The sequence below is a fragment of the Ruminococcus sp. BSD2780120874_150323_B10 genome (assembly GCF_015553695.1).
GTDB classification, from domain to species: Bacteria; Bacillota; Clostridia; order Oscillospirales; family Acutalibacteraceae; genus Ruminococcoides; species Ruminococcoides intestinale_A.
The window spans coordinates 115,343-160,696 of record NZ_JADNHD010000004.1 but is presented as its reverse complement, the minus strand read 5'-3'; the positions used below and the strand labels follow the sequence as shown (position 1 = coordinate 160,696).

51 protein-coding genes and 2 pseudogenes (1 of these 53 running past the window's edge) are annotated in these 45,354 nt (G+C 40.9%); 30 read left to right on the top strand and 23 right to left on the bottom strand.

The window, feature by feature from the left end; translation table 11 throughout:
- Positions 1-237: cysteine-rich VLP protein (locus tag I2E21_RS04455; RefSeq protein WP_195410539.1), on the top strand; the 237-nt coding region annotated here is incomplete at its 5' end.
- Between the two features lie 177 nt (positions 238-414).
- On the opposite strand, the gene I2E21_RS04450 is transcribed toward I2E21_RS04455, so the two are convergent.
- From I2E21_RS04450 to I2E21_RS04430, 5 genes are all read right to left on the bottom strand, one after another.
- Positions 415-783, bottom strand: coding sequence for a DUF6050 family protein (locus I2E21_RS04450; RefSeq protein WP_005928622.1), 369 nt, complete (start codon positions 781-783; stop codon positions 415-417).
- Positions 784-787: 4 nt separating this feature from the next.
- Positions 788-1,018 carry a helix-turn-helix domain-containing protein gene (locus tag I2E21_RS04445; RefSeq protein ID WP_005928624.1) on the bottom strand — a complete coding sequence of 77 codons (231 nt, stop codon included), beginning with the start codon at positions 1,016-1,018 and terminating at the stop codon, positions 788-790.
- Between the two features lie 92 nt (positions 1,019-1,110).
- Positions 1,111-2,451, bottom strand: coding sequence for a relaxase/mobilization nuclease domain-containing protein (locus I2E21_RS04440; protein ID WP_195410538.1), 1,341 nt, complete (start codon positions 2,449-2,451; stop codon positions 1,111-1,113).
- A complete protein-coding gene (mobC, locus tag I2E21_RS04435; protein ID WP_005422959.1) occupies positions 2,412-2,741 on the bottom strand; it encodes a plasmid mobilization relaxosome protein MobC in 330 nt (109 codons plus the stop codon). The genes I2E21_RS04440 and mobC overlap by 40 nt, the downstream gene beginning before the upstream one ends.
- 244 nt (positions 2,742-2,985) lie before the next feature.
- Positions 2,986-3,345: a helix-turn-helix transcriptional regulator gene (locus I2E21_RS04430; protein ID WP_201259548.1), complete on the bottom strand. Its 360-nt coding sequence runs from the start codon at positions 3,343-3,345 to the stop codon at positions 2,986-2,988.
- Between the two features lie 160 nt (positions 3,346-3,505).
- On the opposite strand from I2E21_RS04430, the gene I2E21_RS04425 reads away from it, so the two are divergent.
- The 12 genes from I2E21_RS04425 to I2E21_RS04370 all read left to right on the top strand — a co-directional run bounded on the left by I2E21_RS04425 (position 3,506) and on the right by I2E21_RS04370 (position 12,965).
- The gene (locus tag I2E21_RS04425; RefSeq protein ID WP_005422953.1) at positions 3,506-3,688 is read left to right on the top strand and encodes a helix-turn-helix domain-containing protein; all 183 of its coding nucleotides are present in this window, start codon (positions 3,506-3,508) and stop codon (positions 3,686-3,688) included.
- Positions 3,681-4,379, top strand: coding sequence for a VanR-ABDEGLN family response regulator transcription factor (gene vanR, locus I2E21_RS04420; protein ID WP_106762864.1), 699 nt, complete (start codon positions 3,681-3,683; stop codon positions 4,377-4,379). Before I2E21_RS04425 ends, vanR begins: the two co-directional genes overlap by 8 nt.
- The gene (locus I2E21_RS04415) at positions 4,366-5,454 is read left to right on the top strand and encodes a HAMP domain-containing sensor histidine kinase (RefSeq protein WP_005422949.1); all 1,089 of its coding nucleotides are present in this window, start codon (positions 4,366-4,368) and stop codon (positions 5,452-5,454) included. Before vanR ends, I2E21_RS04415 begins: the two co-directional genes overlap by 14 nt.
- A gap of 152 nt (positions 5,455-5,606) precedes the next feature.
- The gene (locus tag I2E21_RS04410; RefSeq protein WP_330421768.1) at positions 5,607-6,437 is read left to right on the top strand and encodes a hypothetical protein; all 831 of its coding nucleotides are present in this window, start codon (positions 5,607-5,609) and stop codon (positions 6,435-6,437) included.
- A 1-nt stretch (position 6,438) separates the two neighbouring features.
- Complete coding sequence (locus I2E21_RS04405; protein ID WP_005422944.1) at positions 6,439-7,152, top strand: ABC transporter ATP-binding protein; 714 nt, start codon at positions 6,439-6,441, stop codon at positions 7,150-7,152.
- Complete coding sequence (locus tag I2E21_RS04400; RefSeq protein ID WP_106763257.1) at positions 7,142-8,329, top strand: ABC transporter permease; 1,188 nt, start codon at positions 7,142-7,144, stop codon at positions 8,327-8,329. The genes I2E21_RS04405 and I2E21_RS04400 overlap by 11 nt, the downstream gene beginning before the upstream one ends.
- Before the next feature lie 26 nt (positions 8,330-8,355).
- Positions 8,356-8,841, top strand: a complete 486-nt coding sequence (locus I2E21_RS04395) for a hypothetical protein (protein WP_181013427.1) — start codon at positions 8,356-8,358, stop codon at positions 8,839-8,841.
- Positions 8,842-8,895: 54 nt separating this feature from the next.
- Positions 8,896-9,852, top strand: coding sequence for a peptidase S11 (locus I2E21_RS04390; RefSeq protein ID WP_106762868.1), 957 nt, complete (start codon positions 8,896-8,898; stop codon positions 9,850-9,852).
- Between the two features lie 464 nt (positions 9,853-10,316).
- A complete protein-coding gene (locus I2E21_RS04385; RefSeq protein WP_065532039.1) occupies positions 10,317-10,757 on the top strand; it encodes a sigma-70 family RNA polymerase sigma factor in 441 nt (146 codons plus the stop codon).
- Positions 10,738-10,998 (top strand): helix-turn-helix domain-containing protein, encoded by a 261-nt coding sequence (locus tag I2E21_RS04380; RefSeq protein ID WP_022263773.1) that lies wholly within the window; start codon positions 10,738-10,740, stop codon positions 10,996-10,998. Before I2E21_RS04385 ends, I2E21_RS04380 begins: the two co-directional genes overlap by 20 nt.
- A gap of 422 nt (positions 10,999-11,420) precedes the next feature.
- On the top strand, positions 11,421-11,657 hold the full coding sequence (locus tag I2E21_RS04375; RefSeq protein ID WP_022263774.1) for a helix-turn-helix domain-containing protein: 237 nt from the start codon (positions 11,421-11,423) through the stop codon (positions 11,655-11,657).
- A 3-nt stretch (positions 11,658-11,660) separates the two neighbouring features.
- On the top strand, positions 11,661-12,965 hold the full coding sequence (locus tag I2E21_RS04370; protein ID WP_106762869.1) for a tyrosine-type recombinase/integrase: 1,305 nt from the start codon (positions 11,661-11,663) through the stop codon (positions 12,963-12,965).
- A gap of 241 nt (positions 12,966-13,206) precedes the next feature.
- Here I2E21_RS04370 and I2E21_RS04365 read toward each other — a convergent pair whose 3' ends face one another.
- The 9 genes from I2E21_RS04365 to I2E21_RS04325 all read right to left on the bottom strand — a co-directional run bounded on the left by I2E21_RS04365 (position 13,207) and on the right by I2E21_RS04325 (position 19,317).
- Positions 13,207-13,545: a hypothetical protein gene (locus tag I2E21_RS04365; protein WP_022234622.1), complete on the bottom strand. Its 339-nt coding sequence runs from the start codon at positions 13,543-13,545 to the stop codon at positions 13,207-13,209.
- A gap of 2 nt (positions 13,546-13,547) precedes the next feature.
- Positions 13,548-14,219 (bottom strand): hypothetical protein, encoded by a 672-nt coding sequence (locus tag I2E21_RS04360; protein ID WP_195410537.1) that lies wholly within the window; start codon positions 14,217-14,219, stop codon positions 13,548-13,550.
- Between the two features lie 14 nt (positions 14,220-14,233).
- A complete protein-coding gene (locus tag I2E21_RS04355; RefSeq protein ID WP_195410536.1) occupies positions 14,234-15,310 on the bottom strand; it encodes a DUF927 domain-containing protein in 1,077 nt (358 codons plus the stop codon).
- Between the two features lie 6 nt (positions 15,311-15,316).
- A complete protein-coding gene (locus tag I2E21_RS04350) occupies positions 15,317-15,508 on the bottom strand; it encodes a hypothetical protein (protein WP_195410535.1) in 192 nt (63 codons plus the stop codon).
- A gap of 418 nt (positions 15,509-15,926) precedes the next feature.
- The gene (locus I2E21_RS04345; protein WP_195410534.1) at positions 15,927-16,352 is read right to left on the bottom strand and encodes a DUF1643 domain-containing protein; all 426 of its coding nucleotides are present in this window, start codon (positions 16,350-16,352) and stop codon (positions 15,927-15,929) included.
- A 57-nt stretch (positions 16,353-16,409) separates the two neighbouring features.
- Positions 16,410-16,757 (bottom strand): hypothetical protein, encoded by a 348-nt coding sequence (locus tag I2E21_RS04340; RefSeq protein ID WP_195410533.1) that lies wholly within the window; start codon positions 16,755-16,757, stop codon positions 16,410-16,412.
- A 349-nt stretch (positions 16,758-17,106) separates the two neighbouring features.
- Complete coding sequence (locus tag I2E21_RS04335) at positions 17,107-18,714, bottom strand: hypothetical protein (protein WP_195410532.1); 1,608 nt, start codon at positions 18,712-18,714, stop codon at positions 17,107-17,109.
- The gene (locus tag I2E21_RS04330) at positions 18,701-18,988 is read right to left on the bottom strand and encodes a hypothetical protein (RefSeq protein WP_195410531.1); all 288 of its coding nucleotides are present in this window, start codon (positions 18,986-18,988) and stop codon (positions 18,701-18,703) included. The genes I2E21_RS04335 and I2E21_RS04330 overlap by 14 nt, the downstream gene beginning before the upstream one ends.
- Positions 18,989-19,032: 44 nt before the next feature.
- Entirely contained in the window at positions 19,033-19,317 is a 285-nt protein-coding gene (locus I2E21_RS04325) for a hypothetical protein (protein ID WP_301965785.1), read from the bottom strand.
- Positions 19,318-20,251: 934 nt separating this feature from the next.
- Here I2E21_RS04325 and I2E21_RS04320 point away from each other — a divergent pair.
- Both I2E21_RS04320 and I2E21_RS04315 read left to right on the top strand, forming a co-directional pair.
- Positions 20,252-20,443 carry a hypothetical protein gene (locus tag I2E21_RS04320; protein WP_243240590.1) on the top strand — a complete coding sequence of 64 codons (192 nt, stop codon included), beginning with the start codon at positions 20,252-20,254 and terminating at the stop codon, positions 20,441-20,443.
- A gap of 2 nt (positions 20,444-20,445) precedes the next feature.
- The gene (locus I2E21_RS04315; RefSeq protein ID WP_195410530.1) at positions 20,446-20,823 is read left to right on the top strand and encodes a TnpV protein; all 378 of its coding nucleotides are present in this window, start codon (positions 20,446-20,448) and stop codon (positions 20,821-20,823) included.
- Between the two features lie 72 nt (positions 20,824-20,895).
- Here the strand turns inward: I2E21_RS04315 and I2E21_RS04310 are convergent, their stop codons facing one another.
- The 8 genes and pseudogenes from I2E21_RS04310 to I2E21_RS04275 all read right to left on the bottom strand — a co-directional run bounded on the left by I2E21_RS04310 (position 20,896) and on the right by I2E21_RS04275 (position 28,617).
- Entirely contained in the window at positions 20,896-21,597 is a 702-nt protein-coding gene (locus tag I2E21_RS04310; RefSeq protein WP_195410529.1) for a response regulator transcription factor, read from the bottom strand.
- Positions 21,590-24,292 (bottom strand): annotated as a pseudogene (locus I2E21_RS04305) (sensor histidine kinase KdpD). The gene I2E21_RS04310 and the pseudogene I2E21_RS04305 overlap by 8 nt, the downstream one beginning before the upstream one ends.
- Positions 24,293-24,332: 40 nt before the next feature.
- A complete protein-coding gene (locus tag I2E21_RS04300) occupies positions 24,333-25,244 on the bottom strand; it encodes a CorA family divalent cation transporter (protein WP_022234639.1) in 912 nt (303 codons plus the stop codon).
- Between the two features lie 60 nt (positions 25,245-25,304).
- The gene (locus I2E21_RS04295) at positions 25,305-25,823 is read right to left on the bottom strand and encodes a hypothetical protein (RefSeq protein ID WP_195410528.1); all 519 of its coding nucleotides are present in this window, start codon (positions 25,821-25,823) and stop codon (positions 25,305-25,307) included.
- 22 nt (positions 25,824-25,845) lie between these two features.
- A complete protein-coding gene (locus I2E21_RS04290) occupies positions 25,846-26,493 on the bottom strand; it encodes a TrkA family potassium uptake protein (protein ID WP_195410527.1) in 648 nt (215 codons plus the stop codon).
- A gap of 12 nt (positions 26,494-26,505) precedes the next feature.
- On the bottom strand, positions 26,506-27,846 hold the full coding sequence (locus I2E21_RS04285) for a potassium transporter TrkG (RefSeq protein WP_195410526.1): 1,341 nt from the start codon (positions 27,844-27,846) through the stop codon (positions 26,506-26,508).
- A gap of 149 nt (positions 27,847-27,995) precedes the next feature.
- Positions 27,996-28,371, bottom strand: a pseudogene (locus I2E21_RS04280) (potassium-transporting ATPase subunit C).
- A gap of 12 nt (positions 28,372-28,383) precedes the next feature.
- Positions 28,384-28,617: a hypothetical protein gene (locus I2E21_RS04275; RefSeq protein WP_195410552.1), complete on the bottom strand. Its 234-nt coding sequence runs from the start codon at positions 28,615-28,617 to the stop codon at positions 28,384-28,386.
- A 121-nt stretch (positions 28,618-28,738) separates the two neighbouring features.
- Here I2E21_RS04275 and I2E21_RS12235 point away from each other — a divergent pair, with 121 nt between their 5' ends.
- The 7 genes from I2E21_RS12235 to I2E21_RS04245 all read left to right on the top strand — a co-directional run bounded on the left by I2E21_RS12235 (position 28,739) and on the right by I2E21_RS04245 (position 35,207).
- Positions 28,739-29,002, top strand: coding sequence for a recombinase family protein (locus I2E21_RS12235; protein WP_347708278.1), 264 nt, complete (start codon positions 28,739-28,741; stop codon positions 29,000-29,002).
- Positions 29,003-29,039: 37 nt separating this feature from the next.
- Positions 29,040-30,239 carry a recombinase family protein gene (locus I2E21_RS04270; RefSeq protein ID WP_243240589.1) on the top strand — a complete coding sequence of 400 codons (1,200 nt, stop codon included), beginning with the start codon at positions 29,040-29,042 and terminating at the stop codon, positions 30,237-30,239.
- A gap of 249 nt (positions 30,240-30,488) precedes the next feature.
- Positions 30,489-30,872, top strand: a complete 384-nt coding sequence (locus tag I2E21_RS12535) for a leucine-rich repeat domain-containing protein (protein WP_301965567.1) — start codon at positions 30,489-30,491, stop codon at positions 30,870-30,872.
- A 177-nt stretch (positions 30,873-31,049) separates the two neighbouring features.
- Positions 31,050-31,973: a WYL domain-containing protein gene (locus I2E21_RS04260; RefSeq protein WP_195410524.1), complete on the top strand. Its 924-nt coding sequence runs from the start codon at positions 31,050-31,052 to the stop codon at positions 31,971-31,973.
- A gap of 16 nt (positions 31,974-31,989) precedes the next feature.
- Positions 31,990-32,985, top strand: a complete 996-nt coding sequence (locus tag I2E21_RS04255) for a hypothetical protein (RefSeq protein ID WP_195410523.1) — start codon at positions 31,990-31,992, stop codon at positions 32,983-32,985.
- On the top strand, positions 32,975-33,883 hold the full coding sequence (locus I2E21_RS04250) for an ADP-ribosylglycohydrolase family protein (protein ID WP_207735299.1): 909 nt from the start codon (positions 32,975-32,977) through the stop codon (positions 33,881-33,883). Before I2E21_RS04255 ends, I2E21_RS04250 begins: the two co-directional genes overlap by 11 nt.
- Before the next feature lie 1,063 nt (positions 33,884-34,946).
- A complete protein-coding gene (locus I2E21_RS04245) occupies positions 34,947-35,207 on the top strand; it encodes a hypothetical protein (RefSeq protein ID WP_195410551.1) in 261 nt (86 codons plus the stop codon).
- 647 nt (positions 35,208-35,854) lie between these two features.
- Here I2E21_RS04245 and I2E21_RS04240 read toward each other — a convergent pair.
- Complete coding sequence (locus tag I2E21_RS04240) at positions 35,855-36,157, bottom strand: recombinase family protein (protein ID WP_243240588.1); 303 nt, start codon at positions 36,155-36,157, stop codon at positions 35,855-35,857.
- Between the two features lie 348 nt (positions 36,158-36,505).
- On the opposite strand from I2E21_RS04240, the gene I2E21_RS04235 reads away from it, so the two are divergent.
- The 8 genes from I2E21_RS04235 to I2E21_RS04200 form a co-directional block, all read left to right on the top strand.
- Entirely contained in the window at positions 36,506-36,715 is a 210-nt protein-coding gene (locus tag I2E21_RS04235; RefSeq protein ID WP_195410522.1) for a helix-turn-helix transcriptional regulator, read from the top strand.
- An 11-nt stretch (positions 36,716-36,726) separates the two neighbouring features.
- Positions 36,727-38,166, top strand: a complete 1,440-nt coding sequence (locus tag I2E21_RS04230; protein WP_195410521.1) for a LuxR family transcriptional regulator — start codon at positions 36,727-36,729, stop codon at positions 38,164-38,166.
- 210 nt (positions 38,167-38,376) lie between these two features.
- The gene (locus I2E21_RS04225; RefSeq protein WP_195410520.1) at positions 38,377-39,522 is read left to right on the top strand and encodes a hypothetical protein; all 1,146 of its coding nucleotides are present in this window, start codon (positions 38,377-38,379) and stop codon (positions 39,520-39,522) included.
- Positions 39,523-39,541: 19 nt separating this feature from the next.
- The gene (locus I2E21_RS04220; protein WP_195410519.1) at positions 39,542-40,714 is read left to right on the top strand and encodes a hypothetical protein; all 1,173 of its coding nucleotides are present in this window, start codon (positions 39,542-39,544) and stop codon (positions 40,712-40,714) included.
- Between the two features lie 55 nt (positions 40,715-40,769).
- Positions 40,770-41,120 carry a hypothetical protein gene (locus tag I2E21_RS04215; RefSeq protein ID WP_195410518.1) on the top strand — a complete coding sequence of 117 codons (351 nt, stop codon included), beginning with the start codon at positions 40,770-40,772 and terminating at the stop codon, positions 41,118-41,120.
- A gap of 598 nt (positions 41,121-41,718) precedes the next feature.
- Positions 41,719-42,129 (top strand): hypothetical protein, encoded by a 411-nt coding sequence (locus I2E21_RS12230; RefSeq protein WP_243240587.1) that lies wholly within the window; start codon positions 41,719-41,721, stop codon positions 42,127-42,129.
- Positions 42,130-42,174: 45 nt separating this feature from the next.
- Complete coding sequence (locus I2E21_RS04205) at positions 42,175-42,762, top strand: zinc ribbon domain-containing protein (RefSeq protein ID WP_243240586.1); 588 nt, start codon at positions 42,175-42,177, stop codon at positions 42,760-42,762.
- Positions 42,763-42,779: 17 nt separating this feature from the next.
- Positions 42,780-45,354, top strand: partial view of an InlB B-repeat-containing protein gene (locus tag I2E21_RS04200; RefSeq protein ID WP_195410516.1) — the 5' portion only. Its footprint extends 950 nt past the window's final position; only the first 2,575 of its 3,525 coding nucleotides appear in the window; the start codon lies at positions 42,780-42,782; the stop codon falls past the right edge of the window.

Sequence of the window (45,354 nt, the reverse complement as noted above, 5' to 3'; positions counted from 1 at the left end):
CAGCTCATTTCCTATTCCCTGCTCTGTAAGTGGTTTCGGATTGCCGTACTTCCTCTTGATAAGCTGCTCTATGCGGAACTCTATCAGACCGAGGACAGAAAGAAATGTACCGTGTGCGGCGCGTTCTTTGCGTCCACCTCTAACAGCGTCAAATACTGCCCGGACTGTCGGAAGCGGATTACCCGCAGACAGGCAGCCGAGCGCATGAGAAAACGGCGCGCTCTTGTTACGCGGTAAGGGCGAAAAAAGCCTTGTTTTACAGGCTTCTGACAACCGTTTCCTCATAGGGCAAGGGCTTTATACCTTTTCCCTTAAAAACGGCGTTCTACTGCGTAACATTTCAGAACTGCACCCATAAGAAAACCGGGGCGCGGATAGTCTTTACTGACTGTCTGCGTCCCGGTTTTTCCTTTGCTATTTTTCCATGTTGATTTGAGGGGTTGCGCCCTTATCTGTGGTAAGTAAACGGTATATCGTAAGGGGGATATACCATGCAGCCACGACGAGCCGCCATATCAAAATGACCCCACCGATAATGCCGCCCAAAATGAAGTTGAGGGCAATGATACCCACCGTTCCGGCTATGTCATACCCATGCGGTACAAGCCATACGAACATACGGCGAATACCAAAGGGAATACCGCAGCACAGCCACACATAAAAGTAATTGGTCTGCCCGTCCTCTGTAAAGACGTTCTTAAACATGAAGAATAAAAACAATGCGATAACGGCGGGCAAAACGGTTCTCTTAAAAAAGTCTTTCCAAATTTCCCCGCGTGTCATGGTATCACTCCTTTTCTATTGGGAATTGTGGGATAGCTTCTAACAGTTTCAGTATGAGCGTTTGCCGTAAATCGTCGTCGATTTCCTCTTTTACGCTTCCGTCCGGCTGACGCTTTTTTACCATTGCAAGGCGGTTGATTTCGTCACCGTAACAAGCAAGCACTTTTTCCAACGCCCATTTTTCGCCCGCAACGGCGGCGCGTATCGTTTCATAGTCCGGCATTTCCTGTTCCATTCTCTGACACTTCCTTTGCTGAAAATGTATCACTTTGGTATGTAACTACTGTTTTTGATAGGAACTATTATATCATACAAGTATGAACAAAGCTACTCCCCGCGTTCTTTTCCTTTTTCCCGTTCCGGTTCTCTTGGCTGCCGTAAAATGCTGTCTATGTTCTGTTTGATAACGTCGTACTCTTTGACCTGTTTTTTCAGTCTGCCATAGTCGGCGTAAAGGGCTTCTTTCTGTTCCTGGAGCTTTTCATATTCCGATTGCAGCGCGGTGAGGTTCGGGAGCTTGGAAACGCCCGCCGCCTTTAATGCCTTTGCCGCTGCTTCATGCAAGATGATTTCGCGCTCATGGGCTGCCCGGTAACTGTCCTTATTTCTTGCTTTGCGGTATGCGTCATAGGCGGGTTTTGTCTTTTGGAACGCGGAAACATTCTTGATAAGCACCGCCATATCTACAAGCCGTTTTTCCGCGCTCTTTAATGCGTCTGCCGCCTGTTCGCTCTCTGTCTGTATCTCTGCGATTTTTGCGGTCAAGTCGGTGTATTGTTCAATCTTGTGTTCCGTAATAAAATTCATGGTCTTAGCTGCCTGTTTCAGATTGTGGATTTTCGCCCATTGTTCATAACCCCGGCTCTGCGCCGCCTTGATACTGTTTTCAATATCAATGAGCAGGGACACGCCGCGTTCTGTCTTGGGAGCTTTGGCGGTGCGGGTACGCTTGCCCTCTATCCGTTCCCGGATTGCTTCCTCTGTATAATCTGCGCCGAGGGTTTTCAAACGGGTAAACCGTTCCTGTCCCGGAACCAAACAGGACACATATTTTCCCCGTTTGATTGTGAAGCCTTCTGCCTGTAACCGCGCGAGCAATTCTTCAAAGTCGGACACTTGGGGGATAAGGGTATCGACGGCAAGTTTCAATTTTGCTTTGGCGGTTTTCTCTTTCTTATACACCGCATAATTCTTTCCCTTGCCGCCTTTCTCCGGCACAAGGACGGACAAGCCGTTTTCCCGGCACAGCCTGTCGCTGATGTTGCGTATTCCGTAATAGGTGCGCTTGTTGGAAACATACTTGTGGTAGTCTACAAAGTTTACCGCACAAAAAATGATGTGGTTATGGATATGCCCTTTATCTATGTGAGTGGTAAGGACGTATTCATATTGCCCCTTTGTTACCGCGTCGGCAAGCTGTTTTCCGATTTCATGGGCTTTCTCATAATCGACTTCCCCCGGCTCAAAAGATTGTATCAAATGGTGTGCGAGGTTGTTTCCTCTGTCAAGAGCTTGCGACAATGTAAATCCGAACTCAATATCTGCCGTTTCATAGCTGCACCCGAACGAGGACACCAGCATTTTCCCGTCCGTCTTGTTCGGGTTTTGGATATAGTCAAGGGCTTTTTTTAACGTGCTTTTAATAGGCTTAATCTTTGTAACCGCCATATCTCCGCAAGCACCTCCTTGATTTCTTCTATATCCTCTTGGTAGACGCTGCCCGTCGCATTGACGCGCTTTGCAATCTGATTGACATTGACCCCGATTTTCTGTATCTCCGCTGTCATAGCTTTTATGTCGGCATGGTCTATCTGAATGATATACCCGTCGATTGCCATTTTCCGCAAGTAGGCTTCCATGTTCCGGGTAGGGACGAGCTGCATTTTCTGTTCAATGAACGCCCGTTCTTCCTCTGTTACTCTGAATTTAATTTGTACTGTCCGTTTCCTGCCGTTCATCGGCTCACACTCCTTTCCATTCCGAGGGTTTGGGACACTTCCCAACAAGCAATTTTCAACCGACGCGCCGCAGCGCAGGAGGGCGAAAATACGGAAAGGGTACCCCTTTCCTATGCTTGCTAAGAAACTTTCTCCCTTTATCCCTACTACATGGAAAATCTGATTTTGCCAAAGCAGGACAAAAGAAAAACGCCGCAAACTGCGACGTTTCAAACTGCTTTTTCTATGAAGAAACGAGGGAACTTTATTCCCCCGTTGTTTCGTTGTTGGCTTCCTCAATCCCTTTTGCGGTAGCTGACAGGATTTTCAAATCCTTTTCGCTCATGCCGTCGAGCATGGTATCAAGCTGACGGCGGCGTGTGGACTTTTCCTGTTCCCGTTCCGGGAAAAAGAACTGGTCTACCGATACGTCAAGCAGGGTTACAAGCTCATACAAAATCTGCAAACTTGGGTGCTGCCCGCTGTTTTCAATGGACGCGATATATCGCGGCGCAATGTTCAGCTTATCCGCTAACTGGTTGCGGGAAATTCCCTTTGCTTTTCTTGCCGCTTTGATAGCCTGTCCGAAAGCCTTAAAATCAAACTTTTCTTTGCTCTGCTTCATAATCATTTCACCCAACTACATTGTATATTTCATCTCTCTTTCAAGATATGATTACACGCATCATAGTATGGATAGAAATAGAGCATATCATGTACTTGCTATTATTCGGTTATCCGAGTATAATTATATTGATAATGTTTGAAGAAAGGACGGTTACGATATGGAATATATGTCTTGTCCCGAAGCAGCGGAAAAATGGGGTATTTCTGAACGGCGTGTGCAGATACTTTGTAAAGAAAATCGAATACCTGGTGTTTCAAAAATCGGTTATATGTGGTTGATACCCAAGAGCGCAGTAAAACCATTTGATAAAAGGATAAAAAGGAGTGTAGACAATGAATGAAAAAATTTTAGTTGTAGATGATGAAAAAGAGATAGCAGATTTACTTGAAGTTTATCTTAAAAACGATAATTATATAGTACACAAATATTACAATGGAATTGAAGCATTGGAATGTATTCAGAAAACGGAAATTGATTTGGCGATATTGGACGTTATGCTTCCTGATATAGACGGATTCCGTATTTGCCAAAAAATTAGAGAAAATTTTTATTTCCCTGTTATTATGCTTACAGCTAAAATTGATGATGGCGATAAAATAATGGGGCTAACAATAGGTGCCGATGATTATATAACAAAACCTTTTAATCCCCTTGAAGTCATTGCAAGAGTGAAAACACAGTTAAGACGCTATCAGAAGTACAACAATCCAACAAAAAAGCAGTTTTTTCCAAAAAGTGAATATGACATTAGAGGATTGATTATCAATAAGGACACGCATAAATGCTTTTTGTTCGGAAAAGAAATATCTTTAACTCCTATCGAGTTTTCAATCCTTTGGTATTTATGTGAACATCAAGGCAAAGTTGTTTCAACTGAGGAACTATTTGAAAATATCTGGAAAGAAAAATATTTAGATAATAACAACACCGTAATGGCACATATAGGGCGGCTTAGAGAAAAATTAAATGAACCCGCCAAAAATCCAAAATTTATCAAAACAGTTTGGGGGGTAGGTTATGAAATTGAATAAAAATGAACAAAATTATCTGCTTACAATCCTGTTTAAAAGTTATATCTTACAGAGTGTAATTTGTTCGGGAATTATCTTAGTGTGTACGGTTTCGTTAGATATGGGACTTACTTGGGTACTGGATAGATATGTGGAACATTACTACCTGATATATAGGGGACTTTATGTTTATATGGTAGGGCTTATATTATGGGTAGTTTGCATTTTGTATTTGACTTATAAACTTTTGAAAAAGGTTGTTAATTATGTCTACGAGTTACAAGCTGCAACAGGAAAACTATTTGATAAATCAGTAGATTATATTGAACTCTCACCGGAACTAAGCGAAATTGCTATCAACATAAATCGCTTAAAGCAAGAAGCAGAAAACAATGCGCGACTTGCACAGGAAAATGAACAGCGCAAGAATGATTTGATTATGTACCTTGCACATGATTTGAAAACGCCGCTTTCTTCCGTCATTGGCTATCTAACACTACTGCATGATGATGAACAACAAATATCACAGGAGTTAAGAGAAAAGTATCTTTCTATTTCTCTTGATAAAGCAGAACGTCTTGAAGATTTGATAAACGAGTTTTTTGAAATCACACGATTTAACTTATCTAACATAACATTACAATACAGCAACATAAATTTGACCCGTTTATTAGAACAACTTATCTATGAATTTAAGCCCATATTAAAGGAAAAAAATTTGAAATGTACTCTCAATAGTACAAGCGACATTATGCTACATTGCGACGCAAACAAAATACAACGTGTGTTCGATAATCTCTTGCGTAATGCGGTAATTTACAGTTATACAGATACAGAAGTTGCAATAACCACAGAACTTCAAGAGAACACTATTGTAATTACTTTTGAAAATTTTGGGAATCCTATCGCAGAAGAAAAACTAAAACTAATATTTGAGCAGTTTTACCGAGTTGACACATCAAGAAATACTACAAGTGGTGGTGCCGGATTGGGACTTGCGATTGCGAAACATATTGTAGAACTACATAAGGGGACTATTGTTGCTCATAGTAAAGACGAGTGTATAAAATTTATAGTTACACTTCCACTTTCGTAGGAAAATCGTAAGAAATTCCGTAGCAAAAAAGAGGATTTTCTTGCGAACAATCATCAAAATTAAGGCTTTTATTTTGATACAATTATTGTATCAAGGTGAAAGCCTTTTATCTTTAAACGAAATATAATATACAATAACAAGGAGGTATGTTGGTGAAATACCAAAATCGAATTATGGCGTTACCTATGCTATGTATGATAATAATTGTGTTATCTGCCTGTTGTTTTGACGAGCAGAAAAATGAAACCAGTAACGTAAATCCAAAAGTACAATCCGTTGAAACGGTATCCGTTACTCGCGGTAATCTTACTCCAACGGTATCTGCTCACACAACTATTATTCCGGCTTTGGATTTTGTTTTATGTTCTTCTGTTGAGGGTACTTTTGAAGCCTGTTCCTCAGCCGGCAACAAAATTACTGAGGGTGGTGTGATTGGGAAAGTATCTGAAGAAGAAATAAAATCCCCAGTTGACGCAACGATTCTTTCTATTATCTCATCTAATGAGAGTGTTCCCAAAAATTATCCCTTAGCAACAGCTAAGTACACAGGTTTTGCTCTCAATATTGAAGCTGAAAATTTTTTGAAAATATTGCCGGAAAATGCAGCATTAAAAGCAAAGTTTCAAGTAGTTGATGGTGTGGGACCTACGGAAGCGATTGCAGTTGTAGTACCAGTATCAGAAAATGCAGAAAGCACATTGCAATGTTTAATTGGAAAAGATATTGATGTAAAACCCGGACAAAGTGCTACCGTTGTCATAACAGCCGAAACTAGAAAAGATGTGCTTTTGTTACCACTTTCAGTCATTGCGGGCAGACAAGGTAAGGGAATGGTAACCGTAATAAATGACGGAAAACAAATTCAAACAGAAGTTATGCTGGGTGCAACTGATGGTGCATATATAGAAATATTGTCGGGTGTAAATGAGGGCGATACAATTTCTTCTATTCCCCCAAACCTTGACCCAAGGAGTAATTTGTAACATGGAAAAAACGAATGGAGGAAATTTAATTCAAATAAAAAACTTGGTAGCGACTGTTAATTTGAATAATGGTGATACCTTAGTAACTGTAAACAAAGCAAATATGGAACTAAAGCGAGGAAACAGCTATGCTATTGTAGGCAAATCGGGTTCAGGAAAAACAAGCCTTATATCAATTATAGGTTTACTCAACCACTCATATCAAGGCGAATTTCTTTATAATGGTATGTCTGTTTCCACTTTAACAGATAGCCAGCTATCTATGCTTCGAGCAAGTAATATCGGTTTTGTTTTTCAAAACTATTCTTTAATTAAACATTTAAGAGTTTGGGAAAATATTGAGCTTCCTTTACTTTATTCCAAAAAGAAAATGAATACAAGACAGCGGAAAGAAGCAATACGAAATCTTTTGCAAAGTGTTGGATTAGAAGGAAAAGAAAATGATTATCCATCTAATTTATCAGGAGGCGAACAACAAAGAGTGGCGATTGCCCGCGCACTTGCAGTATCGCCGGAAGCCATTTTATGTGATGAACCTACTGGTGCTTTAGATAAAAAAACCGGAAAACAAATTATGGACCTTTTACATCAAGTTGTGCTTAAAAATGGCATTATGCTTTTAATAGTAACTCATGACCTCGATATTGCAAAGACTTGTAATACAATTTTTGAAATGGACGGAGGGAGGCTTCAATGTGTTAAATATGATTCTTAAAGACCTTCGTATTTCTCCTCTCCGCAATATTTTAACCAGTATTTCTATGCTTGTAGGAATTATAGCAATGATAGGTTCCGTTTTGGTTGGTACTCTTGGTAAAGAGTATTTAATTTCTGTTAATGCACAGATATACGGTTGGGTTCCAACATACTCCTTTTCAATAATGGATTGCCGTTTTGAAGATGCCGCTAAAATGCAGAATTTTTTGACAAAAGTACAGCAATTAGATGACTCGATAGCCGTTACTCTGTCTATGCAGGAAAATATAAGCTTTGCACCGATTCCATCCCTTTCATCATTGAAAGATAAAAATGACACACTTTATAAAGATTTTATACCTGTTGATGTCATTTTCACAACAACAGGTTACAATAAAGTCTATAATTTACCTATGTCATCGGGAAATTGGTTTTACTCCTCCGAAACAAACAATATTCTTTGTATGGTAGTAAATAAAGAGGCTGAATCCTATTTCAATACTTCGTATGCCGTAGGTAATCCAAAAAACAGCCTTGCATTAACACCGTTTAACGTAACTGGGATTGTAAATGACGGAAAGGATATACCTACAATCTATATTGACGTACAAGCAATAGAACAGCTTGTTCCTAATATGTGGCAAGTACAAAGTGCAAATATTTATTGGCACATGACTAATGGACTTACAACAAAACAAATGTATTCTGCCTTACAAGATATTTTGAAAGAAACAATAGGAGGTCATTTAGAAAATACAGGAAGAAGCGATATTGGTAATGCTTATGATTCTGTATTAGCTATGCTTCAACTAGGACTTTTAGTAACATCGTTTTTATTATTGTTTGTTTCTGTTTTGGGACAGATTAACATAGGTTTATCTTCTTTAGAACAACGTACACATGAGCTGTTGATTAGAAGAGCAATAGGAGCTTCCCGCGCAAATATTGTTACTTTGGTTTTAGGTACGCAACTGATTATTTCAATATTCGTTTGCATTGCGTCAATTTTACTCTCGCTACTTATCGTTGAAGGTATCAGTGTATTGCTTCCACCTGATTCACCAATAACAGCACCAAGTTATCCTATTTTTTCGGCTGTCATAGCTGTAATAACTTCTGTTATTGTTGCATTATTAGGCGGGTTATTGCCCGCAATAAAAGCAGCAAAACTGGAACCTGCATTAGCACTTAGATAAAAGTTTAAGAAATTGGAGGAATAAATATGAAAATATTATCTGCTAAAACAAAAATTCTTTTAGGAATGATTTTTACTTTAATGATATGCTTAATGTTTGCGGGGTGTTCTAATTCTGATACTACATCTGATTCAAGAGGATTTACAGACTTTGAGCATATCGAAGAAGAATATCTTGCAACCATTGACAGTTTGGATTGGCCAGATGGAGTTGAACTTCCTAAAAAGTTGGAAAATGAAGATACAGGGGCTTCTTTCCAAGTTGGCTATGGTGAAACAAGAGCTTCTAACTTGTGGGAATATTCATGGATGAAAGAATGGCTTGACACTTATAATACAAATCCGGAAAGAGCCGAAAAAGCATTAGAAGAATTGGAAAAAGCATTTGATATGCCATATATGGGAAAAGACAGGTGCGATGACGCTACTCGTAATTATTTGCGAGAAAATATTGACAAAGCAAAACTAGGTGATCCATCTGGTTTTAGGGAGTGTATAGATGTTAATTATTGATTGGTCTTACTAACAAGTAATTTTCAAGTACATTTAGGGAGGTGAATTAAGTAGATGAGAAGAAATTATAAGAGAAAAAAATTCCATGTAAGCGGTATCTGTATTTTTCTTGTTTTGATAATATTTAGTGTTGCTTTTGTATTGTGGGCAATGAAACCTGACAATTTTCGCAATGAGAAGAATAAAATCAACTCTTGGCTGAATGGAATTTCCTTTCAAGATTTTTATAATGCAAAATCCCTCATATTAGTTGACCTTTCTAATGACAATATATTTATTTCAAAGCGAGAAAACGAGCAACAGCTTCCTGCCAGCTTAGCCAAATTATTTGTCATTGAATACGCAGCAACACTTGCGGATTTAGATAGTATTGTTCCTGCAAATTATGAAGCAATCCAATTAACTAAACCTGGTTCATCTGTTGCGAATATAGACGCGAAAAAATATTTTCTCCACAATTTGTTTGCTGCCATGTTGGTTCCATCTGGAAATGACGCTGCTTATGTAGTCGCGGATTATTGTGGTTCTATTCTTTCACCACAAGCTAAGAATAGTCAAGAACGTATTAATGTTTTTATGGAACATCTAAATAATTACTTACAAAATCAAGGGTATGAAAACACAATTTTATATGACCCAAGCGGATATGATGTCAATGCTCTCACTACCGTTTCAGACCTAAAATCAGTATCTACTCACCTTTTAGAGAAGCAATGGTTTAGAGATATTGTTTCAAAGAGTAATTATACAGCTACTTTACCTGACGGAAGTACGCAGACATGGAGGAATACTAATACTTTTCTTGACCAAACATCAGAATATTACAATGAAAATGTTAAAGGTATCAAGACAGGTTCCTTATCTAATGACTATAATTTAGTTGTTCTTTATCAACAACATGGAAAGGAATTTTTAATATGTAGTTTAGGCTCTCAATCGGATTCTTCAAGATATGATGATGTGAATTATATTCTTAAAACAATAGATGAATCTGACTATTTAACTAAATGATTTCATCTGCCGGACGACGGCAAAAGAAAAAAAGCCGTCGCAGAGCAGACACATTTTCACGCGCCTACTCTATTTCGGCGGCTTTGATTATCAGAGCCGCCGTTTCTTTTTATCCATCTAAATTCCAACGACGACCCTCTACCATGTAAAGGCATGGCGGCTTTAGGAGGTAGCCGCCATGCACTTATCAACTTATCGACACAAATCGACATTCCCCCAATTATCAAAAAAAGTCTATCCCCTGCAACGGGGTATTTCGGGCATAAAGATGAACAATCACATCATCTAAATACTTTTTATGTTTCCTTTGCGTCTGTCTGCGCCTTGCAGATGGGCGCATTTTGCATTTTACAGAACTTTTTTCAAAGAAATTTTTGCTTTCGTCCAGCGTTTGAAAAAGTCGTCTGTATTATCACGCGAAAAGGGGAGGTACTACCACCTTTCGACAGAAAGGAGGTGAGAACATGGAACCTAATCGCAGAGAATTTCAAAAGCAATGTGCCTTTCAAAGTTTCTGTAAACGGGTGCTGCACAACGAAGCGTGCAACGCCCACGACGAAATCCGGCGACGCAGAAAACGGGAAGTATCGTTTTGCGACCTTGCCTTGCATGAGGAACGGCAGCTTTACACCGTTGACAAGTATTTTCAAGACGAAGAAGCTGAACCGCGTTATCAAATGGCAGGAAAAGAGATAACCCCGAAACTGCTGCTTGAAGCAATCCGCACTTTGCCGGAGGAAAAAAGGACTGCTATCCTGCTGTACTATTTCGAGGGCATGACCGATGTGGAAATCGGAAAGATGTTCAATACGTCGCGCAGCACGATACAGTACAGACGGACAAGCTCTTTTGAACTGTTAAAGAAATATTTGGAGGGACACGCTGATGAATGGGAAGAATGGTAAACAATCCGACTACCCGGAAATCGCCCTTGTTCCCTATCCCGTCATTGTGGCGGCGAGCAAAGGCGACCCGGACGCTATGAAAATAGTCTTGCAGCATTTCAGCGGCTACATAGCGAGCCTGTCCATGCGGAAGCTCTACGACGAGCGCGGCAACGTCTACTATGGCGTTGACGAGGACATACGGGAACGGCTGCAAGCAAGACTGATGAGGGCTATCCTCACATTTCGGGCTGATGAATAGTTGAGCATGACCGTAAAACGTCTTGTAACCCCTTTTCCGTTTTACGGCAAGCAGAACAGCCATCTTGTTCTTTGAAAAAGAAAGCGGCGCAAGAGAACGGCGACGCAGTATAGGGCAAATCGGATACGTTCCTTTTGTGCCGAGCCATACAGCGGGTGCGCCATGACTTCCCTTTCGGGAACGAGCGAACAACACTACACCGCAAAGCAAGTCAGCAGCTTGCGGGCGACGACACACAAGAGGGATAATGATACTCCCTTACAGCCACAGTCCGAGCGTTAGAAGCGTCGCAGGCAATGGGTAGGGCTGCGTGAGAACCACGCAGGAGTGAAATTCTCGTGGAGCTATGCTAATAGCCGTTCGATTAAAGCCCCTTTTATTCAAAAACATACCTTTGAGCCATTTTGAAAGGGGGTATTCCTATGGCTAAAAAGGAAACTACAAACCATGCCGCCCCTGTTTTGCCTATGCTGAAAACAGTAGAGCAAATGAGCAAGGTTAGCGGTATTGGAGAAAATAAATTACGCGAGCTTATGGATAACGGCGAACTGGAATACGTTCAAAACGGAAACCGCCGCTTGATTGCCGATACCGCTATATGGGATTGGTACGAGCGAGCGAAAAACGCCGTAAAGCCCCCGGCAGAGCAAGGGGGTTAAGTTATGGCAATCTCAACAAGACAGGTAAAAAACAAACGCGACAGCAACGGCGTACTGACCGGACGACCCGGCACAGTCTACGACGTAAACATAAAGTACACCGCCCCGGACGGAAAAAAGAAGTCGTATGCAAAAAAGGGCTTTGCCACCAAAAAGGAAGCAGCACAGCATGAAGCGGAAATGAAAACGAAGCTCCAAAATCCGGGGCAAGTTGCTTCTATTACTTCACAGAGGAAACAGACTGTCGCTGCCTATCTCAATGACTGGGTGGAAAGCTATGCAAGAGTGAACTTGCGCCCCTCTACTTATGACGGGTATAAAAAGACGATTGCAAACTATATCAATCCGTATATCGGCGGCGTTGCCCTCAATCAGCTTACCCCTGCTATGGTAGACAAGATGTTTCAGCAGATTATAGACAAAGGCTTGAAGCCGTCCACCGCAGCCGGGGCAAAACGTGTTTTGAGTGTGGCGTTGAGCCATGCCCGCAAATACCGCTATATCGAAACCAACGCGGCAAAAGATACCCTTACGAAGTTTGGGAAAGGCGACAAGACCCCTGACCCTTACACGCCGGAACAGGTGAAAGCCTTAATGCAGCGCGTCGAGGGTACTGTTTGGGAAATGCCTGTTATCTTGGGCGGGCTTTACGGTATGCGCCGTTCTGAAATCTTAGGCTTGCGTTGGCGCAATGTGGATTTGGAGAACAACACCTTTGATGTTACCGAGCAGCTACCTTTCAAGGTACCGCCAAAAACAAAAGTCATTGAAGAAATGGCACCGCCGAAATCCAACGGCAGAAAGCTACCCATTACGGAGCTTGCCCGCCCGTTCTTCCTCAAACAGCTTGCCATGCAGGAAGTACAGAAAGAACAGGCAGCAAAAGACGGAAAGCCTTACTATGACAATGACCTTGTTGTAGCAAAGCCGGACGGCGCACCTATCGCCGCGTCGTGGGTGTCCTCTCAATTTGGAAAGCTGCTTGAAGATTTGGATATGCCGCACATTCGTTTTCACGATTTACGACATACGGCAGCGACCAATATGCACCAACTGACAGGCGACTTCTATACGGTTGGCGAAGTCTTGGGACATACGCTTGCGGGTATCGGCGCGTCGCTTGGGCTTTCCATGAACTTTGAAGCTGTTACCGCCCGTTATGTGGACGTGCGGCTTGAACGAAAAAAAGAAGTTTTGGACGCTTACCATAGCGCGGTGGAAAAAGCAGCCCCGGAGAAACCAAAGGAAGCCGAGCCGAAAAAAGGAAAACGGGCAGCAAAGAAAAAACACAGCGAAATAGACCTTTAACCGCTGTATCTCTTTACTGCTCTTTACAACCTTTTATATGCCCGCGTGGAATTTGGGCACCATTTGGGCACCATTTACGGAAAAAGCACCATGAAAACAGAGGGTAAAAGAAACGCCGACAACTCACAAAAACGTAGTGTTCATGCGGGTTTTCGGCGTTTTCCTATCCCTTAACGGGCTTCTATTCATCTTGTGCGAGAGAGAAAAATTCTACTATTTTTTATTTAATTTTTTTAAAATATTATTCTTTATCGGAAATAACTTTTATTGCTGTTATTTTTGAAAAAGATTTGTTGCCGTATTTTCTTTGACTTACAGAAAATTCAATTTTTTTGCCGAGTACATTATCACTGCAAAAACAGTTATTATCATCTACATACTCACAACAGAAGTTATTTAAAACTATATCCATATTAGAGAACATACAGTTAAAATAGCCGTTTTCTATTGAATCTACCTTTATTGTGAACCAGCAGTTACGGCAATCGGGACTGAAATATATATCGTCAAGAATACCTGTGTAGGTACCGTCATCAATATATTCATATTTTTTCTTTGGTATAAAATCAAAAGTTGGCATAATCATTCACCTCCAAGACATTCTTCTATATTTTGTACTTCATCATCTGACAGAAAGTCTATATTATCCGAATTTTCTATTTTGTCAAAGTACATTTCTTCACACGCATTATGAAGTGACATCATCTTGTCATTAAACTGAAATCTGAAAATATATACTTTCAGGTCAATGATTTCTATGATTTTCTCTCTTGCGACAAGTCTGTCTTTTTCTGCAATGAGTACACCTGTTGCTCTCAAATTTTTAAGTCTTTTGCGGAAATCAACTATTCCGTTATTCTTCATCATTTGCTCAAAGTAGTTTTTAGCTACGCATATTTCATAGTGATTGTCGCTTGCACTAAGTCTTACCAGTCCGACATAACCGCTATTGAGCGAGTCATAGTCAATAGCTTCCGCTTTTCTCTTGTAAAATACTTTTAAAGCAAAGGGATAATTCATCTTGTACTTTTTTATATTCTTGACAAAATCTTCGTGAACTATTGTCATCAGTTCATCCTCAGGTGTCTGAGTGGACTCTATCTTGTTTGTAAGATTGAGGGAATAATCGACCATATCAGATATTTCAATATTGAAATTAAACAATTCCTTTGCATATGCTGTTGCTTGAACAACAATTGCAAGTTTTGACAATATTCTGTCGGTCAACCTTTTTCTCTGTTCAAAACAAGCCAAGGAACTTTCACTTATTATGTTTGAGTGTTCTGACTTCCACTTATCATCAATATCTTTATTCTTTTTAAGAAGAATATTTTTGTATTTCTGATAGTCAGATTCAATTTCTTCCTGACCTTTGTCAACAAGCATTTGCAGATACTTATTTCCTGCAACACCATAGTTTGCCATTGCAATACTTTTGATGTTGTCAGAATTCTCTGCATTTTTTGTAAGCGTATCTTCAATCTGAAATACACGGGTTTTATGCCGTCCATAGATTTTTCGCTTACAAAGCTTATTTCTGATGTAGTGAATATCACAGAAGAAAATTCTTTGACATCTTGAAGTGAAGCATCACCGTTTAGTCTTAGCTTACTTCTGCCTAAACAAAAGCTATATAAAACTCTTTCAAGGTTAGATATTGTAGAAGCACCGAGTTCATCAAATACTACACTAAGACCATTTATTTGGCTTAAAAACTCTTGCAGTGCATTTTCTGTTCCGTTAAAGCTTATTGCCACACCTTTATTCAGCACAGGGGAAGAATAAATACTTGCACAAAGCATTGCGGTTGTACTTTTTCCTTTGCTTGAACTGTTGCAAAGACAGAATAGTACAGAACCAAAATCGTGTGTATAATTCAACATTGAAAGCAATGGGGAAGAGAAAGAAGCCATTAAAAGATAGGTCATTGGAATATTTCCGCATACTTCATTTTGAATCATATTGCACCACTCGTCTAATGTACCTTTATGGTTCAGACAAAGACTGCCGTTGTATATGTATTCTTTACTTAGTTGTTCATTGGCAATTAGATGGTTATATCTGAATACAAGATTATTGTCAATTTTATCCCAGCCAAGCTTAGAGTAGCCATATACAATTTCAGCTTTCATATCGGTATTCATAAGATACTTGTTTACTTCATCAATATCGGTTTCATTGAATCTAACACCATATGAAAAGAGTGTTTTTAAACCAAACTTTGACAGAGATTCACCGTCAAGTTTTACAGTATCAATTTCAATACCGTTATGGTATTCATATTCAATCTTTATTTGTTTTGTACCTATATCAATAATTTTTCGCAATACCTTGCAATAGGTCATTATGTATCAGATTTCGTAAGAATCTTTATTCTTCTTAACAACACCGATGAAGTTATTTTCCTTATCGACAATGTAATGTGTCTTTAGGGTATGGATGATTGTTTGATATTCCTCTTCTGAAATATCTACTTTTTGAAATTTTTTACTCAAAGAAATTTTTCCTTTTATGCAATCATTTGAATTTATATTATTTTGCATAATAACACCTCCTATTTATTCGGTATTGCTATTATAGGCTCGAATTTATTTGTTGTCAATGCTTTAAAAAATAACTGTGGATATAAACAAATTGTGTATTATTGCTATTTAACTGTTGAATTGTTGTGGCGAAGATTTTTGCCCTTGAAAGTCTTCCTCAAAAGTTTCTGAAAAATTCTGACAGAGGTTGTTTTTTGCAAAAAAATAAAAACCATGGTTTGTGCAAATTGACGGAGATTTTGTCAGACAAAATTCCAAAGAAGAAAAAAGGCTTTTTTCGGGGCAGACCGAAAATGTGGATGGAATTTCGGAAGATTTTTCACTTTGAGAGTCCTTTTGAAAAATCTTCTTCCCCGAAATCCCGTTTTTTCAATCAATGCACACTCGCACACAAAGAGAAAATCTCAAGGCAATGCAATCATCTTTTCAAATCCAATTTCTGAATGTTCCACTGGTGTGCAAAGGGTGAGAGAGGGTGCGAGAACATCAAGCCTTTTGAGTCAATGATTGTGTGCAGTTTGTCATTATAGTGTTCTGTCAAAGCATTGAGAAAAGCCTTCTTTTCTTCTTCAAAGCTTGTGCTTCTGCCATATGCAACTATTATTACATCTGCATTGTCACATTCTCTCATTACAAAAGAAGTGTTTGTTTTGTCTGTTTTAGGCAAAGGGTTGTCGATTGATGAGAAGAGATTGATTATTGAAACGGAGCCGAAATCATTTTTTACCGCTCCGTTCCTGACAAGCATTGTTGTTTGGTCAAAAATCAATTCATCGGCAGATGAGGGATAGGTCATTATTATTGCAAGCGACTTTTTGTTGCTGTCCCATTCTGCTTTCAACAAATAGCGGTCTTTTCTGTTTTTGGAAAAGACCGCTGTTGTTTTACTGTGCTGTTTGTTTCAATTGTGTTCGCTATACTCATTGTTCAATACTCCTTTTTTGAAATAGTCAGCTTTGCCGACAATGTTTATTGCCCTGTCATTGTCAAGAACAATACATCCGTCAAGAAAATCATTGCCTATCAAGTCAATCCATTCAAATCTGCTTTCTGTTATTTTTGAGGACAAACCAAACTTTTTGTAATTATCAAAGTCTTTTTCATTCTCAACATAAAAAATACCTCCGACCGTTTCAAGCAAACAGTCAGAGGTTTGTGTCAGAAGATTTGTGAGAAGATTTTTAATATATTCTGCAATGTAACAGTCCTTGATTTTTGATACATCATCAGGTGTTAATATTTCAATCATTTTCTTTTCCTCAGCTTTGTTCCTGTGCAGAGAAGTGTAATAGCAGTTCCTGCACCTGTTGCAAACATTTCTACCGCTACTTTTGTTGTAAGTGCCATAATAAGTCCAAACATATTTTTTCCTCCAAATTAATTTTTTATGATGAGTTTTTCTGTTGCAAGTACAACTGTTGTTGTCACAACAAATCCAAGCACAAACCATAATGCTTCCATTGTTCTGCTCCTTTCTGTCATTTATTTATGCAAAAATGCACCCACCGCCTTTTGGTGAGTGCATTTTCAGATGGTGAAAAATTATTTATTTTTTATATACACTTTTTGCAAATATATGCGTTTACTAAAAAATTGCATTACTTTCTTTTGTGGAAGAAACCACCGAATCCGCCTATGCCACCGTATGGACTTGACAAGCGTTTCCTCTTTTTCTCAAGATATTCTTTTGCTTCAACAGCTTCATCAATGTTTACGCCAAGATTTTTTATAATAAAATCTTTATATTTTTCGTATTCTCTGTCAAACTCCTCAATTGTAGAATATCGAAGTCCTTTTGCATATGATAAAGCTCTATCTTTTGCCGCTTGCTTTCTTGGAACGCTTGAAAATAATTTTGTTTTACAAAATTGTTTATCAAAATCAATTAGATATGTATTGATAGTTTCTAAATGCTTTTTAGAAACCTCAGAAGAAAATGTGTTGATAAATTTTTCTTTCTTTGCTAACAGGTCATTTTCATACGGCAATATCGGATTTGATTTTAAAGGCTGAATTTGTTTCATAAATTCAAGTATATCAGGTAATTCGCTTCTTGAAAAATCAGCACTTTCTCTTGTTTCACAGACCACACCGTCAACTGTTCGATATTTTAAATCAAAATCATCAAGTACGGAATTTATGTATGTAATACATTCGGACTCATCTGTAATGTCAAGTCTTATGTTTTTGCAATATTCTATTAAATCGTGTTTAGCTTTAACGGCATCTTCTTCTGTTGTACCCTGATTCTTTTTTACATAGTCAAGTGCCATAGATTCCTTTATTGCAGAAAAACCGTCTATGTCGAAGTATTTTGCCAATGTACTCAAACTTCCGTCATCACCGTAATTTTTTAATAAGTAATCATATATTTCAATGTTATACGGATTAAGAGAAAGTACATCTATGCAGATTTTTGAAATATTCTCTGAAGCAATTGAATTGCTTTTAAGGTTATTTATCAATCTTTGTGCTTTATCGCTGTCGCAATCTTCAACATATCCCCAGTCATAATCTTGTCCGACTGTTTGCATAAATACCTCAATTACGGAATATGCTGAGTAATACACACCTTCAGAAAGTAAAATCTTAACTTCATTATTTTTGAATAATTTCTTCAGGTCTGATTCAGCCTGCATTTCGGTGAAAAAGTTGCCGACAGCATTTGCAACACTATGTGCCGCACCACTCGCCATATTCATAGCACCGACATCAATTTGATGGCTTATTGCAGTTATGGCATTTCCACCTATAGTAGCACCCTGCCAACGACCTCTGTTTTCTTTTCTTTGTTCTCTGTATTCTCTTTGAGCTTCAACATCACCCATAATAGAATACACTTTTTCGGCAACAGAGCAAAATCTTTCTTCAAATATTTCTGTGCAACCTGCGGATTCGATTAGTTCAGAAACGGCATTGGTGTCATAATCATATTCACCTAAATTTATAAAGGTATCTTTCAAATCTTCAACAACAATTGCCATACTGCTTTTAAAATCATCTTCTGCTTTAGAAATAATGTCCTCACAGTTATTATAGGATTTATAACCCTCATCAAACGAGTTTTGTGCTGATTTTGCAAGGCTTTTATACCATTTTCTTAAAGCATTGTATAAATTTCTTTCATTTGAAACTTTTATGTTACCCACACATATATTAAATTCTTTTGCACAGTTTTCTTTTTGTAAAAATTCATTTAGATTCATTATTATCCTCCTGATTATTGTCAATTGGTTCGTTGTTGTCCATTTGCAGAGGCTTTTTCTTTTTTATTATGTAAACAATCATAGCGACAATAGCTACAATTATTCCAATCCACCACGCTATATAGGAAATACAAATACTTGCTCCCCATAAAAGTACAAAAATGAATATTGCCAATGGTATGCAGTTTGTAATGGACGGAAACTTGTCTGCTATCAAAGCAAAAACAAATACTGCAATAATTAAACCTATGATTGAGATGATAACTTGTAACACTAAAATTCCTCCTAAGAATAAAAATATGATTTAAGCTGATTTGCTTAAATTGAGTTTAAATGATTTTTTAATAGTTTTCTGATTGTTCGTTCCGAATACGAGTATTTTGTCGCAATCAGATTGATTGATTCCGATGTTCCGTCATATGCCTTGAGTGTTTCTTCAAGGACAAATTCCTTAGAAAAAAGTCGGGTAGGAAAGTTTATCTGACTCCCTTTAAAGTTTTCATACAGTTTTACCACATTGTCAAAGCCTATGATTTCGCTCATTGTTTCATAAACTCCGTTTAATGTTGTGCGTTTTTGTTGATTTTTATCTATATCAATCACCTGCCTTGTTTCACCCTCTTTTTACATTATATAACAGCAAAATGGAAAAATCTTCCGTGCTTTTCCACGCAAAAGTGTAAAAATATATATAGACAAAAAATTCGGCAACAAAAAGTATATTGCAAGCCAAAACACCACACCACGCACTAAGCGTGAGATGTGGGGGAGGCAGTTTTAACTGCCTTGCAATATCCTTTTGTGTTGCCGAAAATTGGTGAGTTAAGGATATTCAAATTTATAGTATTTATATAGGTATTTATCACACTCCTTAAAAGCCTTTAATTCACTCGGCAGATACAAGTATTTTTAAACCGTGACTTTCTCCGTGTCCGAATCATCTCCACCAAACGTGTATTGGACGAACACCTACTTCTTTAGTGGCGGCTTTGCCGTCAAGGTGATGCTCTGATACGAAACAAAAAAAGAGCCAAAGTCACGAAGATTTTGGTTCTTTTTATATTTTTTCTTAACAAAACGAAAAGAATGGTTTTAATATTGAGAATTGTATATAACGAAGGCTTTTCTATAAATCCTGAGAAAACAAGAGTTGCAAGAAGCAACGCAAGGCAATAAGTTACAGGGATTGTAGTTAATTCTCATATGCAGATTTCTAAAGAAAAGAGAAAGCGGATTCGACAACAGATTTATTATATAAGGAAATATGGATTAGAATCCCATTTGGAGCGGATTGAGGAGAATCGTGCTAATTACCTTAATCACCTTTTAGGACAAATCAATTTTGCCCTATTCGTCAACTCTAAGGACGAAGAAATGAAAGAATATTTTGATACAGTAAAAACAATTATGAAAAATCAAAATGAATAATAGTTTATCCGCCTATTGTAAATGCAGTAGGCGGCTTTTATTTGTAAATATAAAATCACACATTTGTAAAAATACATTTACTTTTGCTAAAATATTGGCAAGGGAGGATTTGATATGCGAGGTAAGAAGTTATTACATAGCACTTGATGATTCTGAACGGCGGGTGGTCGTGAATTGCTTGAACGAAATGCGAAACAAACTTATCGCTGACAGCAAATACACCGATGCGGTGGATGAGGTTTTACTGAAAATCATTGATGCCAAACAGAAGAAATTCAAAGTAATCTACAAGGAGGCGTGAGTATGGAAAAGGTTATTTATGACGAAAAGAACGGTCTTTGGTACGAACTTCAAGGTGACTACTATCTACCATATTTAAAACTGCCCGAAGGAGAACAACAGCCTGTCGGCTTATGGGGACAACGACATTTGCGGTATATCAAGCAAAATCGCAAGGTCTTTTATCTCAATCTGCTAACAAGCGGTAAACTGAACGGTTACCTCTCAGGTCTTGACAAACAGGCAGAAGATATGTTTTTTCGACTCGTAAAACAGATGGCAGAGCGTGAGGAAGTGACGGAAAAACTCAAGGCTGACGATCGAATGGAATGGGTTGATCGGATGAACAATATCCGCAGCAGAGCAAAGGAAGTCATAAATAATGAATTGATTTTTTCATAAAAGATTAACTGTGCTGTAAACATCAAAAGGATTTACAGCACAGTTTTTGCTATTCATTTTCTGTTTAACAGATTATTCAACCTTCATCATTCGGTAGCCTACGCCGATATGCGTTTGGATATATTGGGGAGAATCTGCGTCCTTCTCCAGCTTTTTGCGGAGCGTTGCCATAAAAACACGCAAGGAAGCAATATCGTTATCCCAACTGCTGCCCCAAATGTTCTGGGTAATAAAGGTATGGGTTAAAACCTTGCCGATATTTCTTGAAAGCAGACACAAAAGCTTATATTCAATAGATGTAAGGTGCAGTTCATCGTCGCCGAGATAGGCGCATCCTGCGGCATAATCTATACGAAGCTGTCCGTTTGTGAAAACGGACGCTTCGGCGGCGGCCTTGTTCTGTATCATATTAAGCCGCCTTTGCGTTACCCTGAGCCTTGCCAATAATTCTTCCACAGAAAACGGTTTGGTCAGATAATCGTCAGCACCTGCGTCGAGTGCGTCGATTTTGTCGGTATCTTCACTTCGTGCGCTTATGACTATAATCGGCATATTCGACCAAGTGCGGATTATTTTGATTATTTCAACACCGTCAATATCGGGAAGTCCTAAATCTAAGAGGACAATATCAGGATTGTGCGATGACGCTTCCAAAATGGCGCCGCCGCCGTTTGGCGCAGTTAAGTATCTGTAATCGTGTGCTTTAAGGGTTGTTGTAATAAGATTTTTGACCGAATTATCATCTTCTACAACCAATATCAATTGTTTATTCATGAATTTCTACCTCTACGGCAGATAATGTAATGGTAAACACCGTGCCGTGCGGTGTATTATCCGAAACGGTTATTTTGCCGCCGTGTGCATTTACAATGGAACGGCACAGCGACAATCCTAACCCTAAACTGCGGCGGCTGTCTGCGACTTTATTCGCGCCGCTGTAAAACATATCGAACACCCGCTCTTTCATTTCATCGGGTATCCCGTCGCCGTTATCGGCAATGGATATAACGGCTTTATCTCCTTGCTTCCAGGTTTTAATCAGAATGTTGGAGCCCTTCGGCGTGTATTTAATTGCGTTGTCCACAATATTTATAACAACCTGTACCATCAGCTTTGCGTCCATTTTGGCAAGAAGATAGTCTTCTTTATGCCGGACGGTAATATGATGTTCTACGCTTTTTCTGTTTACATGATGAAGCGCTTCTGTAATGACATCGTCCACTAAATCCTCTGTAATATGAAGATTCAACCGTCCCTCTTCAATTCTTGTTACCGAAAGTAGATTTTCCACAAGATTGATAAGCCACATAGAGTCATCGTAAATATCTGTATAAAGCTGATTCTTTGTCGCTTCATCAAAGAAATTGCTGTTTGATATAAGATTGCTTGCGTTCCCCGAAATAGAAGTAAGCGGTGTTCGCAGATCATGCGAAATAGCCCGCAGGAGATTTGCACGGAGCTGTTCATTCTTTGCAAGAATCGCCGCTTCTTCTTTTTCTCTTGCATTCTTTTCGTTTTCCAGCGACAGAGCACATTCGCCGAGTATGGACAACAGAATACTTTTTTCAAACGCATCAAGGGGCTCATTGCCTATATAAATACCGACAACACCGTAGACTCAGCTGTTTACCCTTACGGCAAGGTATAGGCACTTTGCATTTGAAAGCGTTTCTGTAGTAGCGCCTGCGTGCTTGTTATTCTTTAGCCCCCATTCCGCAAACGCCTCTTCTTTTGTACCCGTTATTTCTTTGTCTGTTTTATCTCCCGAAACTGTAAAAATATGAGGTTCTCCGAGCGTTTCGCCCTCAGTCAGATAAAACACTATATCCTTTCCGAGTAGCTTTATAAGCTGATTTGCCGTTGCGGAAACGATTTCGTTTTTGTCTTTTGCCTGTTGCAAAAGCTGATTTGTATCAAACAGCACCTTTGTTCTGTAAGCCGCCTTTGCAGACTGTTTCGCATGCTCTTTCAACTTCACAGCAAGCGAGCTTGTGAGTAGTGCCGCCAAAAACATAATTAAAAATGTGACAGGATATCCTTGATTGTAAGCCCGAAGTGTGAACTGCGGATCGGTAAAGAAAAAGTTGAAAACCAAAACGCTGACAATAGAAGAAATCAGGCTGTAAACCCGATGTCTTGTAACGACCGAGGTCACAAGAACGCCGAGAACATATACCGTGATGATATTTGCCTCTGCAAACCCCAATTGCCTGAACAGCATTCCTATACAGCTTGCCAAAATTAAAATGGCAATGCTTTTTAAAAGATCGGAAACCGAAAACACGATTCCATTTCTCTTCCTTGCTTTTTTGGCGCGGTATGTGGTGTTTTTACCGTCAGTATCGGGTATGATATGCACATCTAAATTCGGTGCGTTTGCAATCAGTTTTTCTGTAAGAGTAGGTTTAGAAAATATGCTCTTTCGGGTTGCGGAGCTTCTTCCTATCACAATTTTTGAAACACCCGAAAGTCTTGCAAATTCGGCAATTTGATAGGAAACATCTTCACCGTGCACGGTTTCAATTTTAGCGCCTAATTGTTCTGCAAGACGCATATTGCTTCGCAGGCGTTTTACATCTTCTTCAGGCATAACCTGATAATCAGGAGTTTCCACAAACAGCGCTGTAAAAGCGCCCTTAAAGACATTCGCCATCCGGGCGGCAGTGCGAATTATTTTTGCATTCGACGGTGACGACGAAAGGCATACAAGAATATGCTCATCGGTATGATAATCGCTGTGACTTTTCGTTCTGACGGTTTCGGTAAGCAGATTTACCCTGTCGGCACAGCGGCGCAAGGCAATTTCACGAAGCGCCGTTAGATTTTCCACGGTAAAGAAATTCTCTGTAGCACGCTCAGCCTGAGTCGGGCTATAAACTTTGCCCGCTTGTAGCCGTTCAATCAATTCCTGCGGCTCAATATCCACAAGCTCAACCTGACTTGCGTTGTCAAACACCGAATCGGGGATTCGCTCATGTACCATAATGCCCGTTATAGATGCAACGGTGTCATTTAGACTTTCAATATGCTGAACATTTACCGTGGTATAAACGTCTATTCCCGCATTAATCAGTTCTTCAATATCCTGATAACGCTTTGTATGCCGACACACGGGGGCATTGGTATGGGCAAGCTCATCCACAAGAATTAACTGTGGATGTCTGGCAAGTGCAGCGTCCAGATTAAATTCTGAAAGAGTAATTCCGTTATATTCCGAAACAAGATTCGGAAGACATTCCAATCCGTTTACAAGTGCAGAGGTCTGAGGACGGGCATGAGGTTAAATATAGCCGGCAACGACATCCATACCATGCCTCTTTACCGAATGAGCTGCTTTCAGCATAGCATAGGTTTTGCCGACTCCTGCGGCATAGCCGAAAAAGATTTTCAAATGTCCTCTGTTTAGGTTCTGTTTCTCCTTTTCAATTTCTTTTAGAAAATGTTCTGGACTTTGCCTTATTTCATCCATATAAACACCCATGTAAGTCTAATATTTCAAGTTGGAAAAATTAAAAGAATTTCTTCTTTTTGAAGTAGATGATTTCTCCTATTGCGATAATAAGAGAAACAATAATCACCGACAGATAACCGTATCGCCACTTCAGCTCCGGCATATAAGCAAAGTTCATTCCATACCATCCCGTAATTAAAGTAAGAGGCAGGAAAAAGGTGGTGACGATTGTGAGAATCCCCATAATCTTATTTTGCCGCGCATCCTGCATAGATTGATAAAGCTCACGAAGCTGAAGCATATTTTCACGAAGCAACTTTACATGGTTTTGCAATCTCTCGGCACGATGGGTAAATTTATCCCAGTCCTGCGTATCGTTTGCAAATGGAGAACACGCGCGGGATTGAAACAACTCTCCGATATCTGTCAGTTGTTCATAGTAAGCATTTAATTCGGACAGCTTTTGCCTGTGTTTTGTGAGCAGAGGGAAAAAGTCTGTCGAACCGCCGGAGCCGATATTTTCTTCCATTTTTTCTGTTTCTGACTCGATGTGAGAAAGATAGAGAATATCATCCTCTATCATTTGCTCCATAAACTGCAAAAGAAGCTGAGCCGGACTGTTCAGCTCCTGAAACATACTTATCCGTTTTTCTACAAATAATTTCAAATTGCCTACATCTTCCACAAATAAGAGCGACTGTCCCGTCAAATAAAAGCTGAAGGAAAGCTGCGGTGAACGCTGTTCACTTTTTTGAGGCAGGCGTAATGTTCCGATGATGCAGTTTTTGAAAACCTCTGCCTTACAATAACGAATCGATCCAAGACAGTGAAGAAGTTCTTTATAATACGGTAGTTGTTCTTTACATTTGTGAAATTCCGCCGTACTCATAAATGTAAAAAACGGCTTTTTATCGCCGCAGTTTTGGGCGGCTTGCAGACTCCCGTCTTTTGAATTTATAAAGTATTGCATTACAACTCCCCCTTTCTACTTTTTATTATATCACATATATCACAAGTATAAAAGTATTTTCTACTTTACATATTCCGCATTGATCACCGCTTGATTTGAAAAGAGAAAATCAGAGAAGCTATTTGCAAAGGCATTATTTGAAGCCTTTTTCCATATCACAGCGGTCTGAATTACGGAAGGATCCGGCGGTTCTATCGTACATCCTGCTTTCTCACAGATAATACTATTTTGCTTTGTAGAAATGATAAGACAGCGGTATGTATCGTCATTTGCAGAAGTATTGTTTTCAATAAAGCCAAAGTCAATGCGATTTTTGTTTAGCTTATCATATATATCCTCTGTATTTCCAAATAGGAAATGAAGCTGACAATTCGGCTTTCCTTTTGAAAACTTTTCAAATAGCGGTATCAGCGAATCCAAGATCATAGGATTATCAAACGCAATAAAAAGGCTGTTTTCTGCAATTTCTTCGTCAATTAAGTGGTGGTTATTTGCTAAAAAATCGTCAAGCCTTTTCATTATAAAGTAACCGAACACAATCATGACAGCCACTGCGCACACTAACAATAATTCTTTCATGCTTTCCGTCTTCTTTCGGAATTTATATGTGAAAACACTTTTGTATGTTTTTGGTATCACCCAGCACCAAAATAGTGTCACCCGGTATAAAGCTTGTTTCAGGCGCAAAATTTAGATTCATTTTACCGTCGCGTTTAATCGCCATAATATTGATACTGTGCTTTTTACGCACATCTGCTTCAATAACGGTTTTTCCGATCCATTTTTCGGGTACGGCAATTTCAAAAATTGCATGATCGCTGTCCAACTCTATGTAATCGAGGATATGGTCGGCAGTATAGCGGATAGCCGTCCAATCCGCAAGCTGTCTTTCGGGATATACGATTTCATCCGCACCGTTTCGCAGAAGGAATTTTGCGTGTACTTCCCGTGCCGCACGGGAAACTATCTTTTTGGCATCCAATTCCTTTAATAGAGATGTCGTTTCAAGCGAGCTTTGAAAATCGTCCCCGATTGCAACGATGCAAACATCAAAATTATTTACGCCCAAAGACTCCAAAAACTCCTCATTTGTTGCATCACCTATTTGCGCGTTCATAACAAAGGGCAATACCGCATTTACTCTTTTTTCGTTTTTGTCTACAGCCATAACCTGATGCCGCATCTCGTTAAGCTTCATAGCAATATGCCTGCCAAACCTTCCAAGCCCTATTAATAAAACAGATTTCATATTATTTCTCCTTTAGCCAACCGTTATTTTTTCTTGCGGATATTTTGTTACGTTTGTCCCCGTACCTTTCATTGCCGCAAATATCAATGTCAGTCCTCCGACTCTTCCGAAAAACATGAGTATAATCAGAATGAACTGCGAAGCAATCCCCAACTGTGAGGTGATGCCAAGCGAAAGCCCCACTGTTCCGATTGCCGACGCTGTTTCAAACAGTGACTGGAGCAATGGAAGATTTTCGATGCGGCTGATGATCATTCCGCCACCTATAAACAGCCCAATATACAGTAAAAAGATAGTTGCCGCACTTTTCACGGTATCGTCGGATATGCGCCGTTTGAAAAAGTGTGTATCTTCCTTTTTACGAAACACGGACAGCGCCGATGAAACCAAAACGGCGATTGTGGTGGTTTTCATACCGCCAGCCGTTGAACCGGGCGAACCGCCGATCACCATCAACAATATTATCAGCATTTGACCTGTCTCACTGAAGGATGTTAAATCCGTGGTATTAAAGCCGGCTGTTCTCGGCGTAACAGACTGGAAAAGAGAGGTCAGAATTCTTTCTCCCAGTGGAAGGTTCTGATACTCGAAAAAGAAAAAGTAAAGCGATGGCAGGATAATCAGTATTCCCGTAACCGTGAGGATAACCTTGCTTTGCATTCGGTATTTTCTGAAATGAAGCTTATTGTTATTAATATCTTCCCAAGTTAAAAAGCCTATTCCGCCGATAATAATAAGGGCCATAACCGTGAAGTTGAAAAAAGGCTGTGATGAATAAGAGGTTAATGACGAAAATGGCTCTTTAATGCCGATTAAGTCAAAGCCTGCGTTGCAGAATGCCGAAACAGAATGGAACAAGGCGTACCATAAACCCTTCGTAATTCCGTAATCACGGATAAAAGCCGGCAAAAGCAGGGCTGCTCCAATCAGCTCAATGCACACCGAGGTTTTTAATATAAATTTTGTAAGCCGCACAATGCCGCCGACATGATGTGCAGAAACTGCCTCCTGCATAGTACTTCTCTGCATTAGACCTATTTTTCGACCTGAAAAAGCCGCAACCGAAACCGCAACCGTGACAATACCCATACCGCCGATTTGAATTAAAAACAGTATTACGCTCTGCCCGAACATTGACCAGTATGTAGCGGTATCGTGTATAACCAAACCGGTTACACAAACTGCGGAGGTGGCGGTAAACAGTGCGTCTGAACATACAGCGCCTTTACCGTCCCTTGTTGCAACGGGCAGCATTAACAGTATGCTGCCTAAAATTATCACAGACAGAAAGCCTAATATAATAATCTGGAACGATGTAATGTGCTTGTGTTTTGGATTTTGTCGTTTTATCATAACGGATACCTTCGCAATCTTAATATCAAATTTAGACTGTCTTTATTTTATCTTAATCTGCATTAAATCGGCGTAAGCAAGATAAAGACGATATTAAGATTGCATAAAGATAAAGGCGGAAAAGCCGAAACTCTTCCGCCTTAAAACTATTACAGAATTCCGTCCAGCATCAAATTTACTTTAAGAACATTTACTGTTTCTTCTCCGAAGACTCCTAAGAATTTACCATCGGTGCATTTCTTAATAATCTCCCGTACCTCGTCCTCGGTCATATCGTTTGCTTTTGCGATTCTTGCCACCTGATACTCGGCGGCGGCGGGGAAAATATGGGGGTCAAGTCCGCTGCCCGAGCAGCTCACAACCGTACTTTTTTCCGTCAACCTCAATAATACTCCCGTTTGCTTTGTCGGGGAAAATAAGCTGCGCAAACCCTGTAACGACACCCGTATAAACCACGCCGCAGAGTAATGTGAATATAAGAAAAATTATTGCCGCTCTCGGCAGTACATTTTTTAATGTTTTCATTATAAAACCTCCTTATGCCAAGCCGAACAGTACAAGCAGCATATCAATCAGCTTAACGAAGATGAAGGGTGCCGCCAAACCGCCGAGACCGTAAATTAACAGGTTGCGGGACAAAAGCTTGCCTGCGGGAACCTCACGGTATTTCACACCTTTGAGTGCCAGCGACATCAGCAATCGTATCCGCGTCCAAAATCGCCGGAGGATGAAAGCCAAAACAAAGAGAGCCGAAAAGCGATCAGCAAACAAATGAAGCCTGTTCGAGAAAAGCTTTGCCGTGCGGAGAAAATTTTGGAGAAGTCTCCGCATTTGTATGAATTATTAAAGCAAGAGCACGAGCTTGAGAGAAAAGCCCGTGCGAGATATTTAGATAAAGGTCTGTTATGAATATGCCGAGTCGCACAATTACACAGTAGTCGGTGAATATATCGACCGAGCACAAAGCGGTAAATTTGATAACCGTGCCGAATTTCAAAGGTTGATTGCAGACAGCGATAAACACACCTTTGATGGGATACTTGTGTATCAGCTTGACCGCTTTGCCCGTAACCGTTATGACAGTGCGATTTATAAGGCAAAATTAAAGAAAAAACGGCGTCAGAGTTTTATCTGCAAAAGAGAATATCACCGATGACGCTTCAGGTATCCTTATCGAAGGCGTTCTTGAAAGTATGGCGGAATATTACTCGGTGGAACTTGCGCAGAAGATACACCGGGGAATGTCTATCAATGCCGAAAAATGCTTATCAAACGGCAGCAATCCGGGACTTGGGTTTAAGGTCAACAAAGCAGACCGCACCTTTTATGTTGACGAGGAAGAAGCGGCTATTGTCCGTGAAATATTTGAACGATATGCAAGTGGTGAAACCAAAGCGAAAATTGTAAAGGATTTGCAGCGGAGAAAGGTTAAAACTTCTATCGGCAACGAATTCACATATAACAGCCTTAGCCGCCTTCTCAAAAACAAACGCTATATCGGCATATATTTATACAAAGGAGTTGAAACACCCGGCGGAATGCCACGCATCTTGGATGACGACTTATTTTATCGGGTCCAATCGCTTATGAATAAAAACAAATCAGCACCCGCTCGAACAAGGGGCGAAAATGAATATCTCCTAACTACGAAACTTTTCTGCGGTCATTATAAAGAAATGATGGTAGGCTACGGCGGCACGGGTAAATCCGGCAAGCAGTATCACTATTATATGTGCAAAAAGAAATGCGATAAGAAGATTATCGGCAAGCAATATATCGAAGACCGTGTTGTCAGCGAATGCCTAAAAATGCTTACTGATGATAAAATCCGATATATTGCAAAGCGTGTTGCAGAGGAATGTAACAAGAGTCCCGACAATATATCGGTGCGTGAAATCAAGAAAGCTATTAAGGAAGTCGATGCTGCCATTGAAAACCTTTGGAAAGGTATTGAACAAGGACAATCGGTTGATATGCTGACTGAGCATCTGCATAAACGACAAGCAGAAAAAGAGGAATTGGAAACTCAGCTTGCTATTGAGAACAACAAGAAAATCTGCCTATCCGAAGCGCAGATTTTAGGCTTTCTTGATTATGTGTGCGAAATGCCGTTTGATGATTTTAATAAGCGCAGAGCTATTATCAATATATTCGTTAAATCCATCTACTTGTATGACGATCATTTCACCCTAATTATCAACGCAAGTAAGAAGCCTTTGAACATCGACAATATCCCGCTTGATGATATTGAGGAAGCTTTTGAGGGCGAAAATACCGAAACGGAGGGGTGTTCATCCTTGATGACACCCGCTCCACCAAATAAGAACCGCAATTTTGATACAAAGCGTATCTTAATTGCGGTTCATTTTTTATTTCTTAAAAACGGCTTGTAATCAGTATTTACGGCATTTTTGCCGATTAGTAAAGTGTCAGAGTGAATAAAAAATACGGCTGTTTTGTAATAAAAAAGGCAGCCGTTGAGTGTGTTTTTAGAGCCGATTTTTTATTCTGACACAAAACTTTTTGACCGTTTCATTTTTAAAAATAAGCGTTTCATTTTTCAAAATCAGAATTTATAACGGATGTCCTGTTTTTGGTTCATCTGTCTTGTTAAAATAAACACATAAATAAAAGAAAACTGAGTGATAAGCATTGGGGATAAGGCTTTTGCGAGATGCACAGCCTTGGAAAACATAACAATACCAAACGGTGTAATAAACATTGAAAATTATGTCTTTGCAGGATGTAATTCGTTGCAAAGCATAAATGTAAGCGATGGTAATTCCAATTATTTGTCTTGTGGAGGTGTATTGTTCGACAAGTCCAAAAGCGTACTTATTAAATATCCGGAAGGGAAAAAAGATACATCTTATATCATTCCTGATGGCGTAACAAGCATGGGAAAAGGTGCTTTATTCTTGTGTGAATCATTGAAAAGCATAACAATTCCCGAAAACGTTACAAGCATCTGGGATAGTGCTTTTTATCATTGCGACAACCTTATAATCTGCGCTCCATTATGCTAAAGACAACGGCATTAAGTTTAAAGAAATATAATTATTGTGTGTGGTAATTGTATGTACGCTCCGCCGCGGAAAAAATGCTGATTATAAATAATCCTTGACATCCTCAAAAAATATACAGACGAAAACCACAGGCTCAGCCAGAAGGATATAATTGAGATTCTCGACAAAGAATACTGTATGAAAATCGACAGAAAGTCGGTCAAGCGCAACCTGATGAACCTGATTGAATTCGGGTACGATATTGAGTACAGTGCGTCAATAAGACTGGTAAAGGATAAAAACGGCGAGAAATTGGAAACCAAAATACTGTCCGATTTTTATCTCAACAGATCCTTTACGGACGGCGAGCTGCGGCTTTTAATAGACAGCGTCTTGTTTTCAAACCATATCTCATATTCGCAGTGCAGGGATCTTGTCGAAAAGCTTGAGGGACTTTCAAATATTTACTTCAGATCAAGGGTAAAACACATTCGAAATCTGCCTGAGAATCAGCCGTCAAACAGTGAGCTGTTTATGACCATTGAAACGCTTGACAAGGCTATAAGCCGAGGGCTGCAGGTGTCGTTTACATACAATTCCTATGACATTGATAAGAAGCTGCATCCACGCAGGACAAGCAATAATGAAGTACGAAACTACATTATTAATCCGTATCAGATTGTTGCTACAAACGGCAGATACTATCTTGTCTGCAACTATGAGAAGTACGACAATATTTCGCACTATCGCCTCGACAGAATCACAAATATCAAGCTTCTCGACACACCTGCAAAGCCGCAGAGAATGGTTAAGGGAATTGAAAACGGACTTGACCTGCCAAAGCACCTCGCTGAGCATCTGTATATGTTTGCAGGCGAAAGCGTAGCGGTGAAATTCATCGCAAAAAGGTATATCGTGACCGATGTTATCGACTGGTTCGGTAAGGATATAAAATTCTCGGACGCAACAGATGATGAGGTCAAGGTGACGGTCAAGGTAAACCCGATTGCCATGAAAATGTGGGCACTGAAATATTCAAGGCATATAAGGGTCATTTTTCCGCAAAGCCTTGTTGATGAAATTAAGGCTGATATTGATTTTGCTAAGAAAAATTATGAATAAAAAGGAGTAATTATTGATGAAACAAATTAATTTAAACGGAATTAACTGCTGGATTATTAATCTTATGCCATTTCCTAAGGATGAAAGATATTCATCTGAGGTTTTACCTTTTCAACAAGAATGCATTAAAAATAATATTTTTGGTATGGGTTGGGCGACAAAAATAATTGACGAAATTGCAGACAACGAAGAGATTACTGAAGAAAACAAAGCAAAGTATGAATCAATGGTTGAAATAGACCGTCCTCAATACAAAGAATCATATAAGTCTGCACTTAAAATGTACCAAAACATTGCTGACGGCGATTTAGTGATAATGCGTCTGAAAAATTCTCATTTCTATTTAGGCAGAGTTGATGGCAAGGCAAAGTATATTCAAAGATTTTCTGTTAATGGTGCTAATAGGCTATCATGGGGATGTAATGTAAAGGAATGGTTTGAATTTGAAAATGAAGAAGAATTACCATCTGATATAATTGGAAGATTTTCACAAAGATATCATTCTACCATTCAGAGAGTTGCAAATAATAAATTAAAAATTATGATAATTGCATCTTATGAAAGGGCATCCAAGACTACGGAATTTAATATACCTAAGCCCTTGTTAAATCAAGATAATTTTGTAACGAGTTTAAACTATATGGAGTTGGAGGACCTCGTTAGTCAGTTTATTTATGAAAGGCATTATAAAGAGGGATATATTTTATTGCCCTCTTCCTGTAAAATTAACAAACAAAATTATGAATTTAGCTTTGTAAGCGTAAATAGAAATCCTATAACCTGCCAGGTCAAAAATCAAAGTGACGACATTATTCCAAATGAATATAATGATGAAAAGAGTTATGATAAAATCTATCTTTTTTCAGGAAAATGGAAAGACGAGGATATTGATAAATATAGAAAAGAATATGCCGGCACAAATATTTATATAATTAGTAAGGAAGAATTGTATAACGAGTTAATGAAAAATTCATATCTAAAAGCTAAACTTGAAAAATTCTATGATATATAATAATTGCTCAGGTATTTGTTATGCCTGTAGGACAAACAATAATATTTTCGGCGCAATCTGCGGAGATATTTTAGGTTCAACATTTGAGTTTGAAAAGAAGAAATACAATAATATTTCAGAAATTGATTTGTTCAGAGACGGTAGCCATTTTACTGATGACACTGTGTTGACCCTTGCTGTTGCTGACTGGTTGTTGCATGATCTGAATGATTATGAAGATGATGATTACTTTAAAGACAAGTTAGTGAAAAGAATGGTTGACTATGTTTGCAGAAAATATAAAAATCAACCACTGGGATACGGATTTAGTTTTTGGCAATGGTGCAACAAAGCCTATCTGATTGATGAATACGAACCTTATAACAGTTTTGGAAACGGTTCTGCAATGAGAGTAAGTCCCGTTGGGTGGTTTTTTGACACTATGGAAGAAACTATGCGTTTTGCAAAATTATCTGCTGACATAACCCATAATCATCCTGAGGGCGAGAAAGGCGCAATGTGTATAGCGGCTGCAATTTTTCTTGCGAGAAACGGAAAATCTGAAGATGAAATTAAAGAATATATTATCAGAGAATTTGGCTATTCAGGACTTGATTTTTCGGTTAAAGTATTGCGTGAAAAAAGTAATTATAGTGTAACTTGTCAGGATACAGTTCATTTGGCAGTTGCTGCTTTTTTAGAAAGCACTGACTTTGAATCAGCCATAAAACTTGCAATTTCATACGGAAGTGATTCAGACACAATAGCTGCAATGGCAGGAAGCATCGCAGAAGCTTACTATAAAGAAATTCCTTTATATATTGCGAATTTTTGCAAGTGTAAACTTGATAAACATGCCGCTTGCTTGTGCAAAGAATTTTTTGATTTTGTAAACAAGCAATCTCAAAAAAACATATGAAAAACACTATCAAAACATTAAGGCAGGTGCAGAACTTGCCTTAATGTTCAAAGTAGGTTGAAAAATGTATCAACAGCGGTTTGATTGCAGCACAGTGGGGCAAAGTTAAAACGAAACTTAAACATAATAGACAAATATTCATAAACCGCAGGGAGTTGGATTCCTGCGGTTTTTAGTGTGAGCTCGGTTCGCACATTAACACTTGCCAGCAAAAGTCTACTGCATCTTGGCAGTAGAAACTGTCAGCCTAAGGCAAGGGTGTTCACCGTGAGGTGAAATCTGAAGTAAGCCGGATTGAGGGATAAAAAGTTCCCGATGGGCAAAATTCCGGACCGACGGACAGAAATCACATATAAGGCGGTAATAGGCGGACGACTCTGCACGACAAGAAGAAGTCCAATACTACCCGAACCTATTGCAGTAGATGTGGCGGTTACGGAAGGAAGGTTATCATTCTTACCCGGGAGGTCTGTAAGATATGCTCCCGACAAGAGGGAATAAAAGGTTCCCACAGGAGTAAGCTGTGTCGAAAGGCAGCGGTTGAACTTACAGAAGTCAGCTTCACCCATAGTACCGATGAAGTGGCTAATCACCACCGAGGAAAGGGGTGGACGGTAAGGGGTTGTGTGAAATCAAAGTTGATAGATTGCGATTGAAAACAGTTGCTCTGCGAAGATTAATGACTGAGGGTAGACTGGAAGTCGAGAGTAAAAGTCAAGAATGTTTAGTAATCATCAAGAGAGAAGTCACAAGCAACATCTTACCGAAACGCCGTGTACCGAGCAGTACGCACGGTGTTGTGGGAGGACGGCGGTTAGCCACCGCTTCCTACCCGATTGTGGCTAAAATTCATATTTTCCGACAAAAATTTTAATTTTTCCAAAAAGTACTTGTTTGAAATGTGGTATTCTGATATAATTAAAAGCACAAAGTTTGGAATAATATCAAGCTATGCAACATAATCCAAATTATGTTATACTTAATAATTAGAAAGAAGAAGATGCAAACATACTTTTCTTATACTCATTTAGGAACCCAACAATATTTTTTAGGAGAAAAACGTATGAAAAAGATTACAAGTCTACTTTTGACACTTTCATTAGTGTTCTGTGTGCTTCTTGCTCTGCCCCTTATGCAATCTCTTAGCAATATGACTACTGGAACAGGACCTTTGTTAGGACATGATGTTAAAGGTAAATACGCCTCTGCAAAAGCTTCCTTTGTTGCTTCTAGTGGCAAGGTAGTAATTGGTGGTATGACACATCCCCATATGCAACCAACATATTATCTTATTGCTAGAAACAATTTTTCTTCATTAGGTTAATTGATAGGATAGATTAATATGTTGAATATTGTTCGCAAACATAAAATGCCTGTTCTTATTCTTAGCGTAGTTGTGATTTATGCTTTGCAGTTCCTTGTATTTCCAAAATTTTTGTCACAGTATTATCCAGTTTCAAATGAAGCTTGGTTCATACTTATTATCCCTTTAATCGTTTTTTCTGTCTTAACGAATACACTAATTGATGTAAATATAGGAAGATGGGCAATTGTCGATATCATATACTGTGTAATGATTCTCATATACAACGGGAAGGGGTTTTATGGTATTGGAAAAAGGGGATTATCTATAGATGGAATGTCTCCATCCTATTCGTTCGAGTTGGCAGTAATCACAATTTTAATGATTACATTAGTTCTATTTTTTTTTCAAATGTTGGTTCGAGCAATTCGACTAGTTTATTTGAAAATTAAAAACAGTAAAAATTAAAATTCTCCTATAATTCAGAGAAGTGCAATCGGTCTTGAGCGTTTCAAATCGGTTGCACTTCTTTTTTGCAAATATTCAAATATTTACTTGCTTTTTGAAATACCATCTTACATATTACAGGAGTATTATTTGATACAGTAAGGAGGATTTGCAATATCTACAAAAACAACATAGCAGAAGTTGATGCAAAAGCATTTGGATCAAAAATCTACAGTAAATTTCTTTTGCAAAAGTGCTTCACCCTTGTATTTCTCGTTGCGCAGAATACTGTTTATCGTTGTCTGGTTCCAGGCTTTTCTGCCTGTTGGAGTCGGTGTTCCAAGTCCGTCAAGGTGTTTGCAAATTCCTGATGCGGTCTTTCCTTGAAAAAACAATCGGTATATCAGTCGTACAATTTCAGCCTCCTTTTCATTGATGACCGGCTTGCCGTCTTTGCCCTTATCATAGCCGAGAAAATTCTTATAGGGCATAGTTACCTTTCCGTCAGCAAAACGCTCCGCCAAGGGGCAATTGCACCTATACGCTGATAGGTGCCACCTGTCATGGTGGAAGGAGAAAGTGAACTATCCAACTGAAGAATAACTACAGCAGAAAGAATAGCAAGAGGATATATGCGGTTTGTAAGAGTCTGTTATCCGGCGGATATTCGGCAAGGCAAATCCAACCTAAACCGACTGTGCTTTTTCTTTCTGCTGTAGTGAAAGCGTGAAAAACCACAAAAAATAAATTTATCGCTTTATAACCCGTTGTGTTTTTCATAGAAATATGCTATTATATTCTTGACAGTCACTTCTGCTTTTTTTGGATTTTGTTCGGAGGCAGCAAACCCTAATTGAATCGAGGCTGACGATATGAATATTAGCTATAAAAAGCTCTGGAAATTGCTGATTGACAGGGATATGAAAAAGAAGGGCCTGGAAAAGGCTGCGGGCATCAGCAACTATGTCATTTCCAAAATAACACGGAATGAAAATATCACGGTTGAAACCGTGGGAAAGATCTGCAAAGCACTGAATTGTACGCCGAATGACATGTTGGAATTCGTGTCTGTCAGTGAGTAAGAGGTTTGATTATGAACAGCATTTTGAAAAAAATCAGGCAAAGCGATGCCTTTAATGAGGAAAATCGAATCCCCTATACAAAGGCGATCGTGTTGATGAGCTTATTTACTTTTGTGTTTCTGGGCGCGGAATTTTTGTTTGTCAATATGATCTCCCGCACGGTTTCGGGGAATCAATCGGTAAATGCCCAAAACTATGCGCTTGGTATCAGCGTCATCGGTTTCGTTCTGTATCCTGTTTTCTCTCGATTTTGTAAAGGAAAATGGCAAACCGCACTTGCAATGTGCGCAGTGATTTTGTCGGTTATTTGTCTTTTTGTGATATGCCGCCATGCCTCTTATGCACTTACACTTGGCATGGGACTCTTGCTGTTTCTGATTCTCGGCGCGTTTGGAAGTGCCGTATTCTACAAAACACTATGTCTGTTAGAGGACAACACCTATATTGCGCGACTGACAGGCGTTTCCTATATGCTTGGAATCTTGCTTCAAATCGCAAACAACAATTTGGTTCATATAGATTACATAGAAGCCGGCATACTTTCTGCATTTATACTATTGCTGGCATTTATGCTGATAAAAGCAGAAAAAAACAGCGTTGTCCCTGCCTTCTCCAAAAGCAAAACCGAAGAGGAAAACGACGAAAGCGGAAAGGATAGCCTGAAAATCATTTTGCTCCTCGTCCTTTTCGTCGCACTGATGACCTGTATTTTCGGCACCATGGACAATGCGGTCACCGTATACCACGCAAACGGAACGGTGAATATTGGTCAGTGGCCGAGAATACTTCTCGCACTCAGCGGTCTTATGGCAGGTTTTTTATTTGATATTGCAGGCAGAAAATATATGAGTGTGATCATGTACTGCGTAATGCTTTTGTCTACGACCTGCCTTGTCATTATTCAATTTGCCGGTCCGTTCACGGTGGGTCTGGTCATATTCTATCTGTCCGCCGGCTTCTTTGCTGTTTTCTTTACCTCTTCCTTTATGGAGATCGCCCGATACACAAAAAAGCCGGAGCTGTGGGCGGGGCTCGGCAGAGCCGTCAATAATCTTGTCGCCGCTGTAATCACGGGAGGCTCCCTTGCACTGCTCAATTCCGGCAATAATATTGCCATCACCACCATTGAACTGATCATGTTCGTCCTTGCCAGCGTCGCCGCATTTATATATACGAATATGAGAAGAAGTTTCTTTGAGAGGCTTGACGCAAAAGACAAAAATAAATTGAGTGACAGTGAAAGACTGCAAAAGTTGTCGGAGCAGTTTTCGCTGACGCAGAGAGAAACCGAGGTTTTCGGACTGCTTGTCAATACCGAAGACGGATTGCAGACGATAGCCGATGGTTTGTATGTCTCCAGACGAACCTTAGAGAGATATGTCTCCGCCATATATGAAAAAACAGGTGCAAAATCACGGATCGGGCTTGTTACTCTTTATAACAACGTATAATTAAACATAACAAAAAGCATTTTATCCTCCTACCAATGTGGGAGGATATTTTTTTGCGGTTTTTTCAGGGAAAACCGATATTTTTGCCTCGATTTTAAGAATGGCGGAGTTCCGCCACCCCATTTTCGGCAGATTGGCGGACTTCCCTTATATCAAAATCGGCACTCTGTAAGTATAATTATATGCAAAGACGGTCGGGAGGAATACGAATTGCGACACAAACTCTTATATTTTATCGAAAGGTATAATAAGAATTATTTGCCCAAAATTTTAACTGTCCTTTTGCTTGCAAGTTTGGCTCTGAGTGCCTGTGCCAAAAAGCCTTCGCAAACATACAGTTCTACATCAATCCCAAAGCCTTCACAAAACACATCTACGCAGGCGGAGCCGGTAACGCTGGAACAGGCGCTTCTCAAGGAGCGCGGCAAGCCGTATGACCAATCGGACTACAAGACATTTGTCGGCGGCGAGGGCATTATAAACGAATACGCCGAATTCGACTGTAATCTGGATCACGGCTACAGTAAAACCGTCAACGATTTCGTGGTGGCTGACGGAAAGCTGTATCAGGCAAATTTCAACTCCGTTTTGGCAAACGGCAAGAACATACAGGAGGTCGGCACCCTGCCCGGGAAAAATATCCGATATTGGCGCCTGACCCATGACGGTGAAATGGGAGAGATCTACTTAAATGACGGCTCCGGCTATAAGGTCAGCAACCCGCCGTTTACGGCCTCGCCGATGGATAAGGCGCAGCATCCGCTGTTCCGAAAGGTTTACCGCTATGCTTCCGACGGAAAGGTGCTGGAGGATCATACGGTAGAATACTTAAATGCCGATAATGTCTACTCCGGCGATCCGATGATCGCCGTTGCCGGCGGTAAAGTCAGTCTGCTTTTTTCGGGCAAATATCTTGATAAGGGTACGACCGGCTGGAATTGGTATAGGGACATGGATTGGCGGGAGTACATTGCCTTTGATTTGGAGCTGTCTGAGCTTGTCGGCGAAGCACCAATCCGGCTGCTTAATCGGAACATTCTGATGACCAATTGTGCCTTTTATGAGATCGTGTATGCCTCGGAGCCTTTGGACGACAGCGACACAAAAGCGCAGCTTGCGCCGGACGGCTCGGTGTCTCCCTATTATCCCGCAGCGCAGCATCTCAACTGCAATGTAAAGCTAAGAAAGCTTGAACTGCTCACTGCTTTTTACGGTGATGTCCGCAGCATCAGCACAAGCTATGTGATCACCGAGGACTATACGATGCTTCCCATTGCCGAGGTGCTTACAGACGGATACGGTGCGTATCAAAAATACGATCCCTGCCGTTTCTATTGGGACTATGATCAGAAATAAGGAAAAGGAGAGAAACACGATGAATACAAAACGAATCACGGCACTTGCGTTGGTCTTGGTCATGACCTTGCTTCTTGCCGCCTGCGGCAGCAAAACCGTTGTGAACGATGACGGCACAAAAACCGAACAAACAGAACGCGGAGTCAAGGTGACGCAAACGGCGACAAAAGCCGAACAAACAGAACGCGGAGTCAAGGTGACGCAAACGGCGGCAAAAGCCGTGCAGACCGAAAAATACGAAACCGCCGATTTCAGCATGACCATCCCAAAGGGCTGGACGGTAACGACCGGCGGAACAAATATCTACCACAGTATTCGGGTAAGCGATCCGAACGAACCGCTCAATCAGATGTTTGTGCTGCTCAAAGCTGATATTCTTCTGCACAGTCAGGCTGGCAAAGATGCATGGCAACAGAACTACAGCATGGGGAATACCCAGGCGGCGCTTTTTGCTAAGGCCGCTGTGCTTGATAACCCGTCTACAGAGGGCTTTTTCAAAATATTCTCACAGTATACTGCATTTGCATCGGAGGTGGAGCCTGCTTATTCGGGATATGCGTTCCCTGGGTTTGATAATTTTACGGTAACAGACCGCTATCCCTCTGCCAGCCCGATGAAGTCCTCCGCTCTCGGCGACGAGCAGCTTCGTGCGACATTCACGGATAACGGCAAAGAGGGCGAGGGCCTATTTGCCGCCAGTGTGGTGGACTTTGGTAGCCTTGCCATCTCCAACGGCAATGTGGTAGGCTATCAGCTCCAGACGGTGGACGGCGGCTACTATATGGCTTACAACATCGTTGCTGTTACCGCCGCAAAGGACACCTTTATCGAGTGGGAAGGTGTGCTGACCGATTGCTTCAAAACCCTGCAGTATTCCGACAGCTTTGTCAGTACCACCAATCAGGCAAGCAATGAAAAGGTTGCCATTGCTCAGCAGATCAGCCAGAACTTCAATGAGACCATGGACGGCTTTATGTCCTCCTGGGAAAGCCGCAATAGAAGTCAGGACATTATGAGCCAGAAGCAGAGCGACGCCACCCTCGGCTACGAGCGCGTTTACGATACCGAGACCGGCGAAATTTACAAGGCTACGAACGGTTTTACCGATGTGTACGACGGCAAGCGGTACAAGGCAGTGACCGACGACAATATGTATGCCGAACCTATCAGCGGGTATATTGAAAAGCAATAACACCATAACAAAAACGGTTTACCGTAGAATCGTGATGAAAAGGAGGTGACGGACGGTGAACAGGCAGCTTTCCGCTTTGCCGGACAGTAAAACAACAAGAATAATACTGCCGTATAAAAGGCAATATGTGATCTTCGCCGTTTATGAAGTGCTGGATAAAAACGGTGCCGAATATGAAAAAACAGACGCATCCACCATTTTAGCAGAGATGTCGGTATACGGTAATTTAAGCCGGTTTTCCGTCTCCGTAAATGAACAGGAAACGGGAACGGAACTGACCGTAACAATGATACATCCTTGCGAGGGACTGTCCGATACCGGTATCCGAAGGGCAACGACCGCCATAGCCGACAGTATATCGCAGCATTTGGAAAACGAGCTTGTGATAAACAAGTTGAAGGCTTGATTTCAGATCATAATCGAAAGCCTGAAGCAAAGAAAAATTGAAGGAAATGTCTATGAGAAAATTCGGAGAATATGTCCGAGCGGCATATGGGTGTTTCTCGGCAAAATGGATTTTCGGGGTGCTTGCGGCACTTGCCTTTTGCCGTCCTTAACAAAAACGGTTCTGTTGTGCATAACAAAAGAATCGCTTACCGCAGGCGCGGTGTTTTTTGCAGACCTGTTCTGCATTGTCTGCGCCTGTATACACATTTATTCCAGGATATGTTTTACCCATCGAGGGACGCGGAATGGTCATTGGAGGACTGGTGGAAAAAGAGCTATTACGACAAGCTGAACTTTTATGCGCAGATGGTAAGGAAAGGTCGCAAGAAGGAATTTGAATGGCTGCGTGATCAGCTGCTGAACATGGCGCCTCATACCGGAGGCACAGTTCTTCCAAACAACACCGAGACAAAAAGCCGAATATTTATCTCTACCCCGAAACGGAAACCGAGATAACGGTCACCTTTGAAAAGCCGGAATATCTCACCTCGTCCATTCCGGACTATAGGGGAGCGTGGACGGTAACGGCATCTCCCAACGGCAAGCTCACCGATGCCATGGGCAACAGCTACGGCTATCTGTTCTATGAAGCTCTTGTGAAAAAGAAGGCGTTCCAAACCGAAGAAGGCTTCCTTATTCCGGCAGACAACCGCGACGAAACTTTCCGACGGATACTGACGGCTTACGGATTTAATGAGCAGGAAACGGCCGACTTCATCGAGTACTGGTCGGATTATCTGAAAGGTGGCACGGATTACCTTATGTATCCGATGCTGACCGACGGTGTTAACGCCGCCATGCCGGTGTCCTTCTCCGTCAACCCTGACAGCATAACCCGTATATGGTTTGGCTTTGCTCACTATGACGGAAGTGAAATAAAAAAACCGAGATCACACCGATCGAGCGAAAAGAATTTACTGTTGTTGAATGGGGAGGGCTGTTTTGGATTGATTGACAGAGCAAAATAAAATCACTCTAACGAAATGTATAGCAGAAAGAATGGAGGCAACCAAATGAATGAGTCACGAGTATTTATGTTAAATGGCACGGATATGCAAAAGATCGTTACCCGCTTAGAGGGTTTCTTTCGCACCGAGAAGGGTATGGAGGTGCAAAGCTCCGAGACTACGGAGGGCTACGTTATGCAGGCGAGCCAGCCGAAGGATGGATGGAAAACTCTTACGGGAATGCGGCTTGCCGTTACCGTGCAGATGACGGTTATGGGAAATCAATTGAATGTAAACATCGGCGAAGGACAGTGGTCGGATAAAATCGGCGCCGGAGCAATCGGTCTGTTTGTTGCATGGCCGCTGGCGATCACTGCCGGAATGGGTGCATTCAAACAGAAAAAGTTACCGGGCGAGGTGTTTCAGGTCATCGAAACTACCATTATGACCGGCGGCCAACCTGTGGTTGTGACCGGCGCGGGTCAGACGGTGGCGGCGGGCATGACCGTATGCCCGAACTGCAAAGCGCAGCTTTCCGCCGATGCAAAATTCTGCGACCGTTGCGGAACAAGGCTCGGCAGAAAATGCCCGAACTGCGGTGCCGATGTTAAACAAAACAGTGTTTTCTGCTCCGAATGCGGACAAAAACTTTAAGAAAGGATATTAAGACTATGAAGAATAAAGCGTTTAAGACAAAGCTGCTGACAGTCCTGCTCACGCTGTGTATGTTGCTGTCGCTGGTGCCGATATCGGCATTTGCGGTGGATTCGACAGTCAGCAATGAAACGGAACTGACTGCGGCACTTGAAAATGCGGACTGCGCGGAGATCAAATTAGGCGGAAGCATTGAGACCACTTGGGAACTTGATGTGGGGCGCACTGTAACTCTTGATCTTAATGGATATACCCTGAGTTGCAGCGGGACAGATGAGGATATAATTCGGGTGCGCAGCAGCGGAAGCCTGACAATAAAGGATAGCAGCACCGGCGGCAAGATCGACGGGCAGAACAAAAACTGCGGAATTGAAGTCAAAGGCGGTACGCTGACCCTGGAGAGCGGCAGCATCGTGAACTGCACGGATGCCGACGGCGACGGCGGTGCAGTGGATGTTTCCAACACTGGTGTGACGGAAACACAGGTCAAGTATGGTAAGTTTATTATGAACGGCGGTGCCATCATGGACTGCAAAGCCGGCGATGACGGCGGTGCGGTGGACATTGGCAGCGGCTGCACTTTCATTATGAACGGCGGCACCATCAGTAGTTGCAGAGCCGACGATGACGGCGGCGCAGTATTTATTAAGCAGAGCGGCTCTTTTGAGCTGAACGGCGGTGTCATTCAAAATTGCTCTGCCGGTGCCAACGGCGGTGCGGTAAATATTTATCAAGATGGCCGCTTCACCATGACCAGCGGTACTATAAAAAGCTGCAAGGTAGACCTGGGCGGTCTTGGCATGGCGGTGTACGGCAGCAACGACAAGGCCGTGGTCACCATGACCGGCGGCACCTTTGAAGACTGCGGTGCATACCCTTATTCCTTTGATGAATTTACCGTAACCTTTGACTCTGACGGCGGAAGTGCTGTGACAGCACAGAAGGTGTTGAATTCTCCGGCCATTAAGCCCGCCGATTCGACAAAGAACGGGTACCTTTTTGCCGGTTGGTATCTGGAGGATATGCAGTATGCCTTCGACACAACGGTCACTACAGATATTACCCTGAAAGCCCATTGGACACCCATATCAGCGTCGACTGCCATCAGTGCGGCTACTATCGAGAATGCGAAGTTCGACTATCAGCCGGGCGATGCCCCGCGGGCAACCGCCGAGGTGCCCAACTACGATACCGATAAATACGAAATCGCTTATGAATGCTGGCAGGAATTTGAAAACAACGAACCCGTTGCCGCTTGGTATTCCGATAACGGTTCACACGGTTCTCTGCCGACCATCACGGAATTTGAAAGCGGAAAAGAATATGTGTATTTCGTTATGCTGAAACAGAAAGACGGATATTCCTTTAGCAGCGAAACCGCCGTTACAGTGAATGGGGAAAGCGTAAAGTCGAGTTTGAGCGGAGAATTCCTGTATCTCCCTGCTGTAAAGACAATTAAGCCCGCCAAACAGAACAGCACGATCACTGCCGTCGATGTTGCGAATGTGAAGCTCGACTATCAGCCGGGCACTGCCCCGCAGGTATCGGCCAAGCGAGCAGGCGCCGATCAGGATAAATATGATATTCTCTTCGAGTGCTGGGAGAAGAATGAGAAAGACGCCAATGACAGCATGCACACGGTTGGCTATTGGTATTCCGATGAAAGCTGCTATTCGGACGGCGATGTTCGATTCAGCACTTTTGAAAAGGGCGGAAGATACGAATATTCCGTGAAACTTCAGGCGAAAGACGGCTATACCTTCGACAGTAATTTGACAAACAAAGAAAATGTCACATTGAACGGAGCAAGTCTGCCGTCCTTTGCGTGGGTCATGGTGATGGATGATGGAAAGACTTGCCTCATTACATATGGAACAGAGCTGCGCCCCGGTCAGGCTGTAGAGAAAATTGACTTTAATGCTCGTATCAACTTTAATGCCAGCGACAAACCGAGCTTTATGACCAGTGCCGTGAATCCGTTTATTGATCTCGACCATGAGCGTTGGGACGCCAATGACGGCAGCGGCTATGGCATTACCTCTAGCGACTACTGGAACGAGCGTTACAACGGCAAGCTCATTACGGAATTTGAAGCCGGAAAGAGTTACACCTATGGCGTATATTTCAAGATTTCCGACTTGGGCATGGAAGAGGGCTATCGCTTTGATAAGAACACAAAGCTCTATATCAACGGTAAAGAAATCACCCTGACACCTGATCAGATCAGTGTAGACGATAACGGCGAAACCATTTGGTTCATGAATGTATTGACCATGACGCCGACCACCGTGAAAGTTATTGATGTGGTGGAAATCAACGGTGTCACCGTCAGCTTCAAGGATGGCGACAAGCCCGTTTTTACCGGCAAGAGTCCCGAAGGCGTGAAGTATGCATACAATTGCGAGTGGTGGGAACTGGACAGCAAAACCGGTGCGATTTCCGCAGATTTCTTCAGTGGCGCTTATGAAAACAAAATCACCGCTTTTGAAGCCGGGAAGACCTATCATTACGGTGTGTATGTAAAGGCTGTGGGCTATGTTGAAAGTGAAAACACCACTTATCTATTCGGTCCCAACACTAAGCTGAAGATTA

What these genes read in the sequence shown, in the direction of transcription:
- I2E21_RS04450 (WP_005928622.1), bottom strand. Translation starts at nt 783, where the DNA reads ATGACACGCGGGGAAATTTGGAAAGACTTTTTTAAGAGAACCGTTTTG.
- I2E21_RS04445 (WP_005928624.1), bottom strand. Translation starts at nt 1,018, where the DNA reads ATGGAACAGGAAATGCCGGACTATGAAACGATACGCGCCGCCGTTGCG.
- I2E21_RS04440 (WP_195410538.1), bottom strand. Translation starts at nt 2,451, where the DNA reads ATGGCGGTTACAAAGATTAAGCCTATTAAAAGCACGTTAAAAAAAGCC.
- mobC (WP_005422959.1), bottom strand. Translation starts at nt 2,741, where the DNA reads ATGAACGGCAGGAAACGGACAGTACAAATTAAATTCAGAGTAACAGAG.
- I2E21_RS04430 (WP_201259548.1), bottom strand. Translation starts at nt 3,345, where the DNA reads ATGAAGCAGAGCAAAGAAAAGTTTGATTTTAAGGCTTTCGGACAGGCT.
- I2E21_RS04425 (WP_005422953.1), top strand. Translation starts at nt 3,506, where the DNA reads ATGGAATATATGTCTTGTCCCGAAGCAGCGGAAAAATGGGGTATTTCT.
- vanR (WP_106762864.1), top strand. Translation starts at nt 3,681, where the DNA reads ATGAATGAAAAAATTTTAGTTGTAGATGATGAAAAAGAGATAGCAGAT.
- I2E21_RS04415 (WP_005422949.1), top strand. Translation starts at nt 4,366, where the DNA reads ATGAAATTGAATAAAAATGAACAAAATTATCTGCTTACAATCCTGTTT.
- I2E21_RS04405 (WP_005422944.1), top strand. Translation starts at nt 6,439, where the DNA reads ATGGAAAAAACGAATGGAGGAAATTTAATTCAAATAAAAAACTTGGTA.
- I2E21_RS04400 (WP_106763257.1), top strand. Translation starts at nt 7,142, where the DNA reads ATGATTCTTAAAGACCTTCGTATTTCTCCTCTCCGCAATATTTTAACC.
- I2E21_RS04395 (WP_181013427.1), top strand. Translation starts at nt 8,356, where the DNA reads ATGAAAATATTATCTGCTAAAACAAAAATTCTTTTAGGAATGATTTTT.
- I2E21_RS04390 (WP_106762868.1), top strand. Translation starts at nt 8,896, where the DNA reads ATGAGAAGAAATTATAAGAGAAAAAAATTCCATGTAAGCGGTATCTGT.
- I2E21_RS04385 (WP_065532039.1), top strand. Translation starts at nt 10,317, where the DNA reads ATGGAACCTAATCGCAGAGAATTTCAAAAGCAATGTGCCTTTCAAAGT.
- I2E21_RS04380 (WP_022263773.1), top strand. Translation starts at nt 10,738, where the DNA reads ATGAATGGGAAGAATGGTAAACAATCCGACTACCCGGAAATCGCCCTT.
- I2E21_RS04375 (WP_022263774.1), top strand. Translation starts at nt 11,421, where the DNA reads ATGGCTAAAAAGGAAACTACAAACCATGCCGCCCCTGTTTTGCCTATG.
- I2E21_RS04370 (WP_106762869.1), top strand. Translation starts at nt 11,661, where the DNA reads ATGGCAATCTCAACAAGACAGGTAAAAAACAAACGCGACAGCAACGGC.
- I2E21_RS04365 (WP_022234622.1), bottom strand. Translation starts at nt 13,545, where the DNA reads ATGCCAACTTTTGATTTTATACCAAAGAAAAAATATGAATATATTGAT.
- I2E21_RS04355 (WP_195410536.1), bottom strand. Translation starts at nt 15,310, where the DNA reads ATGACCTATTGCAAGGTATTGCGAAAAATTATTGATATAGGTACAAAA.
- I2E21_RS04350 (WP_195410535.1), bottom strand. Translation starts at nt 15,508, where the DNA reads ATGCAAAATAATATAAATTCAAATGATTGCATAAAAGGAAAAATTTCT.
- I2E21_RS04340 (WP_195410533.1), bottom strand. Translation starts at nt 16,757, where the DNA reads ATGATTGAAATATTAACACCTGATGATGTATCAAAAATCAAGGACTGT.
- I2E21_RS04335 (WP_195410532.1), bottom strand. Translation starts at nt 18,714, where the DNA reads ATGAATCTAAATGAATTTTTACAAAAAGAAAACTGTGCAAAAGAATTT.
- I2E21_RS04315 (WP_195410530.1), top strand. Translation starts at nt 20,446, where the DNA reads ATGGAAAAGGTTATTTATGACGAAAAGAACGGTCTTTGGTACGAACTT.
- I2E21_RS04310 (WP_195410529.1), bottom strand. Translation starts at nt 21,597, where the DNA reads ATGAATAAACAATTGATATTGGTTGTAGAAGATGATAATTCGGTCAAA.
- I2E21_RS04300 (WP_022234639.1), bottom strand. Translation starts at nt 25,244, where the DNA reads ATGCAATACTTTATAAATTCAAAAGACGGGAGTCTGCAAGCCGCCCAA.
- I2E21_RS04295 (WP_195410528.1), bottom strand. Translation starts at nt 25,823, where the DNA reads ATGAAAGAATTATTGTTAGTGTGCGCAGTGGCTGTCATGATTGTGTTC.
- I2E21_RS04290 (WP_195410527.1), bottom strand. Translation starts at nt 26,493, where the DNA reads ATGAAATCTGTTTTATTAATAGGGCTTGGAAGGTTTGGCAGGCATATT.
- I2E21_RS04285 (WP_195410526.1), bottom strand. Translation starts at nt 27,846, where the DNA reads ATGATAAAACGACAAAATCCAAAACACAAGCACATTACATCGTTCCAG.
- I2E21_RS04270 (WP_243240589.1), top strand. Translation starts at nt 29,040, where the DNA reads ATGGCGGAATATTACTCGGTGGAACTTGCGCAGAAGATACACCGGGGA.
- I2E21_RS04260 (WP_195410524.1), top strand. Translation starts at nt 31,050, where the DNA reads ATGAAAATCGACAGAAAGTCGGTCAAGCGCAACCTGATGAACCTGATT.
- I2E21_RS04255 (WP_195410523.1), top strand. Translation starts at nt 31,990, where the DNA reads ATGAAACAAATTAATTTAAACGGAATTAACTGCTGGATTATTAATCTT.
- I2E21_RS04250 (WP_207735299.1), top strand. Translation starts at nt 32,975, where the DNA reads ATGATATATAATAATTGCTCAGGTATTTGTTATGCCTGTAGGACAAAC.
- I2E21_RS04245 (WP_195410551.1), top strand. Translation starts at nt 34,947, where the DNA reads ATGAAAAAGATTACAAGTCTACTTTTGACACTTTCATTAGTGTTCTGT.
- I2E21_RS04235 (WP_195410522.1), top strand. Translation starts at nt 36,506, where the DNA reads ATGAATATTAGCTATAAAAAGCTCTGGAAATTGCTGATTGACAGGGAT.
- I2E21_RS04230 (WP_195410521.1), top strand. Translation starts at nt 36,727, where the DNA reads ATGAACAGCATTTTGAAAAAAATCAGGCAAAGCGATGCCTTTAATGAG.
- I2E21_RS04220 (WP_195410519.1), top strand. Translation starts at nt 39,542, where the DNA reads ATGAATACAAAACGAATCACGGCACTTGCGTTGGTCTTGGTCATGACC.
- I2E21_RS12230 (WP_243240587.1), top strand. Translation starts at nt 41,719, where the DNA reads ATGGGCAACAGCTACGGCTATCTGTTCTATGAAGCTCTTGTGAAAAAG.
- I2E21_RS04205 (WP_243240586.1), top strand. Translation starts at nt 42,175, where the DNA reads ATGAATGAGTCACGAGTATTTATGTTAAATGGCACGGATATGCAAAAG.